Below are 56525 nucleotides of genomic sequence, written 5' to 3'. Positions count from 1 at the left end.
TTGATAAGAACTTATGAGCGTCGATATGATTTATTAGAGTGCCAATGCCTATCTAAAGAAGATAGAGAATTTTTAGAAAAAAAATATAAAGATATGGTATGCACAAAAGGAGTAAAAAATGAAAAATAAATTTATTGAATTAGTAGAAAAATCTCAAATAAGAACAGACTTACCAGAGTTTAACCCTGGTGATACTATCACAGTTAATCTATGGATTAGAGAAGGTGATAAGCAAAGAGTACAGGCTTTCAAAGGCTTTGTTTTAAGAAAAAGAAATAGAGGCTTACACTCAGCATTTACTGTAAGAAAAATGTCTTCAGATGTTGGTGTTGAGAGAACTTTCCAGACTCATAGTCCTCTTATTGATAGCATCACAATTGAGAAAAAAGCAAAAGTTCGTAGAGCTAAGCTTTATTATATGAGAGGTCGTACAGGTAAGGCTGCGAGAATTAAGGAAAAAGTATAATAACTTATATTAATGGATAGTGTATCTGGCTTGGTAGATGTTTTTTTAGATAATCTATGGCTAGAAGCTGGGTTGAGCAAAAACACTATTTCTTCCTATCGTACTGATCTTAGTTTTCTTCAAAAATATTATTCTGAAAAAAATATTTCATCTTTAGATTTTGATCATCTTTATGAATTTATTTCATATAGGGCTGGTAATAATTATAGTAGTAGATCAAATGCTAGAATGATTTCTACTTTTAGAAAATTCTATGGATGGTTGTATAAAAATAAATATATTTCTGAGAACCCTGCTATAAAACTACAATTACCAAAGTTACAAAAGAGCTTACCTAAAGATATGACGGAGATAGATGTTGAAAAACTTCTAGAAGCTCCAGATCTAAAAGAAGATGTCGGAGTTAGAGATAGGGCTATGTTAGAGTTAATGTATGCTACAGGTCTAAGGGTTAGTGAATTAGTAGGTCTAAATATTGATGATATTGATATGAATATCGGTCTTGTTAGAGTTTTAGGAAAAGGCTCTAAAGAAAGAATTGTCCCTATGGGAGAGTATGCTTTAGAGTATCTACAAAAGTACATAAGCGAAGTAAGGCCATTGTTATTACAATCTTTAAAAGAAAGGGCTTTATTTTTAAGTAAGCATTTTAAAAGAATAACAAGACAGTCTTTTTGGCATAGGATTAAGAGCTATACTTTATTAGCGGGTATAAGTTCTGAAATTTCTCCACATACTTTAAGGCATGCTTTTGCAACTCACTTATTAAATAATGGAGCTGATCTGAGGTCTGTTCAAATGCTTTTGGGACATAGTAGTGTTTCTACAACCACTATATATACTCATATTTCTCAGAATAGATTGCAACGGGTTTATCAAAAACATCATCCACGAGGTTAGTATAATTTTATACAAGCTTAGGAGTATTGTTGATATAATTTATACGAAAAGTTTATTTTAAGTGGAGAGTGTATGAATATTCTTAGTGTTGATTATTATGCCGATAATGCGCCATCAGATTTTACCAAGTCATTGAAAGAAACGGGTTTTGCTGTTTTGAAGACTCATCCTGTTGATTGGAAACTTGTACAAACTGTTTATAAGGAATGGGAAGCCTTTTTTAAGTCGGGAAAGGCTAATAAGTATTTATTTGATAGAGAAAAACAGGATGGGTATTTCCCAAAAGATGTCTCTGAAGTAGCTAAAGGTGAAAATGTTAAAGATATAAAACATTTTTATCATTTATATTTTCCATGGGGTAGGTATCCTGAAGAGGTTAGTGATGCTGCTAGAAAAATGTTCGATCAAATGATGCAGTTAGGAGAAACTTTACTGGAATGGATAGATGATTATATGGATCCAGAAGTGGCTAAGAGGCTTCCTCAAAGGTTGAAAGATACTGTATCAAGATCAGGAACATTATTAAGAGTTTTGCATTATCCAGCAATGAAAGGTGATGAGGAACCTGGAGCGGTAAGAGCAGCTGCTCATGAAGATATTAATTTGATTACTTTACTGCCGATTGCTTCTTCTCCTGGTTTGCAAGTGTTATCTCCAGTTACTAATGAGTGGTATGATGTTCCTTGTGACAGTGAGTCTATAATTATTAATATAGGTGATATGCTTCAAGAGATGACAAATGGAGAATACATAGCAACAAAACATAGGGTTGTTAAACCAGATGGTGAAACAAAAAATGTTGATAGGTTATCAACTCCATGTTTTATCCATCCAAAGGCAGAAGTTTATTTATCTGATAAATACCCAAAAGCTGAAATTTTTCTAGATGAAAGACTAAGAGAGCTTGGTTTAAAAATGTAAATTTTTCTTTAATATTTTTCTGTTTAATTAATATAAAACTTTTTTTTTTTAGTTTAGAATAAAGATTAGGCTTTTATATTTATATTTATAAATACATGATAGATAAAGACGGTTACAGAGCAAATGTAGCAATAGTGTTGCTTAATAGCCGTAATAGGTTATTTTGGGGACAAAGAAAGAACCGGACTTCTTGGCAGTTTCCTCAGGGAGGAGTTAATCCAAATGAAACTCCTTTGCAAGCTATGTATAGGGAACTTTACGAGGAGGTAGGTTTGCGACCTCATGATGTTGAGGTTGTAGCATCAACAAGAGATTGGTTTGTTTATGATATTCCAGAGTCTTTAGTTAGAAAAAATAAACCTTGTTGTATTGGACAAAAACAAAAATGGTTTTTATTAAAGTTGAAAAGTTCCGATCAAAATATTGACCTTGAAGCTAATGAAACACCTGAATTTGATAATTGGCGTTGGGTGAGTTATTGGTATCCTATAAATCATGTTGTTTATTTTAAACAAGATGTTTATAAAAAAGCGCTTACTTATTTTAAAGATTATATTGAAAGATAGTTTTTTGAATGAAAAAATTTTTCTCAAATAGTCTAATTGTTTCATTTTTTCTTCTTCTGTCTAAGATCCTGGGTTTTATTAGAGATATGTTGTTAGCTAGTTTTTTTGGAACTAGTATAGCAATGCAGTCTTTCTTAATAGCTTTTAGAATTCCAGAGTTTATGAGAAAAGTAGCTTCATCAGGGGCTATAACACAAATATTAAATCCATATATTAAGGGAAGAGTTAGTAATCAACAGAAACAATTTGTTGCGAGTATTTTGTTATTTATTTCGATAGTTATTTTTTTTATTATTTTATGTTGTATCTTTTTTTCCAATATTTGGGTAAGTATTTTTGCTACGGGGATTGTTGATGATTATCAAGTTTTAGAGTTATGTTCTACACTGTTCATAATTATGATTCCATATATTTTATTTATATTTCTTGTAGCATTAATATCTGCTGTTCTAAATAGTCATAAAAATTATGTAATAGCATCTATAATCCCTTTAATTTTAAATATTTCAATGATTGTGGGAGTTGTACTCGCTCCAGGCTTTGATACTCCAATATATGTGGTAGCTTATTCAGTTTTAATAGCGGGAATTTTTCAATTAGCTATGGCTACAGTTGCGCTTTACAAGCTTATGGGAAGAATAGAGCTTAATAAATCTATGTTTTTCATAAAAGATTTTAGAGTTATAGTTTTTTTTAGAAAGTTTCCTGCAGCCTTCATAGGAGCTTCAATCTTGTCTATAAATTCATTGGTTGAAACTTTTTTTGCCTCATTTTTAGTATCAGGAAGTTTGGCATGGCTTTATTATGCAGATAGAGTTAATCAATTTATTTATGGAGTTTTTGGTACGGCGATAGCTACGGTAGTTATTCCATATTTACTTCAATATAAAAATGATTATTCTAGTTTTAGGATTATTTTCTCAAAGGTTCTTAATTTTGCTATCTATATTACAGTTCCAGCTCTTGTGGGACTGGTAATTTTATCCAAACCAATTGTTGTGACATTATTTAATTATGGAAAGTTTAATGAGCAAGATGTTTACTTTACTCAAATGGCTTTAATGGGCTATGCTATTTCTTTATTTTGTTTTGTCGTTATTAGAATCATTACATCTGCGTTGTATATTAGTAGTCAAACCAATATAGTATTCCGAATAAGTGTATTTTGTTTGTTAGTTAATATTGTATTAGATGCTCTGATTGTATATTTTTTATCAGACTATATCTATGCTTTTCTTATTTTGGCAGTTATCACATCTTTCGTAGCGTTATTAAACCTTTTGATGCAAATGATTGTGTTGTCTAGATTTAGCTTTACTAATTTTATGGGTTTATTCTTTTCTAAAAGTTACTTTTTAAAGATTTTTATTAGTATTGGCGTAATGATATTGGTTTTGTTTAGCTTTAACTTAAATATAGATGCATGGTTTCATATGACATTATTAGAAAGATTTTTAAGACTTTTTCTTATTATTAGTCTTTCAGCAATGAGTTATATTGTCATTACGTTATTATTGGGTGTGAAAAAATACTTAATCATTAAACATTAGGATTTCTAAAACTATCTTTAATACTTTATACTAGAAAAAGTATATATGGAAATAAAGACTTTTTTTGTAATGTATGATTTAAAGAATATAAATAATCTTAGGGGGATAGAGAGAGAAACTCTTAGGATTAGTAAAGATGGAATTTTTACTAATAGCCAACATCCCAGTAAATTAGGGCATAAGCTTACTAATAGTAGTATAACCGTAGATTTCTCTGAAAATCTATTGGAGCTTATAACAAAGCCTAGAAAAAGTATAGATCATGTGTTGGAAGAGCTTAATAAACTCCATTCTTTTACTTTGCAAAGAATGGATGTGAATGAAATTATATTAAATTCGAGTATGCCATTTACTGTTTCAGAAAAAGAGGTGCAAGTCGCCGATTTTGGAGAGTCTAATTCTGGAAAAATGAAGCAGGTATATAGAAGAGGTTTAGAATCGCGTTATGGTAAAGTCATGCAGGTAATTGCAGGTATCCATTATAATTTTTCTTTTGATGAGAATTTGGTTGCTCAGAAATCTGAAGAGCTGGGTTTAACAAAGTCTGGTGTTTACTTTGGTGTAATAAATAATTATTTTGAGTATATGTGGCTGTTGCTGTACTTGTTTGGAGCAAGCCCGATTTGTGCAAAAGCATCTGTTAAAAATAAGCCAGACTATTTGAATGAATTAGATAATGAGTTTTATATTGGTGAATATGCGACAAGTTTAAGAATGAGTGATTTGGGCTATACTAGTCCAGCTCAAAAGGATTTGCATATATCTTATAAAGATGTAACTTCATATGTTACAGGTTTGATTGGTGCAACAGAAGAAGAGTTTCCACCTTATGAAAGAATGGGCTTATATAATGATCAAGGTAAGCGTATTCAGTTAAATAATAGTATTTTACAAATTGAAAATGAGTATTATAGTCCTGTAAGACCTAAACAGATATCAAAAAGATGTGAGCGCCCAGCTTGTGCGCTTATGAATAGAGGTGTTGAGTATATAGAAGTTCGTGTGCTTGATGTAAATCCTTTTGTTGCTTCTGGAATAGATAAGCAAACTTCATTGTTTATAGAGGCTATGCTAATGACTTGTTTCATGAAAGATTTTAATCAATATAGCGAAGATTTTGTGAAAGCTGCTAAATCTAATTTAACTGAAGTTGCAATTAATGGGAGGAATCCATCTTCTAAGGTTATAAAGATTTGTACGGGAGAAAAAGTTCTATTAAAAGAGTATGCTCTTGAACTTTTTACATCTATTGAGAAAACAGCGTTACAAATGGGGCAGGAGTATATTGATGCGGTTTCTCTTGAAAAGGAAAAAGTTCTTGATGTATTAAAAACTCCTTCTTCAATTTTGGTTGGTCATGCTAAAGATAAAGGTTATAAAAATTTAGTTTTAGAATTATCTGAGCAAGCTTCTGATGAGTTTAGGAAAAATGAACTGGATCCTATGGAAATTGATTTATTAGAAAAGCAAGTCATAGAATCAATTGATGCAGAAAGAGTGCTTAGAGATCATGATAGTTTATCTTTAAGCGAATATATAGATAAATATTACAAATCAGTTTGTATTTAGTTTATTAATAGAAATTGATTTTTTATTTGATAAATTTTTAAGAGAAATAATAAGATAAATAGATTAGACTTTCTTAAGAGAACCAAATCTTTTGTTGAATCTGTCAACACGGCCAGCTGTATCAACAACTCTTTGCTTACCTGTATAGAAAGGATGGCATTCAGAACAAATATCTATATTCAAAGAATCTTTTCCAATTGTAGATTTTGTCTTAAATGTATTTCCGCAGCTACAAGTAATTGTAACTTCATTATATTTTGGGTGAATTTCTTGTTTCATTTTTTATTTCCTTGTTTTTATAATCTGACATCGCCACCTAAGCTATTTCATTAGGCACCATATCCCTAAAAATTAGAATAACTCACGAATTTTAACTCAATTAAAAGTAAGTATCAAGCTTAATTAGAGGAAATATATTTCTCTCTTCTAACATTTTTTGAGTTGAAACCAGCTTCTGTAAGTTGTTCATATGCTTGATCTATCATATTTGGATTACCACAGATATAAACAACGTCAGTTTCTGGATTTAAATCCAATTCTCTTAGTTGGTTTTGTACGTACCCAGAAGCTTCGTAAATATTTAAACTCTCTTTCTCACGGCTTAAGCAAAGTTTGAAGTGAATATTCTTGTGTCTTTCAGCAAAATTTATGAACTCATCAGCATAAAGAGCATCTTTTCTATGTTGTACGCCTAATAATATGTAGATTTCTGTATTGTTGGCTTTTTCTAATAGTTCTGGGAACATTGATTTGTAAGGAACTATGCCTGTACCCGTGCCTATTAGAATTAGTTTGTTTATTTCTTCATCTTTTAGTATTAGCCTACCAGCTGGACCCATTGCTGGAGCTGTCTCTCCTTCTTTCATGTTAAAGAAGAATTCTGAAGCAGCTCCTCCTTTGACATAAGTTATGCCTATTTCTAGAAGCATATTTTCGCTAGGTAGAGATCCTAGGCTGTAACTTCTTCTTTTTAAAGTTCCATCACTGTCTTTTAGTAGGAATGTTATAAATTGTCCAGCCACAAAATTTAAAGGCTTATTATCTGTCCTTTTAAAAACAAAGTGTCTAACATTTGGAGTTAAATCTTTAAAAGACACTAATTCTAAATCAAATTTTTCTAGAGCCATATTTAGAAATTTCTTTACATTTACTATTAAATTTGTGTAATTGTATAATAACTAGAAGTATTTATAAATGATTTTGAATTAAAGCAATGAGTAAATATTTATCATTGATTATTATTTTTGTGATTTCGCCACATTTTGTTTTTGCAGAAATGAAGCAATCCAATCGGACCTAGAAGATGTTTATTCAAAGCCTATAGTTGTAGAGGGAAATAAGGCAACTATAAATATAGAGCTACCAGTTGATTCTATTTCTGGCTATAGGTGGTTTTTGACAGAGTATAATTATGATTATATTAGAGCGGTTTCTTATCAGCATGAGAGTATTAATGTTGAGAAATCTAAATATGGTTCGTTAGATAGTTTTAAAATGTCTGTGCATGATAGGTTTAAGAAGATTCCTCAAAAGATTGTTTTGCATTTTGAATGCTTTAAGCCATGGGAATTTAAAGAAGATGTTTTATATAAAGATGTGGTGATTTTATTTATCCCTGATTAAGTTAAGAGTTGGTTAGAGCATTTTGAATTTGGTTAGATACCCATTTTGCAGCATCTTCAGGCGTACTGGCTGCTTCATTTGTTTGTTTGTCTGCAATTACATGAATTTCATTTAAGTGTTTGTTTAACTCATTTTTGTCCATGTTCGCTAAATTTGTTGGCAGAATGATGAATGCATGAGGTCCATCGAATCCAATTTCTTTTCCTAGCTGACGTGATTCAAGCTCCTCTTTTGCTGCTTCATTAAGTTGAGCTTTGTCAATTTTTATATTTAGCTTATCCGCGATAGAGTTTATTTCATCAAAAGTTATTTTACCTTTTGATATTCTTGTTTGAAATATAGACTTATTATATTCGTCAAATAATGCAGGGCCTCCTTGGATATAGGCTTCATATGCAATTAAGCTGGCGTAATTTGCAACGGTCATATCTCGATTTGATGAAGGGTAAGGTTTAAATATGATTTTGACATTAGGATTGTTTTTAAGTATTGAGCTTACTTCTTTAGAAATTTCAGCACATTTGCTACAACTATAGTCAAAAAATACGACAACAGCTTTTTCTGCATTTTTATTACCTAAATAAGGAGTTTTGTTATCATTTAATAATTGATTTATAATTTTAGGATTTGCAACATTTGCAGAATAATTAATTGTATCTTTAGATATCGCAACTTCTGTCTTGTTTTTGGTATTTTGCTCTGAGCATCCACTCATTAATATTAAAGATGTTCCTAATAAAGCTATGGTTAATTTTTTCATAATCCTTATATCCTTATGATTTAAAGTAAGTTATGGTGAAATTATTTATGATTTATTAAACTACTCAAGTAAGTAAAAGTCTAGGTTTTTGTTCTGAGTTATTATTATAAGAGCCTGTGTGTAAGTATTTAAGCTAGTTTTTAGTTTCAAAAAAAAGTTATTTTTTTTTCTTATTTGTTATATATTCTGCTAGAATAATATGGGAATAACTATTTTAAAATTAATTTATAGTTCTAAGGTTAATAGTATGAAACAAAAAAAATATATATTAGCGTTGATAGTTGCGTTTACTTCATTGGTTTTATCAGGCTGTGTTAAGAGTGGTGTTTTAGATCCTAATGGTCCTATTACAGCAAGTGAACAGAAGCTTTTGGTATATGCTATATTGCTTATGCTTATAGTTGTTATACCTGTGATAGTTTTAACTTTATGGTTTGCGTGGCGTTATCGCGAAGGGGCAAATGCAAAATATCGTCCTGAATGGACTCATAGTACTCTTTTAGAGGTTGTGTGCTGGGGTGTTCCTAGTGTCTTAATCCTTGTGTTAGCTATTATGACATGGACAACGACTCACTCACTTAGTCCATATAAGCCTTTAGAGTCTGATAAAAAGCCTCTTGAAGTTGACGTTGTAGCATTAAACTGGAAATGGATGTTTATATATCCAGAAGAGGGTATCGCTACAGTTAATTACATAAGAATTCCAAAAGATAGGCCAATTAATTTTAAAATTACTTCAGCTGCACCTATGAACTCTTTCTTTATACCTGAATTGGGTGGTCAAATTTATGCAATGACAGGTATGACTACACAGTTGCATGTTATAGCTACAAATAATGGTAAATATCGTGGATTCTCTGCTAATTATACAGGGCATGGTTTTGCAGGAATGCAGTTTTATGCTGAGGTGGTTAATCAAGATAATTTTGATCAATGGGTTAAAGAAATTAAAAATTCAAATGATCCAGCACTAACATGGGGATATTTCTGGAATAATTTAGTTAAAGATTCAGTAAATAATCCAGTAGCTTACTATTCAAATGTTGATAAGAATTTGTTTAATGATATTACTATGTCTTATATGATGCCTAATTATAAACCAGGTGACATGGAAAAGATGGGTAATATGCATCATATGGATATGTAGTAATAAATTATAAATAGTACGGTAAATAGGAGAGCAATATGCTAGAAGCATTAATTGGAAAACTAAGTGATCCACATTTGGTTTTTCCATATCTGTATGAGCCAGTAAGCCAGCAATTAATCATACTTGGTATGTTTATAGGCATAGTGGTTGCAGGTGTGGCATTAGTCGGTGGTATCACATATTTTAAAAAATGGGGCTACTTATGGAGTGAATGGTTTACAACTATTGACCATAAGAAAATAGGGACGATGTATGTTCTTGTCGCTTTAGTCATGATGTTCCGTGGTTTTGTGGATGCTGCCATGATGAGAACACAACAGGCTTTGGCTTCAGGTGACAGTACGGGTTATTTAATTCCAGAACACTTTGATCAAATTTTTACTGCTCATGGCGTAATTATGATCTTCTTTGTTGCGATGCCGTTAATATTTGCATTAATGAACTGGGTTGTTCCTCTTCAGATCGGTGCTCGTGATGTGGCATTCCCTTATATGAACTCTTTAAGCTTTTGGCTTTTTGTAGTTGGTGCGATGCTAATAAATATTTCTTTATTAGTAGGTGACTTTGCTCATGCTGGTTGGTTGGCTTATCCACCATTCTCAGAAATAACATATAGCCCTACTGTAGGGACAGATTATTACATATGGGGTCTTCAAATATCTGGTATTGGTTCATTAATGACAGGTATTAACTTCTTTGTAACGATTATTAAAATGCGTTGTAAAGGTATGACATTAATGAAGATGCCTGTATTTACTTGGGCTTCATTATGTTCAGTAGTTCTTGTTATAGCAGCATTCCCAGTTTTAACTGTGACTTTAGGTTTACTTACTTTAGATAGATACTTTGGTACACACTTCTTTACTGTTTCAGGCGGTGGAGATCAAATGATGTATGTAAACTTAATCTGGATATGGGGACATCCTGAAGTATATATTCTTGTACTTCCTATGTTTGGTGTATTCTCAGAAGTTGCTGCTACATTCTCGAAAAAACCTTTATTTGGTTATGTAACAATGGTATGGGCTAGTATTGTAATTACAATATTGTCTTTTGCTGTATGGCTTCACCATTTCTTTACTATGGGAGCAAGTGCTAATGTAAATGCTTTCTTTGGTATTATGACAATGATTATTGCTGTTCCAACTGGGGTTAAAATATTTAACTGGCTATTTACTATGTTCCGTGGAAGAATCACTTTCTCTACGCCTATGATGTGGTTAGTTGGTTTTATGATAACTTTCTCAGTAGGCGGTATGACAGGTGTATTATTATCTGTACCTGGTGTGGATTTCCAAATGCACAATAGTGTATTCCTAATTGCTCATTTCCATAATGTAATTATTGGTGGTGTAGTATTTGGAGCATTTGCTGGACTTACATATTGGTTCCCTAAAATATTTGGTTTCAAACTAAATGAACGTTTAGGTAAATATGCTTTCTGGTGTTGGTTAGTAGGATTCTTCGTAGCATTTATGCCTCTATATTTATTAGGTGCTATGGGTATGACAAGAAGACTATATCACTATGATGCTTCAACTGGTTTCCAATCACTACTTATAGTAGCTTGGGTTGGTGCTATGATAATTGGATTAGGTATATTTTTCCAAGTGTTACAAATTATTGTAAGCTTTAAAAATAAGGATCAAAACCGTGTTGGTGCAGATGCTTGGGGTTATGGTCGTACTTTAGAGTGGGGTATCCCATCGCCAGTTCCTTTTTATAACTTCTCTCGTGATCCTGTAGTTGAAGAGCGTGATGCTTATTGGGATCATAAAGAAAAAGGTTTGGGCGTAGATAATAGACCATTAACTGAAGCTAAAGAATATGAAGATATTCATATGCCAAGAAATACAGCAGTTGGAGTAATAATAGGGGCATTTAGTTTCATATTTGGTTTTGCTGCAGTATGGCATATTTGGTGGTTAGTTGTTGTCGGTGTTGCTGGTATGATAGGTACAGTATTATACAGATCATTTGACTATGATATTGACTACTATGTGAAGGCTGATGAAGTTAAAAATGTTGAAAGTAAATATAATCAACAAGGAGAGTTACAAGTATGAGTACAGTAACTGCAGATAATAACCATCATCACGAACATCACTTTGATGGTTCTAAGAATGTGTTTGGTTTTTGGATTTATATTATGAGCGACTGCGTGCTTTTTGCTACGCTATTTGCAGTATATGCAGTCTTTCATAAAAATACATTTGGTGGGCCTGATGCTCAAGAATTATTCAGCTTGCCATATGTTTTTATAGAAACAATGTTGCTACTTGTTAGTAGTTTTACATTTGGTTTGGCAATGCTTAATCGTAATTCTAGCAACATAAACCATGTAATAAAGTGGCTCTTGGTTACTTTTTTCTTAGGTTTAGGCTTTATCATTATGGAAGTTCATGAGTTTTACGAGTTAGCGATAGAAGGTCATACTTGGTCAAGTAGTGCTTTCTTATCATCTTTTTTTACTTTAGTTGGTACTCATGGGTTACACGTAACTATGGGTCTTCTATGGATAATAAGCATGATTTTTCAGCTTAAAAAATATGGTATGACACCAATGGCGAAAACAAAGCTTACTTACTTAGGCTTATTTTGGCATTTCTTAGATATCGTATGGATATTTGTATTCTCAATAGTTTACTTGTTAGGAGCGATATAATATGGCTAAAGAACATTTATATGATCATGATACAGGTGCAGCATATGGTACTCATAAAAGTTATATAACTGGTTTTGTACTTTCTATAGTAATTACAACTATAGCATTTGCATTGGTTGGATTTAAAGTTTTATCTCCTATGGGCTTATGTGTAGCAATAGCTATACTGGCTTTAATACAATTATTTGTGCAGCTGATATTTTTCTTACATTTAAGTACTGATTCAAAGGCTCGTTGGAACCTAGTGAGTGCTGTTTTTGCGCTTATTGTAGTTGTAATAATAATAGTTGGTACTATGTGGATCATGTTTGACCTTTATGACATGATGATGTAATTAAAATTGATCGCTACTTTTTTCTATGTCTTTTAAAAAATATCTTCAATTAGCAAAGCCAGGGATTATCTTTGGTAATTTGATTACCTTAACAGGTGGCTTTTTATTAGCTACGCATAGGCATATTGGCTTTGAGCATCTTAGTTTATATCTTTATGTTATGATTGGTGTTGCCTTAATGATAGGTTCTGGTTGTGTTTTCAATAACTGTATAGATCAAGATATTGATGCTGAAATGACAAGAACTAAGAATCGTCCATTAGTGACAGGTCAGATTTCTACATTTTCAGCTATTATTTATGGAATGATTTTGTTAACGGCGGGTAGTATAGTTTTATATTATTTGGTTAACCCTTTGACGCTATGGATAATTCTTGTAGGGTTTGTTGTGTATGTTGTAGTTTATACTATTATGAAACGGTACTCTGTGCATGCGACTTTATTGGGAGGTATATCAGGGGCTATTCCCCCTGTAGCTGGGTATACGGCATTAACAAGTCAGCTTGATTTAAATGCTTTATCACTATTTTTAATATTATTTTTTTGGCAAATACCACATTCTTATGCGATTTCTATTAGACATATGAAAGACTACAAAAGAGTTGGAATACCTCTATTAGTGATTGTTAAAGGCCTAGAGATTACTAAAAAAATGATACTAGTTTATATGGTATTGTTTATATTATCTTGTGCTTTACCATTTATCATTGGAACTGCAGATATAATTTCTTTTATCATAACAATGTTTGTAGCAATTTTTTGGTTGGTTATTTCAATAAAAGCTATGAATCTTGAAGATGAGCAAGTATGGTCTAAAAAAGTTTTTTTAACTTCAGTTTGGGTTATTACTGTCATTTGTTTGTCAATGGGTTAGTTATAAAGATATTTGCCAATAAGTGATTTATTTGTTATTAATTAAAAGCAATTTCTTTAATTCTAGATTTTTTTTGATTAAACTTTTAGGAATTCTAAATTTTAATTTAAAATAATGTATTCTAAAGAATTTCAATCTACTTTTTATATCTCTCTTATATATAGTTTTAGAATGATTGGGTTATTTATAATTTTTCCAATCTTTAGCTTGTATGTAGATCATCTAAAAGATGCTACTCCTTTTCTTATTAGTTTAGCCTTAGGAATTTATGGTTTAACACAGGCGTCTCTTCAACTAGTGTTAGGGATAGCATCTGACTATATAGGTCGTAAAAAGATTATACTATTTGGCTTATTGCTATTTATACTGGGTAGTATAATAGCGGCATGTTCTACTAATATATATGGAATCATAATAGGGCGAGCACTTCAAGGAGCAGGAGCAATAGGGAGTACTTTAACAGCATTGATAGCTGATATTACAAAAGAGGAAAATAGACTTAAGGCGATGTCTATTATTGGAATGAGTATAGGCTTGTCATTTATGGTTGCTATGATGATAAGTCCTATTTTAAATAGTATTATAGGATTATCTGGCATATTTTGGGTAACAGCTATTATGGGAGTGGTTGGTATCATTATGCTTTTGAAAATTCCAACACCTCGAGTACCAAGTTTTCATCATGAAGCTAAACCAGTTTTTCATTTGATTAAAAGTGTGATTTTTCATAAAGAACTTTTACGTTTGAACTTTGGAATTTTTGCTTTGCATGCAATTTTGACGGCACTTTTTATTGTGATTCCAATTATCTTGACCAACAGAATAGAAATAGCACCTGATTATCAGTGGTTGTTTTATTTACCAGTTCTAGTAATATCCTTTGGATTAGTATTCCCATTTATAATTATTGGTGAAGTTAAACGCAAAATAAAATTACTTTTTATAGTAGCAATTATTATTTTAACACTTTGTGTATTAGGAGTTTTATTTGAGTTTCAACATGTTGTTATAATGGGTGTGCTTTTAACTTTATTTTTTGCATCTTTCTCATTTCTAGAAGCAACTCTTCCATCAGTCATTTCAAAAACAGCACCTGTTGGAACTAAGGGGACTGCTATGGGTATTTTCTCCAGTGCCCAGTTCTTTGGTATTTTTATAGGAGGTAGTTTAGGAGGAGTCGTTTTTGAGCTTTATAATATTGCAGGAGTGTTAATATTTTGTACTATTTTTGGCATATTGTGGTTTATAGTTTCTCTTACAATGGGAGATATCCAATACCTTAATTCGAAAATATATCATATGAATATCTCTGGAGAGCAAAAAAAAGAAGAGTTAGAAGGTATTCTTTCAAAAGAAGTTGGAATATATGAGTCAAATATTAATTTAGAAGAAGCGGCAATTTATATAAAATTTGATAAGAAAGAGTTTGATGAAGCATCTTTTCTTGCAAAATTAAGTAGTATTTAATATGATTTAAGCAGAGTTGATTTTAACTCTAAATTTATAGATATTATAAAACTTATAGGAATTAATTATGAATAAAATAAGAAATTTTTTTCATTCAATAAAAAGTAAAAATCCTGATAGCATTTTTTCTAAAATCTTCAGTGATACTTTATATACATTATTTTTAGTAGCTGTTTGTGGAGCAATAGGAGCTATTATAATTCTAATTTATGTTGTTTTAGTAGGTCTTTTTAAATAGAAAACTCTTATAAACTTCTTCCGATTTTAAAATAAGCTTTTTTAATAAGCTAATGCTAGATTTTGATTCAATTAAAAGTGATAGCTATGACTGGACTAAAACCAAGTAAAGCATTTAGTGTAAGCTTAGGCACAGTATAACTTATTTAATTATCAAATATGATGTAATGATTTTTCTAGTTTAGATAGATCGTAGAAAAATATCTTTGGTGTCCATCCTTTTATTAATCCTGAAAGTACGAACTCATCCAGCATATCTATCCCCAAATCAGTTATAGGTGTTAGACCGTTTGCAATGGTCATTCTTGTAATATTTCCAAGAGTGTTAGCAACCAGATATCGAATAGCAGCTCCAATTGAAGATGATAGGTTGAGTGTAGTATATAAGCTAATAGTTTCCTTAAATGATAATACCTTACACAAAGATGGCGAGGACTATAAGATAGTGCCTGGAGTGGCAGTAGTGGCAGAGGTTAAGACTGGTACCAGAAGAGTGATAGATTTCTTCACAGAGCCACTTACAAGAGGAATAGATAATAGTCTTAGAGAAAGGTAATATAAATAAAGGTATTTTATGATGTTGAATATGAAGATGGTGATTTAGATGGGTGGATTAGTAAATATAGTTCTTGGCTGGGTAGTGGGGCTAGGAGTGATTTGTGTAATACTTCTTGCCATAGAGAATTTTCTAGCTAAAAAATTTACTCAATATAAAGTAGATGAGGGAGGAGGTCTTTGGGGTCTTTATATCTCGAGCTTTATAGTCGTTGGCTTTTTACTTTATATTCTTAAGAAAACAAAATTTATCGTTAGCCTATTTAGTTACTATGGTAATTTCATCTTAGAGGACTATACATGGTATTTCTTCATATATTTTGCAGTAGGTATTCTTTTTTTTAGCATAGTATTTATGCTTTGTTTACATTACGTGGAAAATAAGAAGATCTATAGTAGAGCAGCACTTTTAGTTAGTACATTAGTAGTTTGTTACGTAGTGAATTTTGCGGTATTTGGTTTTGTAATGCCATTTTTGAATGTTATAGCTGGATCATTTAGGGCAGGAGAAGAAGTTGCTTCAACAATAGCATATTTTATTTTGGCTTGGTTTAGTATTTATTATCTTTGTTTTTTGATATTGCATTTTCTATTTGTGAGATATGACTTTAATAAAGTAATAAAAGCTACCAAGCGACTTTTTATAGTTTACATTTTGCTTTTATTAGCAATGCTATTTGTACCACCAGCTTATAACTATTTTATGCTGAAGGCAGTGAAAACATATACTGTTTATTATAAGCCTTATGAATTAGCTAAAGATCATGTTGAGTATAAAGTATCGAATGTTAAAAGTGAGATGCTAACAGATGATTTTAAAAGAAAGTATTGTAGAGGTAGTATTTGTGAGACTAAATTTTATGTTAAATTGGAAAATATTCCTAATAGCTCTGATACTGTATATTTCTCTGGTGGAGTAGTTAATACTGCAGATAATCGTATTCTTAATGAAGATCTTGGGTATACACATGAAGAATCTTTATCCAAATTCTTAGGATTATTGGAATCAGATAATTATCAAAATTATATTTTTAGTAGCAATAGTATGTATCTTTATTGCTTTTCAAAGAAAAACAATACTGTTGGATGTAGATATTATAAGTTTAAGAGATATAAAGGAAATTATAAGTCTATGTATGTGGGATTAGGCTTATATATTGATCTAATAAATATTAAAGAGAAAGAGTTGAATAATAAGCTTAAAGAATCAAGAGAGTTTTTAAATAGTATAATAAAGGAGGTAAAGCATGATTAATTTAGATAATGACATGTTGGAAAATGTACTTAATTATGTGACAGACCCAGAAATTGGACAAAAAGATATAACTTTTTAGGATCTAAATTAAAAGAACAAGGCTTATCAGAAAGATCTTCAGATGATTCATCAACTCATGTGGTTATAGATACAGATTTAAGAAATGATGTAAGAAGTACATTTGAGACACAAGGTTTAGTAGCAGCTGTTGATCAATTTTTTCAAAAAGTAAATGCTGATATTGCTAGTGGTAAGCAAGCAGATTTACATTATTTAGATACAGTAGGTAAGAATGTTTCAATAGCTACAGGTGGTACAAAATATTATAGTGCAAGCCAAGGAAAGATTTTAGACTTAGGTTTACCTGAAGGCAAAACGGTAGATGACTTTAGTCCTCAACAACTTGAGGCAATGAACTTTAATAAAGAGCAAAGGCTGGCAATAGCAAACTATGAATATATTAAAGAAGGCTCATTTCAACAGAAAATAAATAAATCATTCTGTAGAAGAGTATATGACAGTTGAACTGCTTGAAATGTATAATGGAGCTTTATCTCAAGTTGGAATTGGTACTATATATTAAACTTAGAAACACTATTGTAAAAGATTTATATAACCTAGCGGTCATCTAAATCAGAGATTTGAAAAGTTCTATAGTGATGAGAAAACATAGGCGAACTGCTACCTATATCTTATCTATCATATTTTATCGAATCTTGAGTTTATTAGCAGATGGTATGCTAAAAGTATTGAATTTAAAGATAAAATTAGTGGTAGCTATGGCGGGACTTGAACCTGCGACCCCAGCATTATGAATGCTGTGCTCTAACCAACTGAGCTACATAGCCACAAAAGATGTAGCATATTATCTGTAAAAATTAGTTTTTTGTCAAGGAATAAAATTAAAAAATAATTGTTAATAAATATTATATCTTGCTTATTATACTATTTTTATAGTACGATATTATCTAAATAATATTTAAGGAATTTTATATGAAATTCCGGCTAAAAGTGAATAAAAATTAAGATATGTCTGAAGGAAGAAATAAATTAAACGATTTTTCGTTATTGCAGTCACTACTTGGTGGTTCATCTAAGATTGAAGAAAAAACTTCAAGAATGAGGCAGGCTAGAGATAAGAATATATCTAAGGCTAAAGATGTTAAGAGGGAACAAATAAAATCTCCTAAAAAAAATGCTGAGATATCGAAATCTGAAGACTTTATAAGAATTCCACAATATGGACATAGAATAAGCAATAATGTAATAAAAGAATTGCAAAACCCTAGTCTTAATGATGTTGAAGAATTGGTGATTTCTATAGATGTTGAGAAAGAAAGACAGAAAGAAGAAGCTAGATTATTCAAATGGTTATGTACTCGCTTTCCTAACTGTTTTGGTCCTATAAATAAAAAACCTCTAAAAATAGGTATAAGTGAAGATATAGAATTAATTTATCAAAATGAACATTTTGCACCTATCGATAAAATGGTTTTAAGAAACGTTCTTCGTAGATATGTTGGTGATACACGCTATCATAAAGCTGTTTTTGAGTTAAAACAGAGGTTTAATCTGCAGGGGCAGCCAGTAGAGGATTATGCTCCTGAGCATATTGAATATTCAAAAAGAAGAGTTGATGAGATTGCAGAAAAGGCTGAATTTAGAGCAAAAGGTCTTAGTATGAAAGATTACTATGAGCATAAAAAACAACAAAATCAGGAAGATGTGAACACTGAAAACGAATAGTTTATATTCGATTTGCTGTATAAATAATTGGGATATTATGTTAATTAATCTTAATATTTAAATTGATCTGTATTTTTGTGTATTATTTAATTTAAAAGAAATCATTCGTTATGAAATTAAGTTCAAAGAAAAATATATTATTAGCTTTACTATTTCTATCTGGATGTACAGCAACAAATCCTAATCTTGAAAGTACTGTAGATATCAAAGATCTTGGTCATGGATATGAGAAAACTATAAAACAAGCATATAAAGTTTATGGATTTAAGCAAGTGCCTAGTGATATTGATAATATAGCTTCTGGAGATCCTACCCCATTTGATGTTGATTTATATATAGCTGATAATAAAGGGTGTAAATTTATTTATATGAAAACACCATCTGATCAATCAAGTATATCTGAGACAGGAAGTTTTACCGCTTATTTATTAGATAAATCTCTTATAAAGATTCAGTGTGATGGAAAATACTCAAATATTGACTATAAGGCTAATATAAGAGTTAGTAATCATAAATATAAGATAGTCGGAAATCTTTCTTATCTTGCTGAAGCCTCAGTATTTTAATTTATTTTCTCCAGAATTCTGGAATAAATAGAACTAATAATGTAAATATTTCTAAACGTCCTGCTATCATGGCAAAGTTACATATCCATAAAGCATTATCAGTTAGCTTGCTGAAATTTGATCCAATATCACCAAGTCCTGGTCCAACATTTGATAGTGTTGTTGCAATGGTTGAAAAAGATGTCGCCATATCAAGACCACATCCTATTAAAGCTAACCAGCCAACAGCAAAAATTATTACATATACAGAAATATAGCCAGAAACTCGATTTAGTGCTTGTTCGGAAATATGTATGTCACCAAGCTTAACAGAAAAAACCCCTTGAGGATGTATTACTCTTTTAGCTTCTAGGACGGCTTTTTCTTTGAATAAGATTGCTCTTATCATTTTTAAGCCTCCTGCAGTTGAACCACCACAACCACCAATAATCGCTAAAAACATAAGCATTACAGGAAGAAAAGAGGGCCATAAATAATAATTGGTATCAGATACAAATCCTGAGCTAGAGCTTATCGCAATAACTTGGAAGGCACTATTCCAAATTATTTTAGGAATTTGTGAGATATCATTGGTATTGGCAATTAGTGTTATAGCAACAATGAAAGCTGCAAAAAATAAATAATAACAGTAGGCTTTAAATTCTACATTCTTAAAATAGTGACTAATTTTAAATCTTGTTAATGCAATAAAGTGTGCTTTAAAGCTCGTGGCTCCTAAAAATAGGAAAATCATACATACTAATAGGACACCATTAGATTTGTCTGTCATACTGGCATCAGATGGAGCAAAGCCACCTGTTGAAACTGTTGAGAATGTATAGCATATGGCATCAAAAGGATCTAATCCTACGATTAGATAGGAAAAAAAACATAGAATGGTAAATAAGATATAAACAAACCATAAAGCTTTTGCTGTACTAGAAATCTTTGGGGCTAGTTTTTCATCTTTCCACTGTCCTGATATCTCAGCTTTGTATAGTTGCATGCCACCTACACCAAGTAATGGTAATATAGCCACAGATAATACAATAATACCCATACCACCAAGAAATTCAGTCTGCTGTCTATAGAATAAGATACTATGTGAAAGATTATCTAATCCTACAATAACTGTACCTCCAGTTGTTGTAAATCCTGAGGTTGATTCAAAAACTGCTTTAGTAAATGGTAGACCTAGATCTGGGAACATCATATAAGGGATTGCACCAAATATAGTTACAATTAGCCAAACTAGAGCAACAATTATAAAACCATCTCTATTTGTGAGTTTTTTTGTAGATTTTCTAGCTATAAACCAACAAATAAAACCAGATGTGAAAGTTAATAAAAAGCTAGTTATATAAGGTGTAGAATTTCCTTCATCATATATATAGTCTATGCCAATGGGTGTAAGCATTGTTATACTTAGAAACATTAAAAATACGCCAATGATTTTTGGCTTCTGACTTAAACCCATTTTTGATGCTTAGACTAAGGTATTTTGTAGGTGACTTTGATGTTTAGTTTAGTATAATTAACTAAGGGCTACAAGTTAAATTGTATAGTGAGGCTTTAATGAACAAGATTCTTTTTAAGATGTTACATTTATTTGATAACAAAAAAAATAGACAATACGTTAGTGATGCAGATATTCTTCTTACTGAATTTGATAAGAATAATCCTCAAAAATCAGCTTCTCAAAAGAAAGAGATTCTAAAACATAGGAATATTCATAAAAGAGAGCCTAGGAAAGAAACTAGTTTTTTAGATAATTAATTCTTTGTTTCATTAATTATGTCTGTTCCTTTTGGAGCAGAAAATTTAAATTTATCTTTACTAATTTCTATATTCGTCTCAACATTTGAAAATTCGATCTTAGTGTATTGATGTAATGATGTACTGATGTCTAATGATCTAAGATTATCATTATCGTCAAACTTGATTTTTATATTATTTATTATGCTGTCATTATCTTTGGGTTTTAAAGTGTAGCTATTATCTTTATTTGCTTTAACTTTAAATAGAGTGTCTAAATTTTCACTATTTTTTGATAGTAGTATTAAGTAAGGTGCTTGAGCTATATCATTTGACAGATTTTTAATTACTAATTGCTCTAAATCTGCGTCATAAAACCAAAGACTCTTTCCATTGGAGATAATTTCTTGGTTATTGGGGCTGGTAGTTGTCCAGTTAAAGAAAGATGGCTTTTCTAAGAACATGCTTCCTTGGCTTGTAATATTGCTATTATTTTGCCCATCTATTAAAGTTTGTGAAAAATTTGCAGACATAGAATGAATATTTTGTATTTTATAAATTAGGCTTTCAGTACTGCTTTGAGCTAAACCAATATTTATCGAAAAGATTAAAAGTATAAGAATGACTATCTTTTTCATTTAGGACTCTCTCTTTATTAGTACATCTCTCATACCATTAGAATTCATTTCGGAAACGACTCCATTTTCTTCCATTTCTTCCATTAATCTAGCAGAGCGATTGTAGCCTATTTTTAATTTTCTTTGGACAGCTGATATTGAGGCTTTTTGGGTTTTTATTACAATCTCAACAGCTTCATTATATAAAGGATCTTCACTTGATTCGTCAGATCCTTGATTATTTCCACCTTCATCATCAGCCGTATTTGTAATACTCTCAATATATTCAGGTTCTCCATAAGATTTCCATGACTCAACTATTCTATGAACTTCATCATCATCAACAAAAGCTCCGTGTACTCTCATGGGTGCTCCTAAGCCTGGCTTAAGATATAACATATCTCCATGACCTAAAAGGTGTTCAGCACCTTGTTGATCAAGGATTGTTCTTGAATCTATTCTTGATGAAACTTGAAAGGACATCCTAGTAGGGATATTTGCTTTAATAAGACCAGTAACTACATCAACTGAAGGTCTTTGTGTCGCTAAAATAATATGGATACCAGCAGCTCTTGCTTTTTGAGCAAGTCTAGCAATAAGCTCTTCTACTTTTTTCCCTACAACCATTATCATATCTGCAAATTCATCTGCAATAACAACTATGTAAGGCATTTTTTGAAGAGTAGGGGCTTCATGAGCTCTTTCAGGATTCATTTTGATAAACATGGTATCTTTTAATGGTTTGCCAGCATTTTCAGCTCTTTCAATTTTATCATTTAGTAAGGCTATATTTCTAACTCCTGCCGCAGACATCAGAGCATATCTTCTTTCCATTTCTTTTACACACCACCTAAGGGAATTGGCAGCTTCAGTCATATCTGTAACAACTGGAGTTAGAAGATGAGGAATGCCATCATAAATTGAAAGCTCTAGCATTTTGGGATCAATCATGATGAATCTAAGTTCTTCAGGTGTACACTTATAAAGCATACTTATAATCATAGCATTAACACCAACTGACTTACCTGAACCAGTAGTACCTGCAACTAAAAGGTGCGGCATTTTTGCTAGTTCTGCAAAGGTTGGTTTTCCTGATATATCAACACCTATTCCCATCATTGTTGGTGCTTTGGAACTTATAAACTCGGGCGCTGATAGGACTTCTTTTATCCTAACTATTTGTTTCTCGCTATTTGGTAGTTCTAAGCCAACGTATGGTTTTCCTGGAATTACCTCTACTACTCTAACAGCTGTTGTTGATAGAGCTCTTGCTAAATCTTGAGATATGTTTGTAAGTTTACTAACTTTAGTCCCTCGTGCTAGATCAATTTCATATCTTGTAATAACAGGTCCTGGATATGCTGCTACAACTTTGGCACTTATATTAAAATCATTTAAAGTTTGCTCTAATAAAGCAGAAGTTTGTTCTAAATGCTCTTTAGAAACTATCGTTTTCTTTTCTTCAGGCTCGATTAATAGATTTAAGGAGGGTAGACTAATGCTTTTATTTAATGTTGATGATTTATTTTTAGTTTTTTTTTCCGATAATTCTTCTATGGGAGCAAAATCTGCTTCATTTTCATAATTTTTTTCTCCACTAAAATAAAGCTCGTTATTTTCATCATCAGCATCTTGATAGTCATAGTTATTATTTGTATTAATTTTAGGTTCTTTAACAACAGGTTTATCTATCGTTATAGAAGCTTGATTTTTTGTTAAGGCTTTATCATCATTTTTTTGAAAACTATTAAAGTCACCAAACATGAAATCTTCTTCTTTTTCACTTGTATCTGGTTTTTTGGAAAATAATCCAGTAACAAAACTATAGATTGTTTTACAAAGATGTATCCATGTTGTTCCAGAATAAAGAGTTAGTCCAACAAAGAAAAGTATAAGTAATATGAATGAGCCACCAACATTGTTTAAATATTTAACAAAATATTTAGCAACTTCATAACCAGCTATTCCACCAGATCTTTGAGGAAGCCAATAGTTGAAAAAATTCAAATAAAGTTCAGCTAGAGCACAGCCAGACAAAAGTAATATAACAAATCCTAAGATTTTTATAGAAAGCATTAAATAATTGAATTTAGGTTTATCATTTCTAAGTAGTAAAGATCTAATAGGATCAATTAGAAAGAAAGGTATTAAATATCCAAATATACCAAATATTGATAATATGACGCTGGCAATATAAGCACCCACAGGTCCTGCATAATTTTGTATTTCTTTCTCAGATGAAACTGTTGACCAGCCTGGATCATTAATGTTGAAAGAAAATAGCGCTATTATTAGGTAAATAATAATAGCAACAAGACTTACGACTAGTGCTATTTTTAGTCTTCCAGTAGCATGATTTGAGTTTTTTAATTGTTCTTCAGCCATAACTTAATATATAAAATTAATTAGAGTTCAAATTTAACGTTACAATTTTAGCAAAAAATAAAGGTATTTTGTTAGTTAATTTACTAGCTATGCTTTCCTGTTTTATGAACTTCTTGTAAACTTAATAAAGAGTAACGGGTATTGGTAAAAGAGAATTGTATTTCTCAGGAGATAGTATATTGGCTAGATTTCATATAATTTTAGGTTTTGTAGTATGTTTTGTTGCATGGGTGTTTTTCTTATGCTTTCCACATTTGGATATCACTTTAGCTAGTAATTTTTATAATAGTGGTGAAAATCTTTTTATAGGAAAAAATATTTTATTTTTTACATTTTTAAATAAATTTGTAAGAATTTTTCCAATAGTTTTCTCAATATTGGCTGTACTGTTTCTTCTAGGCTCTCTTTTTATTAAAGTGTGTCAAACTAAATACAGAAAAGAAATATTCTTTGTTTTAATGTGTTTAATAATTGGTCCTGGTTTAATTGTAAATACAATCTTTAAAGATCATTGGGGTAGGCCAAGACCACAAATGGTAAAACAATTTGATGGAGATAAGAATTTTAAGCAACCTTTTGTAATTTCTTCAGAATGCTCTTCAAACTGCTCATTTGTTTGTGGAGATGCATCAGTAGGTTTTTGGCTTTTTGCTTTAATGCCTCTTATGGCGACTAGAAAGAAGAGAGTTTTAGCTTTTAGTATTGCTGTATTAGCTGGGGGAGGACTTGGGTTTATGAGAATGGCTCAAGGAGGACATTTCTTTAGCGATGTTATTTTCTGTGGAATATTTGTATATATATCAACATGGGCTATATATGCAATCATGTACAGAAATAAGCTTAAGAAATAAGTATTTCAATCTTATTCTAAATCGTTGCTTTTTCTTAAGTTACAGGTAATAATGAAAATATACTTTTTTTAAGGAAGTAGCTTTTATGGACTTGGGTTATAGTTTTATGGCGGAGATTTGGAATATATAGAAATAGTAGATTTTATATCTTTTATTTTCTACTAATTTGATCTTCAAAAATACATCTATTTCTACCCATATAGCTTCTTGAAACCGCAGGAGGTTTGATGTCAAAAGGACTTAATCGAGGCTTACAAAGTCGCCATATGTCTATGATAGCACTTGGTGGGTGTATTGGAACGGGATTGTTTCTAGCTGTAGGTAGCGCTATAGCTGATGCTGGTCCTGGAGGGACTGTTGTTGCTTATACGATAATTGCTATAATGGTGTATTTCTTAATGACAAGTTTAGGTGAGATGGCTGCTTATTCACCAACTACAGGAACATTCTGTGAATACTCGAGTAAGTATGTTGATCCAGCATTTGGATTTTCTACAGGTTGGAATTATTGGTTTAATTGGGCTATTACTGTAGCAACAGAGGTTATTGCAGCTGCCTTGATTATGCAATATTGGTATCCAGATGTTCCAGTAATAATTTGGAGCTTGATTTTTTTCTTATTAATTCTTGGGTTGAACCTTTTTTCAGTTAAAATTTATGGTGAAGTAGAATATTGGATGTCCTTTATAAAAGTTTCTACAGTTGTAATATTTATAATAGTTGGGACTTTAACAATCATAGGCTTAACTGGGATAGGTGGTCCAGTAGGTTTTAACAACTGGGTTATTGGAGATGCTCCTTTTCATAATGGATATTGGGGATTCTTGACAGTTTTTATGATAGCTGGATTTTCTTTTCAGGGTAGTGAACTTATAGGCGTTACTGCAGGAGAAGCTAAAGACCCTGAGCATTCTATTCCTAAAGCGGTTAAGCAAACTTTTTGGAGATTGTTTTTATTTTATATTTTATCAGTAGTCGTTATAAGTTTCCTTATTCCATATAATGATCCTATACTTATAAGAGCAGCAGAAAGTCATGATGCATCTGTTAGTCCTTTTACAGAAGTATTTAAGAGTGCTGGTTTCAATTCAGCAGCTACTGTTATGAATTTAATAATATTAACAGCAATTTTGTCAGCATGTAATGCCAGCATGTACAGTGCAACAAGAATTTTATGGCATTTGGGTAAGACAAAACAAGCCCCTAGTATATTTGCTAGAATTAATTCTAAAGGTACCCCAGTTATGGCATTATTAGCAACAGCATTAATAGGCTGTTCTTTCTTTTTCGTATCATTTTTAGATAGTGGAAAAGTATTTACATGGCTTATTAATGTTTCTAGTTTAGCAGGATTTATAGCTTGGTTTTCTATAGCTTTAAGTCATTATAGATTTAGACGTGCATATGTAAAACAAGGTAAGAAATTAGAAGATCTACCTTATCAGTCTAAGTTATTTCCTTGGGCGCCAATTATTGCTCTAACTTTAGTATCTATAGTTATTGTTGGTCAAGGAGTTTATATATTTAAACAGCATGGATTAACTTGGGAAAGTTTAGCTGTAAACTTTATATCGACATATATAGGCTTAATAGTCTTTATTGTTATATATTTAGGATATAAGTTTATAAAAGGAACAAAAGTAGTTAAACTAGAAGAATGTGATTTAACTCGAAGAAGTTAATTAGCTATGAATAATTTTTTTATCTCAGGGGAAGCTGGAAATATTGAGGCTGTTCATGATGATATCAAAAAAGGTAAATTAGAAAATATTTCCGCTATTATTTGTCATCCGCACCCATTATACCAGGGTTCTATGCATAACAAGATTGTAACTACTATTTCTAGAGCTATGCGTACCTTTGGAATAGAAAGCTATAGATTTAATTACAGAGGTGTCGGAGCTAGTGATGGTGAATATGGAGATGGAGTTGGAGAGTTACAAGATCTCTTATCGGTATATGAATGGATAAAGAAAGAGAAACCTGAGCAAAAAATAATTTTATGTGGTTTTTCTTTTGGTGGAGCTATAGCTTACAAGGCATTTGATGAAATAGATAATTTATCAGTGCTTATAACTATTGCACCAGCCGTTGATAGATTTGATTTAGCCGACTATCCAGAGCCAAGAAATATTCCATGGCTGGTTGTACAAGGTATAGATGATGATACAGTAAACCCTGATTCTGTTTTTGATTTCACAATGAAAAAAATAAAATCTGAGCTGACATTAGTAAAAATGAATGAGGTTGGTCATTTTTTTCATGGAAGATTAGTTGATTTGAAGAAAGTAATAGAAAATTTTTTAGAACCAATAAAAGAGACATTGTAAAATTTAGGAGTTATTGAAATGAGTAGTATGAGTAGGAATGTAGCTTTAGAGGCAGTAAGAGTAACAGAGTTAGCAGCTTTAGCATCATGGAGTATGATGGGGAGAGGTAATAAGGTTGCTGCAGATCAAGTTGCTGTGGATGCTATGAGGAAAGCCCTTAATGAATTAGATATTGATGGAACAGTTGTTATAGGTGAAGGAGAGCTTGATGAAGCTCCTATGCTATATATTGGTGAAAAAGTTGGCAAAGGCGGCCCCAAAGTTGATATAGCTTTAGATCCTTTGGAAGGAACAACTTTAACTGCTAAAGGTGGTCCAAATGCATTAACAGTTTTAGCAATGGCTGATGAGGGTGGATTTTTAAATGCTCCTGACGTTTATATGGAAAAAATAGCTGTTGGTGGAATAAATGCTCCAAAAGGTATAGTTGATTTAGATGATTCTGTTGCTGTTAATTTACAAAGAATAGCAGACCTTAAAAAAGTTCATGTTTCTGCTTTAGTTGTATGTACTATGGATAGACCTAGACATGAGCAGATAATAAAAGAAGTTAGAGAGACAGGTGCTAGAGTTTGCTTGATTGATGATGGTGATGTTTCAGGTGTGATTTCAACAGCTACTGAAAATTCTGGTATAGATGTATTTATAGGTACAGGAGGAGCTCCTGAAGGAGTGCTTGCAGCCGCAGCATTGAAGTGTTTAGGTGGCCAAATGCAGGCGAGACTAGTCTTTAATGATAAAGATGAAATAGCTAGAGCTCATAGATGGGGTATTACTGATCTAAACAAAAAATATGATATAGATGATTTAGCATCAGGAAACATAATTTTCGCAGCTACAGGAGTGACTGATGGGGCGATGTTAAAAGGGGTTAAAAGAGTAAATAGTTCTCGTAGAGGTTCATATGCTGTAACACATAGTATAGTCATGAGATCTACGACTAAGACAGTTCGTCATATCACAGCTGAGCATAGTTTTGACTTTAAAGAAGGTGTCGAGAAATTCATGTCATAGCTCTCAAGAGCTTTTTTATAAGTCTTAATAAATTAGAAAAGCTTTCTTTCTTATGATAGGATAAATTTAATGTATTTTAAAAGGCTACGTGCTGTAAGACGGAGATAAATGAGTCATACGACTATTCTTTGGGTAACTTTTATATTATATATAGCAATAATATTTGCTATAGGTCTTTATTCTTATTTTCAAACAAAAAACTTATCTGACTATATGCTTGGTGGTAGATCACTAAGTGGACCAATAGCGGCTCTTGGAGCAGGTGCTTCAGATATGGGATCTTGGCTTTTATTAGCACTTCCTGGAGCATTTATGGCTCTTGGGGTTAGCCAAATATGGCTTCCTCTAGGTTTAACAATTGGAGCATTTGTAAACTGGGGAGTCGTTGCAAAAAGATTAAGAGTTTACACAGAGGTAGCTAAAGATTCTATAACTATACCGGCTTATTTTGAGAATAGATTTCATGATACTAAGGGCTATCTTAGAGCATTGACTGCTATAGTTCTTGTGATATTTTTTACTATATATATAAGTGCAGGTTTTGTATCTGGCGGTTTACTTTTTAGTTCAATGTTTTCTATTGACTACCATCAGGCATTAATTTTAACAGCAGTCATCATATTTACTTACACATGTGTAGGTGGATTCTTGGCGGTTGCTTGGATAGATTTCTTTCAAGGATCTTTAATGTTGTTAGCTCTACTTATTGTACCAGCAGTTGCTTTTGGATATTTTGGTAGTTTTACAAGTCTAGCAGATGCTGTTTCTTCTAGAGAGATTCATGGTTTTTTTGATATTACTTCTGGAGTTTCTTTTTTAACAATAATTTCGTTGCTTGCTTGGGGTTTAGGATATTTTGGCCAGCCACATATTATAGTTAGATTTATGGCAATAAAAGATCCTAAAAAAACAACTCAAGCGATGTGGATATGTATGATATGGATGATTTTAGCATTGCTTGGAGCTATGGCAGTGGGTCTACTTGGAGCAGCTTATTATCAAAATGGTCTTCATAATCCCGAAGCAGTATTCTTAGAATTATCTAAAGCATTTTTTAATCCTTGGTTAGAAGGAGTTTTATTAGCAGCAGTTTTATCAGCTGTAATGAGTACTTCATCTGCGCAATTATTAGCATTGTCTAGTGCTTTTTCTGCTGATGTCTATCATAAGTTTTTTAGAAAAAATGCATCTCATAAAGAGATGCTGAATGTTAGTAGATTGATAGTTTTAATTATAACTATAATAGGAATATATTTAGCATATAGTCCGGAAAGTAGTATTTTAGATCTAGTAGCATATGCATGGGCTGGACTGGGATCTTCTTTCGGAGGGGTTATTATATTTTCTCTATTTTGGAAGAGAATGAATAAGACCGGAGCCTATGTAGGGATTGCGTTGGGATCTTTAACAGTATTAGTATGGCCATGGCTTAAAGATTTAGGATATATGTTTGGTGTTTATGCAATGATTCCTGCTTTTACAGCAAGTTGTTTAGGAATCGTTATTGCAAGTTTGTTAACTGGAAAACCAGAAAAATCAGTAGAAGAAGAGTTTGATAAATATAAAAATACTCTTAAAAACTATAGATAGGTTTTTATTGCTAGTTTTATAGTATTAAAGTATTATTCCGGTCAATGTAATATTTAGCTATTTGTATGAAAAAAATAACACTAACATTTCTTTCTATTTTATTTTGTCTATTTTTATCTTTTTTTAATTATTTATATATATATACTTTATTAGTTTCAACTTTATCTGTTTTTTTAATTTATATATTTGCTATAAGTAAGAAAAGTCAAAGTAAGAAAAATAAATTAATTACTTTTATTTATATACTTTTTAGTTATTTGTTTACAAATTTAGCTATTTTAGAAATTTTAAAAGTTAACTATGCAAATAATGGTTTTACATCAATAATTATAGTTACTCTGTTGCTTCCAACTTTATTTTTATTAAGCTATAGAATAATTTTAGCTTCTCATGGTTTTTATGAAAGTATATTTCGATTAGATGAAAGCAATGATTATTGCGATATAGCACCTGTGGCAAAAGAGGGTTGTTCAATTATAATTACTACAAGGAATGAGCCTTTTGAAGTATGCAAAATGACTTTTGATTCGGCACATGAGTTAGATTACCCGGTAGAGTTAAAGGAAATAATAGTAGTAGATAATAGTGATCTAGAATTTAAAGATTTAAGTAAATGGAAAGAATACGTTAATAAGCATAAAGAAATTTATGGTGATAATAAGTGTAAGTTTATCCATAGAAATGGTGTTGAAGGATTTAAACCTAGGAACTTAGATATAGCCATAAATAACGTAAGTTTTAATTATGTATTGTTTCTTGATGCAGACTCAACTTTACCAAAACAAGCGTTGAATGTTGGAATGAAAGAGTTTGAGAAAGTAGAAAAGTTAGGATTTGTAAGCTTTTTAATACAGAGTGCTAACTATGAAGTTAATTTGATGACAAGAGTTACTAGCATATTTCAGAATACTATTAGGTATTTTAATGAGTTTACTGGTAAATATGGCTACTGTAACTTTCAAGGACATAATGGTATTTGGAGTAAGGAAGCTTTGGATAAAACACATCCTTGGGAAGAGTATTATCGTGGTGAAGTAATGGTTACAGAAGACATTGCTGCTGGTTTTAGATGTTATGAGGCAGGATTTGAGAGTAAACCCATTTTCCTTAAAACTGGAGAATGGATGCCAACTTCATTAAAAGAGTTTGAAAGAATGTGGTTACGTTGGTCTTTTGGTGGTATGCAGGTTATGCATAAGCATATTAAGAAAATGTTATCTTCATCTAATGTAACTTTTAGAGTAAAGCTAGATATGCTTTACCTCTTATTTAAAATAGCTGTATCAGGATTCCCATTTTTAGCGTTATTAGTAGTAGCTTTTCCAAGGAATGATTTATGGCTAGCAATATTGATAAATCTTACATTGTTGCCACTTATAATATTAAGTGTTTGGTATTATTTTTATGGTGAGATTAAAGGAAATGTTTTTAGTAAAATTTGGCAAATATATATATCAAATTTTATGCTTTCTTCATTTGTCTTTTGGTGTGGTATTAAAGCGGAGATTAACTTCTATCTAAGAAAACCTCAAGGCTGGAAGCCAACATGTAAGAAGCAAGTGAAAGATGACTCATGGAGTGTTATATTAAGACAGCATATTGGTAAAATAACATTTTCAAGCTTTGGTTTATTAGTGGCAATATTTTCTATAATTAGATACTTTGACTCTAATGATTTTTCAATTTATATGTTTTCTATGATTCCAAGTATTTTGTTATTCTTAAATACTATTTTATGTGTACTTATACTTGGTAAATCTAGAAATTAACGTTAAACACTTATAAAAACAAATAAAATGATTGAATACGATAATTTATTTTTTATTTTGTTAGCTTTTGGCTTTGTATTGCTTAATGCTTTTTTTGTTGTTTCAGAATTTGCAATGGTAAAGTTAAGGCATTCTAGAGCTGAAGTTATAAAAGATAAAAAAGGATTACAAGGTAGAATATTATATAAAGTTCATAATAATTTAGACTCATATCTCTCAGCATGTCAGCTAGGTATTACTTTAGCATCATTGGGTTTAGGTTGGGTTGGTGAACCAGCTTTTGCAGAACTATTAGAGCCAGTATTAGCTGGTTTTGGAATAACATCAAGAGAGCTTGTTAAATTTATATCATTCCTTGCTGGATTTTCTATTATTTCATTTCTTCATATAGTTATTGGTGAATTAATGCCAAAATCAATGGCTATTCGTCAGGCTGAGAGATGGTCACTTTTTACTTCAGTACCGTTATATGTTTTTTATTGGGTAATGTTTCCATTTATTTGGGTATTAAATACAAGTGCTAACTTACTTCTTAAACTATTTAGGTTAAATATTGTTCCTGAAGGTGAGCATGGATATACGGCTGAAGAAATAAAGTTAATTCTAAAAAGTAGTCACTTAAGAGAGCCTCTAAAGGAAGAGCATCGCGCTATGCTGCTTAGGATGATGGAATTTTCGAGACTTCAAGCTATTGATGCTACAAGACCATTAGATGAAATGGTTAGTCTAAATTTTGACTCTTCGATTAATGATAAGCTAAAAGTTATCCAAGAATCGCTTTATACAAGGTACCCAGTTTATCAAGGAAATAAGGAAAATATTATAGGTATTCTTCATACTAAAGATATTTTATGCGCATTGGGAAAAGGCGATGACTGTCAGGTTTATAAAGAAAATCTACGTCCTATCGTTAAAGTTTCACATCATGCGCCATTAATAGAGTTATTAAATAAGTTTAGACAAGGAAAGCCACATTTTGCACTTGTATATAATAAAGATAACTTGATAGGTTTTATTACATTAGATAATTTGTTAACTATTTTAATTGGTAGGATGCGAGATGAATTTCATTTTGTTAAAGAGCCATGGGTAACTTTATCTAGTAATGTATTTCTAATTAATACAAAAGCACCTGTATATGCTATTGAAAAGCTTGCAGAAGTTGATTTTTCTGATTATGTGGCAGATTCTGTGCAGGACTTATTAAAGCAAGTTTTACCTGTACCTCATAAGGTTGGAGATACATGGTCTCAACCTGCTTTTGATTTGAGAGTTAATAAAGTAAAGAACAAATATGCAAAAGAAGTTATTCTAGAGATTAAAAATTTAGATGCTTGATTTGTGTGATTTCTCCTGAGCTTTCCAGTAGTTGTAGCCCCCAATAGCAATTATTAGATATATTGCGGTAGTTATTGCTGCAAAATAGATTTCTTTATAAACGTATAGACTTAAGTAGGTTATATCTATAAAAATCCAACATACCCAGTTATCAATATACTCTTTTGCGCTTAGGTAAACAGTAACAATTGAGAAAATACTAGCAACAGTATCTAGCCAAATTACATTAATGCCATAATATTTATAAATAGAGTGAAGAATTATGCTTCCAATAGCAACAGATGTTATTGTTAAGAAGTATCCTTTGAAAGATAATCGTTTTATTTCAAAAGTTGATTTATAGCCATGCTTATACCAGTTATAAAAACCATAAAGAAAGAATATTATTAGCAGTATTTGTAATATAGCATCACTATACAAACCTGCTTGACTGAATAATATTGAACTTAGAATTAATCCAACAACTCCAACAGGCCAACCTAGGATATTAAGTTTTGCTAATAAATAGGTACATAGCAGATTAACAATCATCGTAATAAAATCTAATAAATGCATAAATAAAGTTTAGAAATATTTTGTTATTAGTTTTAACATAAAAGCTAGTTCTATAAAAGAGAAATAACTAATGTTAGTAGATGCGCATATTCATGTTGATGCTTATACCGATAATCAGCTATTAAAAGTTATAAATCAATGTGAAAAGCTTAATATAAAACTTTTCGCTGTTAGCATGGATATTCAATCATATTTGCGGAATGTGAAATTAGAATCATTAAACCCGAATATTATAAAAAGTTCATTTGGAGTTCATCCATGGAAGGCATCGAAGTATTCTAAAAATATAGAGATTATAGATGAGTATTTAGATAAATCTTTGATGATAGGTGAAATAGGTTTAGATAGAAGATTCTTAGACTATGCTTCTCCATATGATGATCAATTGGATGTTTTTGAATATATTCTTTCTAGCTCTTTAATGAAAGATAAATTATTAAACTTACATACTAGTGGAGCAGAGAAGGACGTTTTAAATTATCTTCAAAAATATAGTCACAACAATTTTATTATCCATTGGTATAACGGACCTTTAGAATTGTTAGTTGATTATTTGGCTTTGGGAGGATATTTTACTATTGGATTAGAGGTTTTATTTAGTAAGAAAATTCAAAAAATTTTAGAGTTGTTGCCTATAGATAGAGTTTTATTAGAAACAGATAATCCTTCAGCTTGGCCATGGCTAAAGAAACTACCTGAAAATGATGTTGGCATGCCATATTTACTCTTAGAGGTTTTAGAGAAAATAGCAAAGCAAAAGAAAATAGATATAGAAGAATGTAGAGAACAAATTATAAGTAATCAAAAACAGAGTATGCCATTATTCTATTAATTTTTTAGCAATTCTAAATGCTTTGAAAATTAGTTATACTTGTACGATATTTTTATTCTAAATTATTTAGTAAGAGAAGATTTTAAATGATTTTATACAATTCGCTTAGTGGACAAAAAGAAGAATTTAAACCAATAGAACCTAATAAAATAAAAATGTATGCATGTGGTGTCACAGTATATGATGATTGTCATATAGGACATGCTAGAACATATATAGCTTTTGATGTTATTAATAGGTATTTCAAATATAGAGGGTATGATGTAAATCTAGTTAGAAATATTACAGACATTGATGACAAAATTATCAAAAGAGCAAATGAAAATAATGAATCAACAACTGACCTTGTAGCTAGAAATATAAAAGCAATGCATGATGTTTTTGATAAGTTAAACATATTAAGACCAACTAGTGAGCCTAGAGCAACAGAGACTATTCCAGAAATGATAGCTATGATAAGTGATTTGATTGATAAGGGATACGCGTATCAGGGAACTAATGGAGATGTTTTCTATAGGGTAGACAAATTTGATGGCTATGGGAAGTTAAGTAAGCAAAATCTTGAGGCTTTACAGCAAGGTTCAAGAGTGGATGTGGTTGAAGAAAAAGAAAACCCTTTAGATTTTGTTCTTTGGAAAATGTCTAAAGAGGGTGAACCTGCTTGGAATTCACCTTGGGGGGCTGGTAGACCAGGCTGGCATATAGAGTGTTCAGCAATGTCTAAAAAATTACTTGGTAAAACTTTTGATATTCATGCTGGTGGGTCAGATTTGAGATTCCCTCACCACGAGAATGAGATTGCCCAATCTGAAGCATGTAATGAATGTACTTTTGCTAATTACTGGATGCATTCAGGAATGGTAAAAGTTAATGCTGAAAAGATGTCAAAATCTTTGAATAACTTTTTTACGATAGTTGATGTGTTAGATGAATATCATCCTGAAGTTATAAGATATTTTTTGGCATCAACAAATTATAGAAGTGAAATAAACTATTCTAAAGAAAACTTAGATAATGCTAAAGCATCTGTAGAGAGATTGTTTACTGCGTTAAGAGATATAGAACCTGTAGAGGTTAATTTACCAGATGATGCTGAAGAATATGAAGCTAAGTTTATAAAAGCAATGGATAATGATTTTAATACTCCAGAAGCTTTAGCAGTATTATTTTCTTTAGCTAAAGAAATTAATGTATTGAAAACAAAAAGCGCTTATAAAGCATCAGGATATGCTTTCCTTTTGAGAAAGCTATGTGATGTATTAGGAATTTTATTTACAAGTGCTGAAGAGTACTTTAATAGTGCTACGAATATAGATGTTGATTCAATTCAAAATTTAATTGATGAAAGAGTAAAAGCTAAAGCAAATAAAGATTATGCTGAAGCAGATAAAATAAGAGATGACTTATTAAAGCAAGGAATTGTTTTGGAAGATACTGCTAAAGGTACAATCTGGAAAAGAGGCTAATAAATGTTTAGTGATGTAAAAAAACAAGATATTATAAAAAATCTAACTACTATAAGAGATTATATCCGTTGGACTATTTCTGAGATGACTCAACAAAAAGTTTACTTTGGACATGGATCTGAAACAGCATGGGATGAAGCAATACATTTAGTGTTATCTGCTTTAAACATTTCTACGGATATTGATAGTAATATGATAGGTGCCAATCTTCTTACTGAAGAAAAAGAGAAGATAATTAAATATGTTTATCAAAGAGCTTATTTGAGAAAGCCTTTACCATATATCCTAAAAAAGGCTTGGTTTGCCGATATGGAGTTTGATATAGATGAGAGGGTTATCATACCAAGATCTCCAGTAGCAGAGTTAATAAGAAATAGTTTTACCCCATGGGTCGCAGATGTTGATGAGATTACAGAAGTATTAGATCTTTGTACGGGAAGTGGTTGCATAGGGATAGCTTGTGCGACAGTATTTGAAAATGCAGATGTTACATTAGTTGATATCTCTGATGATGCATTAAGCGTAGCTAAGCTTAATATTAGAAAACATAATCTTACAGACAGAGTGAAAACTGTTAAGTCTGACTTATTTGCTAATCTTGGCAATAAAAAATTTGATGTAATAATCTCTAATCCTCCGTATGTGGATAAAGAAGATATAGATTCTATGCCTAGAGAGTACCATTTTGAGCCTAAATTAGCATTAGAAGCTGGTGAAGATGGTTTAGATCTAGCAAAGAAAATTATTCTAGAGGCTGATCAGCACCTAACTGAAGAAGGAATATTAATCGTTGAAGTCGGAAATAGTCAGTATGCTTTAATGGAAATGTGTCCAGATATTCCATTCACATGGTTAAGTTTTGCCGAAGGTGGTGATGGAGTATTTTTATTAACTTATGAAGAGCTAATTAAGTATAAGAGTTTATTTATTAATTATTTTAGTAAGTAGAGTGTTATATCTGAAAGAATTTTCTTTTATGTTATTATATTAGTTAATAATATTTTAAATATATATTCTTATGTCGGGTAATACCTTTGGAAACTTATTTAGAGTTACGACATGTGGAGAGAGTCATGGTGATTCTTTAGCAGCTATTATAGATGGTTGTCCTCCAAACATTCCTCTTACTGAAGAGGATATTCAAATAGAATTAGATCGTAGAAAGCCAGGGCAATCAAAATATACAACTCAAAGAAAAGAGCCAGATGAAGTTAAAATAATATCTGGAGTTTTTGAGGGTAAAACTACTGGTACACCAATCGGCTTAGTAATAAAAAACCAAGATCAGAAATCTAAAGATTATGGTGATATAAAAGATAAGTTTAGACCAGGTCATGCAGATTATACATATTTTAAAAAATATGGAATAAGAGATTATCGTGGCGGTGGCAGGTCATCAGCTAGAGAAACTGCTATGCGAGTTGCTGCAGGAGCTATTGCTAAAAAGATATTAAAAGCCCATGGTATAGATATTTTTGGTTATTGTTCACAAATTGGTGATGTAAAGGCAGAGCTTAAAGATAGAAATTTTATATCTCAAAACCCTTTTTTCCTAGCAGATGAAAATGCTGTGCCTAAGTGTCAAGAGCTGATTCATAGAATTCGCAAAGAAGGCGATTCAATAGGTGCAGAAGTTACAGTAATTGCAACTGGAGTTGAAGCTGGTTTGGGTCGCCCAGTTTTTGATAGATTAGATGCGATAATAGCTTATGCCATGTTATCGATAAATGCAGTTAAAGCAGTTTCTATCGGAGATGGTTTTGATGTCGTATCTCAGAAAGGCAGTCAGCATCGTGATGAAATTACAAAGGAAGATGGATTTTTATCAAATCACTCAGGAGGAACCCTTGGAGGGATATCTTCTGGTCAAGATATTGTTGTTAAAATGGCCTTTAAACCAACATCAAGTATATTACAGCTCGGTCGAACCATAGATATTCATGGAGAAAATACTACTTTAATAACTAAAGGTCGTCATGATCCTTGTGTAGGTATTAGAGGGGTACCAGTTGCCGAAGCAATGTTAGCTTTAGTGCTAATGGATGAGTTTTTAATAACTAAAAGTTACAATAACCTTTAAAGTGGATAGGGAGAAGTAATGAGCCACGAATTCTGGGATATGATTGTTCACTGGGGATATTTAGCCGTTTTTATTGGAGTTATGGTTGAGGGTGAGATTTTCTTAATAGTTGTTGGGATAGCGACAGCTGTTGGCTTACTTCATTATCCTTTAGTAATTTTAGCATCAGGATTAGGTGCGGTGCTACATGATAATACAGTTTTTACTATTTCTAGAATAGCTGGAGAAAAAATATTACTTAAACGTCCATCATGGAATGAAAAAGTAAATAAATCTTTAAGGTTATTAGATAAATATGATTATTGGGCTATTTTAAGCATTAGGTTTTTATATGGGTTAAGGACTATCACTATTTTTGTGGTAGGGATAAGTAAGATTAAAAGATTAAAATTTTTTGCTTTTGATTTCCTAAGCAGTTTTGTGTGGTCTTTTATTTATATAACAATAGGATATTTTTCTGGCCATGCAGTTTTAAGAGCTTTTTCTCATTTTCATTTAGGAAAATGGATAAAAGAGCATAAATTTATTTCATTTGTTATTTTGCTATTTATATCCACCATTGTTTTTTGTATTTTTAAGATTGTGAAAAGGACAAAGAGAAGTAAATGAGTAGGTTAGATTTATTAAGGCAAGGCTCATCCAAGAAGGGCAGTTCAGATTCTAAGAAAGGAACAACAGATAAAGATTTATTAGGCCTCTCAAAGAAAAAACATTCAAAGTTAGAAGATATTAGGGATGATGATTTTCTTGAAAAAGAAGGGCTTGAAAATGACTTAGATGTGGAGCCTGAGTATATAGAAAATAATGAAGTTGATAGTGATGAAGATACAGATGAACCTGTAAATGTTATTGAGATAGATTTAGGCGAAGTATCTGATATTAAAAGTGACTTCATGGAAGAAGAAATATTAGAAAATGAGCTACAAGAAGAAATCGCTGAACAAGAGGATAGCTTATCAAAAGAAGAATCTTCTATCGCAGAAGGATATTCAGGATATGACTATGAAGAAGAAGATATTCAGTTAGAAGTTAATTATATTTTTGAAAATAGAGAAGATGCCCATGCTAAGTATTTAAAGGCTATTAAAGATGGCGGGATTGAAATAAAAAGTAATAAAATTTTAGAATTAGATAGCATAGTTAGAATATCTGTTACCTTAACAGAACTTCATGAGCAAGTAGGTTGTGAGGCTAGAGTGATTTCTGTGCTTCCTAAAAGTGTCAGAGCTATAGAACAAGATGATGAGGATGCTCATAAATATTGGGTTCAGCTTATAGGTCCTAATGCATCAGAAACAGAAAAAGTAATTTCTAGATATTTATTGGGATATAAAGGGAAGAAGCAATAAATGGCTAAACAAAAGATAGTCTTTATATGTCAAAATTGTGGTATGGATTCTCCTAGGTGGCAAGGTCAATGCCATAATTGTGGGGAGTGGAATACTTTAGTTGAAGAAATTCAGGTAAAAGAGAATAAATCTAATAGTGTTTCCCGAAAAGGGTTTTCTGGAAATATTTCAAAAGCAGTAACTTTAGATAAGATCACAAATGAAAACAAATCTAGAATTCTTACTCATATTAAAGAATTTGATAGAGTTCTAGGTGGTGGGATCGTTAGAGGCTCTGTATCTTTGGTGGGAGGTGATCCAGGAATAGGCAAATCATCTATATTACTACAAGTGATGGCTCATTTATCTCAAGAAAAAAAAGTACTTTATGTAAGTGGTGAGGAATCTTTGGAGCAAATAGCTTTAAGAGCTAGGAGACTTAAGCTTCCTTCAGATAATTTACTTGTTATGTGCGAAACTAATGTTGAAATAATAGCTAATTATTTAGTTACTGAGAGGCCTGAAGTTGTTGTTATAGATTCAATTCAGACTATATATAATCCAGAGCTTCAGTCAATGGTTGGAGGTGTTTCCCAAGTTAGAGAATCTTCGGCCTATATTACTCAGGTAGCTAAGCAAAACGAAATAGCAGTTTTTTTAGTAGGGCACGTTACAAAATCTGGAGAGGTTGCTGGGCCTAGGGTATTAGAGCATATAGTTGATGCTGTTATATTTTTAGAAGCTCAAGATAATGGTAGGTATCGCCTTATGCGAGCATTGAAAAATAGATTTGGTGCTGTCAATGAGATAGGTGTCTTTGCAATGACAGATATGGGTATGAAAGAGGTTAAAAACCCATCAGCAATATTTCTTAATAATGGAAGAACTAATCTAATAGGAAGTGCTATAGTTTCAGTTTGGGAGGGAACTAGACCTTTGCTTGTAGAGCTACAATCTTTAGTAGTTGATAAAAATATAAATCAGCCACCAAGAAGGTTATGTGTTGGCATTGATACAAATAGGTTAGCCATGATTTTAGCAATTATCCAAAGATATATGCATATTGATTTATATGATAAAGATGTATTTATAAATGTAGTTGGCGGTATTAAAATAGCTGAAACTAGTATAGATTTAGCATTAGTTTTAATTATTTATTCAAGTATCAAGGAGATTGAAATACCTAAAGATATGATGATCATAGGCGAGGTTGGACTTTCAGGAGAAATAAGACCTATTCCATATGGTATAGAGAGGATAAATGAAGCTAGAAAGCATGGTTTTAAAAAAATAATTGTGCCTAAAGCAAATGTGACAAAAGTATTAGAATTAGAAGGTATAGATTTAATTACTATAACTAACTTGAATCAGTTAAAAGAAATATTAAAGTAGGTGTAAAAATGGAGTTTCTTGAGAGTTTAAATTTCCTAGATATAGCTATGATAATAGCTATTTTTATTTTGAGCCTATTTTCAGCAGTTAAGGGCTTATTTAAAAATATAGTTTCATTTGTGTTGATGATCTTTGCGGTGCTTGCAGCTGGGCTACTTGCTGTAAAGATTAGAGATGGTTTTATGAGCTCAATAATAGACGATCCTGGTGTAGCGTATGTAGTCTCTTTTTTATTCGTTTTAATATGTGCATATTTAATAATTTTTGGGATTATGAAAATTTTCATGAAAAATAACAAAGAAAAAGAAGGTATAGGAAATACTCTCTTTGCTCTTTTTATTGCAATTATTAAATATGTTTTAATATTCTCAATAATATGCTCAACAATTAGTTCTATTGATTATGTTAAAGATAGTGAGTTATGGGAGAATTCTCAAATGGCTCCAATTTTTACTAAAGTAGGAGATTATGCATATAATACAAAAATTGAAATGCAGGAAGTCAATTTAAAAGACTATGTGCCTAAAAAAGTTGCTGGTGATGAATAAATAATATAAATCTATTCAGATTTTAATTCTCTTAACATTAATTCTTTTACAATAGTTTTAGGATCTTCTTTATTATATAAAGCTCTATAAGTAGCTGTAGCAATTGGCATTTCAACATTATTTATCTTAGCTAATTGGTATACAACTTCAGCAGTTGAGTATCCTTCTACAACGTTATTAACCATTGCTAAGGCTTCTTCTATTTTATGGCCTTGGCCAACATATAAACCAAATCTTCTATTTCTTGATTGATTATCAGAGCATGTCAACAAAAGATCACCAAGACAGCTAAGCCCAAGGAAAGTTTCCTCCTTAGCGCCTAGTTTTAAACCAAGTCTTTTCATCTCTGCTAATCCCCTAGTTATAAGTGCCGCATGAGCATTAACGCCAAAATTCATCCCAGCTGATATACCAGCAGCTATCGCTAGTACGTTTTTTACAGCGCCACCAACTTGAGCGCCAATAATGTCTAAAGTTGTATAGCATCTAAAAGTTTCAGAACTAAAAAGTTTCTGGATTTTTTTAGCATATTCTATATCTTCTGATGCGATAACTACAGCAGTTGGAAGTTTATTTGCTACTTCCTTTGCAAAGCTTGGGCCGGTTAAAATGGCAAAATTAGTATCAGGTAAAAACTCTTTTGCGATTTCATTAAGAAGTTTATAGCTTTGATGACAAAAACCTTTTGTTGCAGAGATAATCCCTTGATGAGGTTTAATAAAACCTTTTAACTCTTGTAGAGTGCTTTTAAATCCTGAACTAGGAGCTGCTATGAGTATTTCATCAAAATCATTAATAGATGATTTCCAATCAATTATAGCTTCTAAATTATTTGGAAACTTTTCGATACTAGGAATATATTTGGCATTATTTCTATTGGCTAACATTTGTTCATTATGCTCTTTTCTCCAAGAGCTTATATGAACTTTATGGCCAGCATAGGCAAGTTGTAAAGCAAGAGCTGTTCCCCATGAGCCAGCACCTAAGACTAAAATATTTTTTTTCATTTTATATAGCCAGTAATCATATCTATATCAACATTGTATCAAATATGTTGGCTACAAAAAAAATTAAAGATAGTTTTTATTACTAAAATGTATTTAAAATTATTAGTCTTTTTTATATACAGTTATATAAATTCCCGGAACTTGTTTTGAATCAAACCACATGGCTTGGAAACGATCTGGATTTATTGCAGTAAGGCCATAAATAGTTTTTACATTATTAAAATGAACTGCGGGATCTGTGAAGAAAATTAAGTCTTTATCATCATCAACAGAGTTCCCTAATTTTTGGTAGCCAGTTACTAAAACCCAGTGTCCACCCCAATCAATCCAATCAACAAGCGTTGGTATACCTTTATTAAGATTATCTACTAACATTTGTATATTGCCATTAGTTCCTTGCTCAACCTCAAGACCATGGGTTTTTAACCAATTTGCCATGTTTTCAGGAGTCGTACCATAGTCATTATCTATCTTTAACTCTTCAGCTATTTTTATCTCAGTTTCTTTATTCATGTCTGAATCTTTTAATAAACCGTAATAGTGCATTAAAGTCATAATAGCAGCAGGCCCACAAGTATAATCAGTTGTTTGTTGATAGTCTTGGATATTCAGCATAGTTATATTTTTATCTGATGGTAGATCAAAGGTTTTTACAACTTGTTCAATCATTTTTTTATCAGCAAAATTCTGATATGAGTATGCATAATTCATAAATATTAGAGTAATTGTTAGAAATTTAAGGAGTGTTTTGATCATTTTCTATTCTTTGCTTGGTTTATGATCAAGGTGAGAGGATTGTATATTTCGCTTTGAGAGAAGTAAATAAAAAGTTGCTATAAAAATTGAAGTTTAACTTTAATTTTTTTATTATATAACTATATTTCGCTAAATAACGAAACATATTGAGAGATTAATATGAAACTAGCAGATATCGTAGATTTTCAAAAAGCTTTAGGGGATGAGACTAGAATTAGAGTTTTAATGGTCATTTATCATCATGAGCTTTGTTTATGTCATTTGGCACATATTTTTAAACTAGCTAACTCTACATTATCAAAGCATCTTGACATTTTAAGACGTAATAAACTTATCCATAAGAGAAAGCAGGGACGATTCCACTATTTCTACTTTAACTCTATATATAAAGAAGAGTTAAAGTGGCTTCTAGAAGCACTAAAAGATGATGCTACTGTGAAGCAAGATTTAAAACTGATTAAAGAAATGGTTGAACAGAGTCTAGAGCATCTTCCAGAAATACACGCTAAAGAAGGAGTTTCAATATGAGTGAAACTAAAAATTATTTAAGCTTTAAAGTCTATGGTTTAGACTGTGTTGAAGAGGTTAGCATAATAAAAAAAGCACTTATAAAAAATGTTTCAGAAGATCATCTTCAATTTGATCTTTTAAATGGTAAGTTACTTATCGAGCAATCAGCAGATAATCAAATTTCAGTTAAAGAAATAGTAACGTTAATTAAAAAGTCTGGGTTGAAAGCTACAACATGGAGTGAGTACATTAAAAATAATGATGAAAATCAGAGCTTTTGGAGGCGTCATCTACGTTTAATAACAACATTACTTAGTGGATTGTTTATAGTAACTGCATATTTATATCACGGATTTTTACATGGTTTTATTCATGCTTTAATTGTTGGTGAATCAAGTACTACGGAAGTTTTTCCAATAGTTTCACAAGTATTTTATTTATTAGCGATAATTTCAGGGAGTTGGTTTGTTTTTCCTAAAGCATGGGCAGCCTTGAAAAGGCTTGATGCTGATATGAATTTATTAATGGTTATAGCTATAGTCTGTGCAGTAGCAATTGGTCAATGGTTTGAAGCAGCGATAGTAAGTTTCTTATTTGCATTTTCTCTATCTTTAGAATCTTGGAGTGTGGGTAATGCTAGATCAGCTATCACAAAATTAATGACTTTAACTCCAGATAAAGCTTTAGTTTATTGTACTCATGATAAAGAGTTTGAAGAAAAACCTATTTCAGAAATTAACATAGGACGAAGAGTTCTTATTAAACCGGGTGAAAGGGTAGCTTTAGACGGTGAAATTATAAAAGGTAGTAGTTTCTTAAATCAGGCACCTATAACTGGTGAGTCAATGCCAATACAAAAACAAGTAGGTGATATAGTTTTTGCTGGAAGTATAAATGGTAATGCAACTATAGAAATAAAAACTACAAAAACAGCAGAAGACTCTTCTGTAGCTAAAATTATCCAAGCTATAGAGCATGCACAGTCAAAACGTTCACAGTCAGAAAAATGGGTTGATCGCTTTGCTCGAAGATATACACCAGCTATGTTAATTTTAGCTATCTTAATAGCTATTGTACCTCCATTATTTTTTGGAAGGGCTTGGCTGAGCTGGATTTATGAAGCTTTAGTTATTTTAGTTATAGCATGTCCATGTGCACTGGTTATTTCTACCCCAATATCAATTGTTTCATCTTTAGCTAGTGCTGCTAGAAATGGTGTATTAATTAAAGGGGGAACCTTTATTGAGATTCCAGCAAAATTAAAAGCTATAGCTTTTGATAAGACGGGAACTTTAACACAAGGTAAGCCAAGTGTTAGAGAAGTTATAACTAATAATATATCAGAAGAAGAGCTTATTAAAATTGCTGGAAGCCTAGAAAAAAATACTGATCATCCTATTGCTGAAGCTATTTTAAACTATTCCAAAGAACATAATATAGGATTAGTAGATAGTGATGATACTCAAGTTATTAGAGGTAAAGGTGTTTCTGGAAAAGTAGAAGGAAAAGAGTATTGGCTTGGTAGCCATGTGTTTAGCCATGAAAAACAATTGTGTGGAAATAGTTCAATGCATGAAAAAGCTGTTGAGTTAGAAAATTTGGGACATACCTTGATTTTTGTGGGAGATGATCAGGAAATAGTTGGAATAATAGCTGTTCAAGATGCTCTAAAAGAGAATATCCAAGTAATTTTAAATAATTTGAGAGAATTAGGTATAGAACAAACGGTTATGCTGACAGGTGATAATTCCGGTACGGCAAAAGCTCTTGGTAAAAAAAGTGGGATAGATAAAGTCTATGCTGAATTATTACCAGAAAATAAAGTTTCGAAAGTAGAAGAGCTAGTTGAAAAGTATAAAGAAGTTGCAATGGTGGGTGATGGTATAAATGATGCACCAGCTTTGGCAAGATCTAATTTAGGTATTGCTATGGGAGTAATAGGAAGTGATATTGCTATAGAAACAGCGGATATAGCTCTTATGTCAGATGATGTAAGTAAGTTACCTTGGCTAATTAAACATTCAAAAAGAACAGTAAAAATTATTAAGCAAAATATTATCTTTGCAATAATCATAAAGGCTTTATTTATAACTCTTGCTATAGCGGGTGTGGCTACTTTGTGGATGGCAATAGTAGCTGATATGGGGGCAACATTTATTGTAATTATGAATGCACTAAGATTACTGAAGATTAAATAAATAATAAAGTAGAGCCTATAATACTTAATACTCCAGCAAATAAAAATTTTGAATATGTGCTAGATAACTTATGCAAATATTTTGAACCCAAATATGAGCTGAATAGCTTTATTGGTAGAATGCATAAGATTGCAAGCCACTTTATAGCCCAAGCTGAAGAATATAAGGAGTAGCTTTGATAATCATTAATTAAAGCTAAACTTATTAGTGCTACTGAAATAGCTAAAGCAGAAAACATCATTACATTTAGAATTTTGCTGCTATTAAGTTTAAATAAACTAAATACTAGATTTTTATTTAGAGGACTATTTGTTTGAGAGAGTTTTATTAAATTGTAGATAGTTAATATGGTCAGAAAAAGAAGTACACTTCCACTAATAGCTGCAGCATCTATCATTTGAATTCCATCAGAAAAAACAAAGCTAGTTACAGCACCTATAAAAGTAGCTGGAATAATATTTGTTACGAGTATCCAGTTTAAACTTTTTGATTTATGTAAATTTATTATGCTAATTAAAGAGCTAAATAGTATTATAATTAGAGATGTATTAACTGCTATATCACTATAGTTGTGATTTATAATACAACCATCATCTGCGATAATTAATATTAAAAGTAATATTAAGATTACATCTCCTTTAATACCAATTATTCTTGCAAGGAGGCTAGTAAGAAACCCCAGGCATAAGAATATTAGTAAGTAATCCATAAATATATACAAATAAAATTAATCAAGGTATTTATATTATCTGTAAATGATAAAAGGTTAAATAGATATTTTTTATAAGATATATAAGTTAAAATGATATTAATTATTGGTTTTGATTCTTATTTAACTAATAAGATGTTAAATATAACAAGATAATTTATGAAAATAACTCTTAAGCAACTACAAGTTTTTGTTAATACTGCTAAGTCAGAATCTATTAGCCTTGGTGCAGAAAAGTGTTTTATTTCACAAGCTGCTGCAAGTATGTCCTTATCCCAACTAGAAAGTATGCTAGATACAACTTTATTTGATAGAGTTGGAAAAAGGATGAAACTAAATGATAATGGTCAGAATCTGTTAGCAAAAGCAATTCGCATTTTAGATGAAGTCAGTGAGTTTGAATCATTTGCTGTTGATAATGAGCATTTATCTGGAAAACTTATAGTTGGCGCTAGTACAACTCTTGCAAGTTACGTTTTACCTAAATACTTAGCCCAGTTCAAGCAAAAATACCCAGATGTAGAGTTAGAAATTATTAACGGAAATACAAAAGAAATTATCCATCAAGTAGAAATGCTTGGGTGTGATATTGGTTTTGTAGAAGGTGCTTGTGATAGTCAGGTATTAGATGTGGAATTATGGAGAAAAGATAACTTAAAAGTCTTTTGTTCTATTAATCATCCTTTAGCAAAAAAGAAAAAAGTCTCAATAAAAGATATTCTTAAATATGAATGGGTAACAAGAGAAGCTGGTTCAGGAACATTTGATATTTTTTATAAAGAACTTGGTAAGGATGCTAAAAATTTGAAGCAATTAATGGTGTTAAATAATTCTGAAGCGATAAAGCAATATGTTTCACACAGTGATTCACTTGCGTGTTTATCAGAGGCGATTGTCGAAGGGTCTCCAGATATACAAAAATTCAAAATTTTAAAAGTAGAAGAGTTAGATCTAAGTAGAGAGTTTTATTTACTTCTCAATAAGAAAAAATATCATACAAATCTTACTAAAGCATTTTCTGATTTTATTCATTCAGTCTAGTTTTATTCAATTATCCTTGAAAAAGTATGCTAAAGAGCATATAAATTATATTAAGTAAATTTATATTTTTGAGTAAAGGGGAATGACTAATGACATTTGGAGTAATTTTATTATTAGTGATAGCTGCTATCTGTGTATATGTGGTTATGACTTATAACAAGTTAATTGCTGAAATAGAAACAGTTAAAAATTCAGAAAAACAAATTGATGTGCAACTTGACCGTCGTGCTAAAGTTTTTGACTCCTTAGTGAATGTGGTTAAAAAATATATGGATTATGAGCAAACTACATTAAAACAAGTAGTAGCTTTAAGAAATAAAGCAAATGTGGCAAAAGAAAATGGCGACGTACAAGAAAGAATTGATGCTGAAAATAAAATTTCAGAATTTGCTAGAGGCATAAATGTTCAATTTGAGAACTATCCAGAATTAAAAGCTAATCAGAATGTTATTCAATTACAAGAAGAAATAACTTCGACTGAGAATAAATTAGCTTTTGCTAAGCAAGCGCTTAATGATTCTATAGAAAGATATAATGCCCATAAGAAATCATTTTTTGCTGGAGTAGTAGTAAGTTTCTTTAAGAAGTTAGATGAGAATTTTATTTATTGGAATATTTCTGAAGAAAAGAAAGCTCAATTAGAAGAAGCAAGAGTGGAGCTATAGATGAGTGAAAATTTACACTACGGCTCAGCAAATTGGAGAGAAGTAGTACGTAAAAACACGCAAAAGACATATTTAGTTATAGCAGTATTTCTAATTGTTTTCTTTTTACTGGGTATATTTGTAGATACTGTTTATAGATATAGTGAATTAGCAAATGCATATTATCAGTATTATCACCAGCAGCTTTCTATAGGTCAGGTCTTTGTATGGCTTGCAACATTCAAAATTATCCCTTATGCAACTATTATAATTTCCGCTATAACGATTATTTGGCTTTATATTACCTTTGCAATGTATGATAAAATTATGCTTTCTGGTACTGACTATCAGGAAATAACAGCAGATAATAATGATCCTTTAGCTCGTAGAGTTTATAATGTTGTTGAGGAAATGAAAGTTGCTGCAGGCATGAGATATATGCCAAAAGTATTTCTTATTAATGCAAACTATATGAATGCTTTTGCGTCAGGATATTCAGAGAAATCAGCAATGGTTGCAATAACTGCTAAGTTAGCTCAAAGTTTAACTAGAGATGAATTACAGGCTGTTATGGCACATGAACTAACTCATATCAGAAATCAAGATATTAAACTAAACCTTTTTACTATGGTTTTATCTAATATGATGCTTATCATCATGGATTTCCTATTTTATTCAGTGCTTTTCTCTGGAAATAATAGAAGTAGTAATAATCGTAATAATAATGCTGCAGTATTTTTCTTAATAATTATTATTTTAAGATATGTTTTGCAAATATTTACTATATTTATGATGCTATTCTTAAGTCGGACAAGAGAGTATATGGCAGATGCGGGAGCTGTAGAATTAATGCGGACAAATATGCCTATGGCAAGTGCATTGATGAAGATATCAAAAGACAGCACCACTCCTGAAGCACAAAATGAGTATAAACATAATAAAAATGAAAATCTTCGTAGAGCTTCTTATATTTATGATCCATTAAGTGTGGGTTTTAGTGGTGGTGATATGTCAGATATGTTTTCTACACATCCAAGCTTAGAGAATAGATTGCAGTCTATAGGTGTAAGTGCTAAAGGTTCGTGATTATGAATAATAGATGCTTCAAAAAAGATGATGGATTTACTCTAATAGAGCTTATGGTTTCAGTAGCTATTGTAGCTATAATAGCTACAATAGCCACTTCAGCCTATTCTAACTACGTGCTAAGAACAAAAATAGCAGCAGAAGTTTCTGTGCAGACGGCTAAAGCAAAAGAAATATATGATCTTAAAAGAAATGGTCATGATTTTTATTATCTTAATGGCAATGACGCGCTTAATGAATATGCAGCTTTGACTAAAGATATTGGCACAACTGGAAGTGGTATAATTAATGGATATGGAGAGATCATGGTACGTCCTGAAGATGTACCAGAGGATTCTGTAAGGTGGCGTTGTATTGTTGCCGGAGATGGCCTAACTCAGTCTGACCTTCCTAGCCATTGTATATTAGGAGGAGCAACTTTCTTTAGAATTCTAAAAGAGAATAATATGATTTTCAGCGAAGATAATTTTCAGTATGATGATATGCCTGTTGATGAGAATGGTTGGGGTAAAGTAAATACGGATAGTGACTTTCTTGGAAAATGGTATATTACTGGAGGGGATGAAGAAATAGAAATTTGGAATGATTTTGAGAATATTGATGATGCTCGTCCAAATGTTGCTGAGCTAGATGGTGATAAAAATGAAATTGTAGATTTTTCTCATGATTTAGCATCTAAAGGTTTTGATAGTATGAGTATGTCTTTTGATTATTATTCAAGAACAGGAGATGATTCAAGTAATTTTGAAGTTTATCTTGGAGATGAGCTAGTTTATAAACATGATAGCTTCTCAAAAGGATGGCAAAGTATTAATATTGATTTAACTAATACTAATGCATCTGGTAAAACTTTGACATTAAGAGAGGCTGGCAAAGATGATAGTTATGGTGCTTTGATTGATTTAGATTCATTAAAAGTGACTCCTAATAAAATTACTTAAGTAAAGATTTTTCTAGAGTCTATAAAATTCACTTCAAATGTAATATAATTTCAAAAGTGCACTCGCTCAAAATCTTTATGATTTTTCCGGTAAATAAGATAAATAAAAAATAATAAGTGGTATCAATGTCAGAACAAGAACAGCCAAGAAAAAAGTTATCATTATCAGCAAGAAAGACTTTAACAACAAATAGAGCAGTTACATCAAGCAATAACTTAAAAAATAAACTTCAAGCTAAGAAAGAAAGCTCTGTAAGTAATTTTCTAAGACATGCAGATAGTGATTTAGCCTCATTATATGAAGAAAGAAATGATGTTGTAGAGCAAATAAAACAGTTAGAGCAAAGACTACAATTTGCTAAAAGTGAACCTTTACAAGAATTCTTAATCGAATTAAAAAGTAAGGATTTTGATCTTTTAGCAAAGATAAATGATAGAGTTAGTAAGATTTAGAATAAGTTTTCAAAAATTTCCTTTATTCCTTTTTTAGCAAGAGTAAGCATTTTAGCAAATTCTTCTTCAGAAAAATCTTTACCTTCTGCTGTACCTTGAATTTCAATTAAACCACCATTTGAATTCATTACGACGTTCATATCAGTTTCAGCATTAGAATCTTCAGCATAGTCTAAATCTAATACAGGATTATCATTATATATTCCAACAGAAATAGCAGCTACCTGTGCTTTTAAAGGTTTAGCTTCAGCAGGAATCATATTTTTTTCTTTCATATATTCAACAGCATCTTTGATTGCTAATGATGCTCCTGTAATAGATGCTGTACGCGTTCCTCCATCAGCTTGTATAACGTCACAGTCTACTTTTATTGTATATTCTGGTATTTGAGTTAGATCAACACTAGCTCTAAGAGCTCGACCAATAAGTCTTTGTATTTCTTGAGTTCTTCCTGATTGTTTACCACGAGCAGCTTCTCTATCCATTCTTGTGTGCGTTGATCGAGGAAGCATACCATATTCAGCAGTTAACCAACCTTCTCCTGAGTCTTTTTTAAATTTTGGTACACCTTCTGTTACAGAGGCTGTACATAGTACTTTGGTATCGCCAAATTCTATTAATATTGAACCTTCAGCATGTTTAGTGAAATTATGTATAATTTTTAAATTCCTTAGTTGGTCATTATTTCTACCACTAGGTCTCATTTCGACTCCTTGTTTAATATAAAAATTAGTATATATGTGTATAATTGTTATCAATAATAGCTTTTAGGAATTGTTTTTTAAACAATTAAGCAGTTAAAATAATTTTTGGTGAGATGGAAATACTAACAAATATAGATGAAAAAAATTATGCATTTTGGTTAAGAGACGCTAAACATTTAACAATAGCTTTAAAAAAATATTATAGTGAAATTACTCTTACGAAATATTCTCAAGAGTTAGAAGATTTAAATAGCTTTGAGCGTAATTTGCTGAATAAAGATAATAGCATAGTAAGAAAAATTAGTTTAAATTCAGATGAAAAAGAATTAGTGTATGCAAGAACGATTGTTCCTGTAGATACGTATATTTTTTTTAAAGAAAGATTTGAATCTTTAGGAGAGAATCCAATAGGCGAGAGCTTTTTGTATAATAATGATAACTTTTTAAGAAGTGACTTTATTGTAAGGAAGCTTTCAAATAAAGAATTTCAGCAAGAAACGAGTAGAAGTGTAACAAATGATTATATTTTCTCACGTAGCTCTATATTTTCTTTAAAAGAACAAAATAATTTAAAAGTTTTAATTACAGAGTATTTTTTAGGAATTAAAAATTTAGTGGAAAAAAGAAGTTTAAATGTTAAATAAAGAGACTTTAAAAGCTTATGTGATGCTAATGAGATTGCATAGACCAATTCCTATACTTTTAATACTATGGCCAACACTAACAGCTTTAGTGATAGCCTCTCATGGTATACCAGAATTTAAGTATTTATTTATATTTGCTATTGGTGTAATTGTGATGCGAACAGTTGGCTGTATTGTAAATGATATTGCTGATATAGATTTTGATAAGCATGTAGCAAGGACAAGTTCTAGACCATTAACTACTGGTAAATTAACAGTTAGGAATGCTGTAAATTTATGTCTGGTTTTATCTTTTGTAGCTTTTGTATGTGTCTTATTTTTGAATATATTTACAATAATATTATCTTTTATAGCATTGTTTTTAGCTATTTTATATCCATTTTGTAAAAGGTTTTTTGCCTTGCCTCAATTTGTACTTGGTTTGGCTTTTAACTTTGGAATATTGATGGCTTTCTCTGCTATACAAAATAAATTACCGATAGAAGCGTGGGTATTTTATGTAGCTACTATATGTTGGACCATAGCATATGATACTGTTTATGCATTAGCAGATAGAGAATTTGATCTGGAAATAGGTATAAATTCATCAGCTATATTATTTGGTAAAAGAGTTTTTAGTTTTATATTTATATTTAATTTTATATCTATAGCTTTCTTAATTTTATTAGGAGTTATATGTAAGTATGGAATTGTTTATTATTTTGGATTAGGCCTATCTAGTCTATTTTTTATATATAATTATTTTATTTATAAGAAGCTAGGTATAGAAAAATGTATAAAGGCTTTTTCAGATAATCACTGGGTAGGGCTAATATTATTTATATGTGTTTTGCTTAATTACTTTTAATTATCACTATTAATTTTCCATTTTCTATAATCATCTAATTGAAAAATCTTCAGATCAAATAAATTAATCATAGCTAAAAGATGATCAAAAATGTCTGCTTGAATGCTTTCATACTCAGCCCAAGCAGTAGTATTTGTGAAAGCATATATTTCAATTGGCAAACCAACTTCGCTAGGATCTAAGTGTCTTACTAACATTAAGAAGTTAGAATGCTCTATAGTTGGTAAAGCTTTTAAATATTCAGTTATGTAGTATCTAAATAAAGTGGCATTTGTAATATTTTTACAATTCTCTTTATTGTTTACGTAATTTTTTAATAGATCAATATGCTTAAGATTATCTATCAATTTATCATCACAGAAGCGAATGGTGTTTATATCTATTTTTAGGGCTCTTTTAATCCTTCTTCCACCAGACTCTTGCATTCCACGCCAGTTTTTTACACCACCACTAATTAAAGCAGCAGTAGGTATTGAAACTATGGTTTTATCAAAATTTTGGATTTTAACAGTATTTATTGCAATATCTAATACAGTACCATCAGCACCATGGCTAGGAATAGTTATCCAGTCACCAACTCTAACAGTATCATAGGTTGATACCTGAATATTTGCTACAAAACCTACAATACTATCTTTAAAAATTAAAAGTAAGACTGCTGATAAGGCACCTAGCCCTGTTAGTAGTATTAAAGGAGATTTTTCAATAATTATTGAAACTGCTAATATTACTCCTAAGAAGACAATAATTAATTTAAGAGCTTGAATGAAGCTTTTGATTAGGTAGTATCTAGTATGATTTTTCTTTCTAAGCCATTCACAGAAAATATCTAATATAATGAAAACAGTTTTTAGTGACATATACAAAATGTAAAGAAGAGCTAGGCTTTTAACTATTTGAGATACTTCTCTAGTCCATGAAACTTGATTGAAAATTACAACTTTAGATCCAATAAAAACTATAATGCCCGGTATTATTTTAAGTAAAGTTCCAACTAGGCTTTTTTCAAAGCTACCATCAATAGATGCTTGCCTAATAAATCGATCTAGGAATTTCTTTGTATATATATAATTTATAAACTTTAATACCCAGTATGCGATAAGACCAATACCAAGCAAGCAAGATATTAAGAATATTTCTACTAGGATTATTGAGAGTGTATGGTTTAGATTAAAATTTTCTTTAAAAAAGTTTAGAAGAGTATATTGTAAATCCATTTTCTGAGATTTTTATATTTTAATCACTTTATAATACAGCATAATAAAGTATATTTTTAGGATATATGGCTATGTTTTTATTATATAAATTTACTTTCGTGCTTTAAGATCCATATTTTCTTTTCTATACCACCAGTGAAGCCACCAAGCTTACCATTGCTATTTATTACTCTATGGCAAGGGATTATTATGGGAATATTATTTTTGCCATTAGCATTTGCTACTGCCCTAAAAGCTTTTTCATTTCCTATGTTTTTAGCTTCATCTAAGTAGCTGATAGTTTTTCCATAAGGTATTTGCTGTAGCTGTTTCCAAGCGTTTTTCTGAAATTCTGTACCATTTAGTTTTAACGGGATAGTAAACTTCTTAAGGTTCCCAGAAAAATATAAATCTAATTCTTTTGCAGTTATCTCTAGGATTTTATTGGTTTTTTCTAATATTTTCGATGCTTTTGAATCAATCTTAGCAAGTTTTTGATTTATATTGTTTTCTCCAAACCCTAATGCTAACAAAGCTGAATCATTTGCAATAGCTATAAGATTTCCAATAGGAGATTTTATGGTTTTTGAATATAAAACTACATCTGCCATATAGGGAAAACCTTATTTATATATTTTACAAATTTAAGCATTCCTACATTTTGCTCAGTATACCCAAAATCATCACAAGCAATTTCTGGATACGCAATTCCTATTCCGTATATGTTTGGAGCTATAATTCCATGATAAGGATTATGCTTATAGTTAGTTACTCCATTAATAGGAATATTTCTACTTTCAAATCCCATAGCATAAATTAGCAAATCACATTCTGAAAATTCTTTAGCATAAGAAGAGTCTTCTATATGTACTCTTTTGATATGCTTTGAGGCCTCTAAGTTTTCTTTTGCCCAGGCAGCAGCTAGACCTTTCAGTCCAGTATTATCATAGATTATCTTTCCATTATAAGGCATAGCATATTTTGTGAAACTTCTATAAAAATTCACGATGTTATCAGCTTTAGCATCTATTAAGTTTTTTAATACAAGAATAGCTGAATGCGATGATCCAATGACGCCAATTTTTTTATTTTGCAAGTTTTCTTGAGTTAGTTTTGTTGGGCATAATGCAATTTCTAGATTTAAGGTTTTTTTGTTTGTATTTTGTTGGGCTTGCTTAGCTCCTGTAGCTAAAATAAGTTTCTCTGTTTTAAAAGTTTTATTAAGTGTTTCTATTTCAATAATTCCACTTTTATCGCAAATAGAGATCACTTTACTTTTATAAGTATTTAAACCAGAGGATAAAAGTTCTTTAGATGCATCTTTTAAAGCTTCTGCTAGATATCCTAATGAACAGACATCATTGGGATTGAGGTTTTTAAGATCAGATTTAAGTTCTTTATAATTAATTGATTTAAAGCTATAGAATGAATCATTTAAGGTTTCAACAATAGTATTTCCTGGAACCTCGTACCATTTGGTATTTATTTCACCACCATTAAAACCTTCATCTATCCATAAAATATCATTAGGAGATATTCTTTCATCAAGAAGTTTTGCTATTGCAACTATACCTGCACAACCAGCACCAATAACAGTCCAAGAATAAACTTTGTTAGACACAACTAATTTCTTAATAAATTTTTAAGTATTTTATATTATATTTTTTATTGAGAGATATTTCTAAGGATTTCTTTAAAGAGTATGAATGAAAAGTTTACAGGTATAAATTTAGTTAAATATATTTCTCTATAACCTATATAATTGAAGAAATTATTTATTCTTTGAGAAAAATCTATGAGAAAGAAGTATAAATCGATTCCTATAATTATATTAGTTATTGGTTTGATAGTGTTTTTCATACTTGGCGGTTATAAATATTTAACGCTTGAAACTCTTAAGCAAAACTATGAGAACCTACTTAAATTTACTTCACAGAATTTAATATTAAGTTCCATGATATATTCAATTTGCTATATCTTAGTTGTTGCCTTTTCTATACCAGGTGCTGCTGTTATGACTCTGCTAGGAGGTTTTCTTTTTGGAATCGTATTTGGCTCAATATTAGTTGTTTCATCAGCAACAATAGGTGCAGTTATTTTATTTCTAGCTGTGAAAACATCGTTTGGAGAAATGCTTAAGGATAAAGCAAAAGGTAGCGTTGAAAAGATGAGAAAAGGATTTTCTGATAACGCTTTTAACTACTTATTGGTACTAAGACTAGTGCCAATCTTTCCTTTTTTTGTAATTAATATTGCTTGTGGCGTTTTAAATATCAAGCTAAAAGATTTTTTCTTTGGAACATTATTAGGAATAATTCCAGGTTCGGTGATCTATGTATGGGTTGGTACAGGTCTCGGCTATGCTATTAAGCAAGGGCAGGAGTTGAATTTAGGTATTATTTTCCAAAAAGAATTTATTTTGCCTATTTTAGCTTTAGCATTACTTTCTTTAATTCCAGTAATAAAAAAGAAATTAACAAGAGATAAATCTTATGAAAGAAGTTAAAACAGACATTTGTGTTATTGGCGGAGGTTCAGGAGGGTTATCTGTTGCTGCCGGAGCAGTACAGATGGGTGCAAAAGTTGTTCTTTGTGAAGGTGGTGAAATGGGTGGAGACTGCCTAAATTATGGTTGTGTTCCATCTAAAGCAATGATCGAAGCTTCTAGAGTTATTTATCATACAAAGAAAGCACATAAATTTGGGATAGAGATAGATGGTGTTCAGCCAGATTATAAAAAGGTTCAGCAGCACGTTA

Annotated in this window: 62 protein-coding genes, 1 tRNA gene and 1 pseudogene (2 of these 64 cut by a window edge); 47 read left to right on the top strand and 17 right to left on the bottom strand. The window is 31.1% G+C overall.

Annotation, left to right across the window (positions count from 1 at the left end; all coding sequences use genetic code 11):
- The 7 genes from trmD to gshA form a co-directional block, all read left to right on the top strand.
- Positions 1-129, top strand: the final stretch of a protein-coding gene (gene trmD, locus DNK87_RS07465) for a tRNA (guanosine(37)-N1)-methyltransferase TrmD (RefSeq protein ID WP_119330953.1). Its footprint begins 639 nt before the window's first position; only the last 129 of its 768 coding nucleotides appear in the window; the start codon falls outside the window, past its left edge; the stop codon is at positions 127-129.
- Positions 119-466, top strand: a complete 348-nt coding sequence (gene rplS / locus DNK87_RS07460) for a 50S ribosomal protein L19 (RefSeq protein WP_071663646.1) — start codon at positions 119-121, stop codon at positions 464-466. Before trmD ends, rplS begins: the two co-directional genes overlap by 11 nt.
- Before the next feature lie 12 nt (positions 467-478).
- Positions 479-1366: a site-specific tyrosine recombinase XerD gene (gene xerD / locus DNK87_RS07455; protein WP_119330952.1), complete on the top strand. Its 888-nt coding sequence runs from the start codon at positions 479-481 to the stop codon at positions 1364-1366.
- 72 nt (positions 1367-1438) lie between these two features.
- Positions 1439-2287 (top strand): 2OG-Fe(II) oxygenase family protein, encoded by an 849-nt coding sequence (locus tag DNK87_RS07450; protein WP_119330951.1) that lies wholly within the window; start codon positions 1439-1441, stop codon positions 2285-2287.
- 95 nt (positions 2288-2382) lie between these two features.
- On the top strand, positions 2383-2853 hold the full coding sequence (locus DNK87_RS07445; RefSeq protein WP_119330950.1) for an RNA pyrophosphohydrolase: 471 nt from the start codon (positions 2383-2385) through the stop codon (positions 2851-2853).
- Positions 2854-2861: 8 nt separating this feature from the next.
- Positions 2862-4403 (top strand): murein biosynthesis integral membrane protein MurJ, encoded by a 1542-nt coding sequence (murJ, locus tag DNK87_RS07440; RefSeq protein WP_119330949.1) that lies wholly within the window; start codon positions 2862-2864, stop codon positions 4401-4403.
- 69 nt (positions 4404-4472) lie between these two features.
- The gene (gene gshA / locus DNK87_RS07435; protein WP_119331212.1) at positions 4473-5972 is read left to right on the top strand and encodes a glutamate--cysteine ligase; all 1500 of its coding nucleotides are present in this window, start codon (positions 4473-4475) and stop codon (positions 5970-5972) included.
- A 63-nt stretch (positions 5973-6035) separates the two neighbouring features.
- Here the strand turns inward: gshA and rpmE are convergent, their stop codons facing one another.
- Both rpmE and DNK87_RS07425 read right to left on the bottom strand, forming a co-directional pair.
- The gene (gene rpmE, locus DNK87_RS07430; protein ID WP_119330948.1) at positions 6036-6251 is read right to left on the bottom strand and encodes a 50S ribosomal protein L31; all 216 of its coding nucleotides are present in this window, start codon (positions 6249-6251) and stop codon (positions 6036-6038) included.
- Positions 6252-6370: 119 nt separating this feature from the next.
- Positions 6371-7099: a ferredoxin--NADP reductase gene (locus DNK87_RS07425; RefSeq protein ID WP_119330947.1), complete on the bottom strand. Its 729-nt coding sequence runs from the start codon at positions 7097-7099 to the stop codon at positions 6371-6373.
- A 268-nt stretch (positions 7100-7367) separates the two neighbouring features.
- Here DNK87_RS07425 and DNK87_RS09005 point away from each other — a divergent pair, with 268 nt between their 5' ends.
- On the top strand, positions 7368-7595 hold the full coding sequence (locus DNK87_RS09005) for a hypothetical protein (RefSeq protein ID WP_244614637.1): 228 nt from the start codon (positions 7368-7370) through the stop codon (positions 7593-7595).
- 1 nt (position 7596) lies between these two features.
- Here DNK87_RS09005 and DNK87_RS07415 read toward each other — a convergent pair whose 3' ends face one another.
- On the bottom strand, positions 7597-8355 hold the full coding sequence (locus DNK87_RS07415) for a thioredoxin domain-containing protein (RefSeq protein ID WP_119330945.1): 759 nt from the start codon (positions 8353-8355) through the stop codon (positions 7597-7599).
- 247 nt (positions 8356-8602) lie between these two features.
- Between DNK87_RS07415 and cyoA the strand changes: the two genes are divergently transcribed.
- The 7 genes from cyoA to DNK87_RS07380 all read left to right on the top strand — a co-directional run bounded on the left by cyoA (position 8603) and on the right by DNK87_RS07380 (position 15083).
- Positions 8603-9502 (top strand): ubiquinol oxidase subunit II, encoded by a 900-nt coding sequence (cyoA, locus tag DNK87_RS07410; protein ID WP_119330944.1) that lies wholly within the window; start codon positions 8603-8605, stop codon positions 9500-9502.
- A 38-nt stretch (positions 9503-9540) separates the two neighbouring features.
- Entirely contained in the window at positions 9541-11571 is a 2031-nt protein-coding gene (gene cyoB, locus DNK87_RS07405) for a cytochrome o ubiquinol oxidase subunit I (protein WP_119330943.1), read from the top strand.
- Positions 11568-12170 (top strand): cytochrome o ubiquinol oxidase subunit III, encoded by a 603-nt coding sequence (gene cyoC, locus DNK87_RS07400; protein ID WP_119330942.1) that lies wholly within the window; start codon positions 11568-11570, stop codon positions 12168-12170. Before cyoB ends, cyoC begins: the two co-directional genes overlap by 4 nt.
- 1 nt (position 12171) lies before the next feature.
- The gene (cyoD, locus tag DNK87_RS07395; RefSeq protein ID WP_119330941.1) at positions 12172-12504 is read left to right on the top strand and encodes a cytochrome o ubiquinol oxidase subunit IV; all 333 of its coding nucleotides are present in this window, start codon (positions 12172-12174) and stop codon (positions 12502-12504) included.
- Positions 12505-12529: 25 nt separating this feature from the next.
- Complete coding sequence (cyoE, locus tag DNK87_RS07390; protein ID WP_119330940.1) at positions 12530-13378, top strand: heme o synthase; 849 nt, start codon at positions 12530-12532, stop codon at positions 13376-13378.
- A 114-nt stretch (positions 13379-13492) separates the two neighbouring features.
- The gene (locus DNK87_RS07385) at positions 13493-14845 is read left to right on the top strand and encodes an MFS transporter (protein WP_119330939.1); all 1353 of its coding nucleotides are present in this window, start codon (positions 13493-13495) and stop codon (positions 14843-14845) included.
- Positions 14846-14912: 67 nt separating this feature from the next.
- The gene (locus DNK87_RS07380; protein ID WP_154401850.1) at positions 14913-15083 is read left to right on the top strand and encodes a hypothetical protein; all 171 of its coding nucleotides are present in this window, start codon (positions 14913-14915) and stop codon (positions 15081-15083) included.
- Between the two features lie 152 nt (positions 15084-15235).
- On the opposite strand, the gene DNK87_RS07375 is transcribed toward DNK87_RS07380, so the two are convergent.
- A complete protein-coding gene (locus DNK87_RS07375; RefSeq protein WP_154401849.1) occupies positions 15236-15385 on the bottom strand; it encodes a hypothetical protein in 150 nt (49 codons plus the stop codon).
- Here DNK87_RS07375 and DNK87_RS07370 point away from each other — a divergent pair.
- The 3 genes from DNK87_RS07370 to DNK87_RS07360 all read left to right on the top strand — a co-directional run bounded on the left by DNK87_RS07370 (position 15378) and on the right by DNK87_RS07360 (position 17417).
- Positions 15378-15638: a hypothetical protein gene (locus DNK87_RS07370; RefSeq protein WP_119330938.1), complete on the top strand. Its 261-nt coding sequence runs from the start codon at positions 15378-15380 to the stop codon at positions 15636-15638. The genes DNK87_RS07375 and DNK87_RS07370 overlap by 8 nt on opposite strands.
- Before the next feature lie 48 nt (positions 15639-15686).
- Complete coding sequence (locus tag DNK87_RS07365) at positions 15687-16892, top strand: hypothetical protein (protein ID WP_119330937.1); 1206 nt, start codon at positions 15687-15689, stop codon at positions 16890-16892.
- A gap of 138 nt (positions 16893-17030) precedes the next feature.
- Positions 17031-17417: a hypothetical protein gene (locus DNK87_RS07360; protein ID WP_119330936.1), complete on the top strand. Its 387-nt coding sequence runs from the start codon at positions 17031-17033 to the stop codon at positions 17415-17417.
- 246 nt (positions 17418-17663) lie between these two features.
- Here the strand turns inward: DNK87_RS07360 and DNK87_RS07355 are convergent.
- Positions 17664-17740, bottom strand: a tRNA-Met gene (locus DNK87_RS07355).
- Positions 17741-17921: 181 nt separating this feature from the next.
- On the opposite strand from DNK87_RS07355, the gene DNK87_RS07350 reads away from it, so the two are divergent.
- Both DNK87_RS07350 and DNK87_RS07345 read left to right on the top strand, forming a co-directional pair.
- The gene (locus DNK87_RS07350) at positions 17922-18638 is read left to right on the top strand and encodes a ProQ/FINO family protein (protein ID WP_119330935.1); all 717 of its coding nucleotides are present in this window, start codon (positions 17922-17924) and stop codon (positions 18636-18638) included.
- 110 nt (positions 18639-18748) lie between these two features.
- Positions 18749-19204 (top strand): FTL_1709 family lipoprotein, encoded by a 456-nt coding sequence (locus DNK87_RS07345; protein WP_119330934.1) that lies wholly within the window; start codon positions 18749-18751, stop codon positions 19202-19204.
- A gap of 1 nt (position 19205) precedes the next feature.
- Here the strand turns inward: DNK87_RS07345 and DNK87_RS07340 are convergent, their stop codons facing one another.
- On the bottom strand, positions 19206-20660 hold the full coding sequence (locus tag DNK87_RS07340; RefSeq protein ID WP_119330933.1) for a potassium transporter TrkG: 1455 nt from the start codon (positions 20658-20660) through the stop codon (positions 19206-19208).
- A 98-nt stretch (positions 20661-20758) separates the two neighbouring features.
- Between DNK87_RS07340 and DNK87_RS07335 the strand changes: the two genes are divergently transcribed.
- The gene (locus DNK87_RS07335) at positions 20759-20959 is read left to right on the top strand and encodes a CBU_0585 family protein (RefSeq protein WP_119330932.1); all 201 of its coding nucleotides are present in this window, start codon (positions 20759-20761) and stop codon (positions 20957-20959) included.
- Here the strand turns inward: DNK87_RS07335 and lolA are convergent.
- The 3 genes and pseudogenes from lolA to DNK87_RS07325 all read right to left on the bottom strand — a co-directional run.
- Complete coding sequence (lolA, locus tag DNK87_RS07330) at positions 20956-21576, bottom strand: outer membrane lipoprotein periplasmic chaperone LolA (protein ID WP_119330931.1); 621 nt, start codon at positions 21574-21576, stop codon at positions 20956-20958. The two genes, DNK87_RS07335 and lolA, sit on opposite strands and share 4 nt — an antisense overlap.
- On the bottom strand, positions 21577-21828 hold the full coding sequence (locus DNK87_RS09075) for a DNA translocase FtsK (RefSeq protein ID WP_425298901.1): 252 nt from the start codon (positions 21826-21828) through the stop codon (positions 21577-21579).
- Positions 21829-21833: 5 nt separating this feature from the next.
- Positions 21834-23940: pseudogene (locus DNK87_RS07325) on the bottom strand (DNA translocase FtsK); the annotation flags it as partial.
- Between the two features lie 179 nt (positions 23941-24119).
- Between DNK87_RS07325 and lpxF the strand changes: the two are divergent.
- The 7 genes from lpxF to DNK87_RS07290 all read left to right on the top strand — a co-directional run bounded on the left by lpxF (position 24120) and on the right by DNK87_RS07290 (position 32832).
- Complete coding sequence (gene lpxF, locus DNK87_RS07320) at positions 24120-24791, top strand: lipid A 4'-phosphatase LpxF (protein ID WP_119331211.1); 672 nt, start codon at positions 24120-24122, stop codon at positions 24789-24791.
- Between the two features lie 227 nt (positions 24792-25018).
- On the top strand, positions 25019-26473 hold the full coding sequence (locus tag DNK87_RS07315) for an amino acid permease (protein ID WP_119330929.1): 1455 nt from the start codon (positions 25019-25021) through the stop codon (positions 26471-26473).
- 6 nt (positions 26474-26479) lie between these two features.
- Complete coding sequence (locus tag DNK87_RS07310) at positions 26480-27121, top strand: alpha/beta hydrolase (protein WP_119330928.1); 642 nt, start codon at positions 26480-26482, stop codon at positions 27119-27121.
- 27 nt (positions 27122-27148) lie between these two features.
- Positions 27149-28135: a class II fructose-bisphosphatase gene (gene glpX, locus DNK87_RS07305; protein ID WP_119331210.1), complete on the top strand. Its 987-nt coding sequence runs from the start codon at positions 27149-27151 to the stop codon at positions 28133-28135.
- 108 nt (positions 28136-28243) lie between these two features.
- On the top strand, positions 28244-29725 hold the full coding sequence (gene putP, locus DNK87_RS07300) for a sodium/proline symporter PutP (RefSeq protein ID WP_119330927.1): 1482 nt from the start codon (positions 28244-28246) through the stop codon (positions 29723-29725).
- A gap of 65 nt (positions 29726-29790) precedes the next feature.
- Positions 29791-31494, top strand: a complete 1704-nt coding sequence (locus tag DNK87_RS07295) for a glycosyltransferase family 2 protein (RefSeq protein WP_119330926.1) — start codon at positions 29791-29793, stop codon at positions 31492-31494.
- A 27-nt stretch (positions 31495-31521) separates the two neighbouring features.
- Complete coding sequence (locus DNK87_RS07290) at positions 31522-32832, top strand: hemolysin family protein (RefSeq protein ID WP_119330925.1); 1311 nt, start codon at positions 31522-31524, stop codon at positions 32830-32832.
- On the opposite strand, the gene pnuC is transcribed toward DNK87_RS07290, so the two are convergent.
- A complete protein-coding gene (gene pnuC, locus DNK87_RS07285) occupies positions 32821-33387 on the bottom strand; it encodes a nicotinamide riboside transporter PnuC (RefSeq protein ID WP_119330924.1) in 567 nt (188 codons plus the stop codon). The two genes, DNK87_RS07290 and pnuC, sit on opposite strands and share 12 nt — an antisense overlap.
- 70 nt (positions 33388-33457) lie before the next feature.
- Here pnuC and DNK87_RS07280 point away from each other — a divergent pair, with 70 nt between their 5' ends.
- From DNK87_RS07280 to DNK87_RS07245, 8 genes are all read left to right on the top strand, one after another.
- The gene (locus tag DNK87_RS07280; protein ID WP_119330923.1) at positions 33458-34219 is read left to right on the top strand and encodes a TatD family hydrolase; all 762 of its coding nucleotides are present in this window, start codon (positions 33458-33460) and stop codon (positions 34217-34219) included.
- Between the two features lie 86 nt (positions 34220-34305).
- Entirely contained in the window at positions 34306-35685 is a 1380-nt protein-coding gene (gene cysS / locus DNK87_RS07275; protein WP_119330922.1) for a cysteine--tRNA ligase, read from the top strand.
- 3 nt (positions 35686-35688) lie between these two features.
- Positions 35689-36633: a 50S ribosomal protein L3 N(5)-glutamine methyltransferase gene (gene prmB, locus DNK87_RS07270; protein ID WP_119330921.1), complete on the top strand. Its 945-nt coding sequence runs from the start codon at positions 35689-35691 to the stop codon at positions 36631-36633.
- A gap of 70 nt (positions 36634-36703) precedes the next feature.
- Complete coding sequence (gene aroC, locus DNK87_RS07265) at positions 36704-37765, top strand: chorismate synthase (protein ID WP_119330920.1); 1062 nt, start codon at positions 36704-36706, stop codon at positions 37763-37765.
- A gap of 18 nt (positions 37766-37783) precedes the next feature.
- Entirely contained in the window at positions 37784-38374 is a 591-nt protein-coding gene (locus tag DNK87_RS07260) for a DedA family protein (RefSeq protein ID WP_119330919.1), read from the top strand.
- Positions 38371-39114 carry a PilZ domain-containing protein gene (locus DNK87_RS07255; protein WP_119330918.1) on the top strand — a complete coding sequence of 248 codons (744 nt, stop codon included), beginning with the start codon at positions 38371-38373 and terminating at the stop codon, positions 39112-39114. The genes DNK87_RS07260 and DNK87_RS07255 overlap by 4 nt, the downstream gene beginning before the upstream one ends.
- Positions 39115-40485, top strand: coding sequence for a DNA repair protein RadA (gene radA / locus DNK87_RS07250; RefSeq protein WP_119330917.1), 1371 nt, complete (start codon positions 39115-39117; stop codon positions 40483-40485).
- A gap of 8 nt (positions 40486-40493) precedes the next feature.
- The gene (locus tag DNK87_RS07245) at positions 40494-41033 is read left to right on the top strand and encodes a CvpA family protein (RefSeq protein WP_119330916.1); all 540 of its coding nucleotides are present in this window, start codon (positions 40494-40496) and stop codon (positions 41031-41033) included.
- Between the two features lie 11 nt (positions 41034-41044).
- Here DNK87_RS07245 and DNK87_RS07240 read toward each other — a convergent pair whose 3' ends face one another.
- The gene (locus DNK87_RS07240; protein ID WP_119330915.1) at positions 41045-42040 is read right to left on the bottom strand and encodes an NAD(P)H-dependent glycerol-3-phosphate dehydrogenase; all 996 of its coding nucleotides are present in this window, start codon (positions 42038-42040) and stop codon (positions 41045-41047) included.
- A 102-nt stretch (positions 42041-42142) separates the two neighbouring features.
- Positions 42143-42796 (bottom strand): peptidase C39 family protein, encoded by a 654-nt coding sequence (locus DNK87_RS07235; protein ID WP_119330914.1) that lies wholly within the window; start codon positions 42794-42796, stop codon positions 42143-42145.
- A gap of 159 nt (positions 42797-42955) precedes the next feature.
- Here DNK87_RS07235 and DNK87_RS07230 point away from each other — a divergent pair, with 159 nt between their 5' ends.
- Positions 42956-43324 (top strand): ArsR/SmtB family transcription factor, encoded by a 369-nt coding sequence (locus tag DNK87_RS07230; RefSeq protein ID WP_119330913.1) that lies wholly within the window; start codon positions 42956-42958, stop codon positions 43322-43324.
- Positions 43321-45504 carry a heavy metal translocating P-type ATPase gene (locus DNK87_RS07225; protein WP_119330912.1) on the top strand — a complete coding sequence of 728 codons (2184 nt, stop codon included), beginning with the start codon at positions 43321-43323 and terminating at the stop codon, positions 45502-45504. The genes DNK87_RS07230 and DNK87_RS07225 overlap by 4 nt, the downstream gene beginning before the upstream one ends.
- Here DNK87_RS07225 and DNK87_RS07220 read toward each other — a convergent pair.
- Positions 45497-46213: a TSUP family transporter gene (locus tag DNK87_RS07220; protein WP_119330911.1), complete on the bottom strand. Its 717-nt coding sequence runs from the start codon at positions 46211-46213 to the stop codon at positions 45497-45499. The genes DNK87_RS07225 and DNK87_RS07220 overlap by 8 nt on opposite strands.
- A 159-nt stretch (positions 46214-46372) precedes the next feature.
- Between DNK87_RS07220 and DNK87_RS07215 the strand changes: the two genes are divergently transcribed.
- The 5 genes from DNK87_RS07215 (at position 46373) to DNK87_RS07195 (ending at position 50377) form a co-directional block, all read left to right on the top strand.
- Positions 46373-47254, top strand: coding sequence for a LysR family transcriptional regulator (locus DNK87_RS07215; protein ID WP_119330910.1), 882 nt, complete (start codon positions 46373-46375; stop codon positions 47252-47254).
- 89 nt (positions 47255-47343) lie between these two features.
- Positions 47344-47919 (top strand): LemA family protein, encoded by a 576-nt coding sequence (locus DNK87_RS07210; RefSeq protein ID WP_119330909.1) that lies wholly within the window; start codon positions 47344-47346, stop codon positions 47917-47919.
- Entirely contained in the window at positions 47920-48984 is a 1065-nt protein-coding gene (gene htpX, locus DNK87_RS07205; protein WP_119330908.1) for a zinc metalloprotease HtpX, read from the top strand. It begins immediately after the preceding gene.
- A gap of 2 nt (positions 48985-48986) precedes the next feature.
- Positions 48987-49925: a prepilin-type N-terminal cleavage/methylation domain-containing protein gene (locus tag DNK87_RS09035; RefSeq protein WP_119330907.1), complete on the top strand. Its 939-nt coding sequence runs from the start codon at positions 48987-48989 to the stop codon at positions 49923-49925.
- 125 nt (positions 49926-50050) lie between these two features.
- Entirely contained in the window at positions 50051-50377 is a 327-nt protein-coding gene (locus DNK87_RS07195) for a hypothetical protein (RefSeq protein WP_119330906.1), read from the top strand.
- On the opposite strand, the gene rph is transcribed toward DNK87_RS07195, so the two are convergent.
- Positions 50374-51081 carry a ribonuclease PH gene (rph, locus tag DNK87_RS07190; protein ID WP_119330905.1) on the bottom strand — a complete coding sequence of 236 codons (708 nt, stop codon included), beginning with the start codon at positions 51079-51081 and terminating at the stop codon, positions 50374-50376. The two genes, DNK87_RS07195 and rph, sit on opposite strands and share 4 nt — an antisense overlap.
- Positions 51082-51194: 113 nt before the next feature.
- On the opposite strand from rph, the gene DNK87_RS07185 reads away from it, so the two are divergent.
- Together DNK87_RS07185 and ubiA are read left to right on the top strand one after the other, a co-directional pair.
- On the top strand, positions 51195-51725 hold the full coding sequence (locus DNK87_RS07185; RefSeq protein WP_119330904.1) for a chorismate--pyruvate lyase family protein: 531 nt from the start codon (positions 51195-51197) through the stop codon (positions 51723-51725).
- A complete protein-coding gene (ubiA, locus tag DNK87_RS07180) occupies positions 51715-52572 on the top strand; it encodes a 4-hydroxybenzoate octaprenyltransferase (protein ID WP_119330903.1) in 858 nt (285 codons plus the stop codon). The genes DNK87_RS07185 and ubiA overlap by 11 nt, the downstream gene beginning before the upstream one ends.
- Here ubiA and DNK87_RS07175 read toward each other — a convergent pair.
- The 3 genes from DNK87_RS07175 to DNK87_RS07165 all read right to left on the bottom strand — a co-directional run bounded on the left by DNK87_RS07175 (position 52569) and on the right by DNK87_RS07165 (position 55389).
- Complete coding sequence (locus DNK87_RS07175) at positions 52569-53789, bottom strand: mechanosensitive ion channel family protein (RefSeq protein ID WP_119330902.1); 1221 nt, start codon at positions 53787-53789, stop codon at positions 52569-52571. The two genes, ubiA and DNK87_RS07175, sit on opposite strands and share 4 nt — an antisense overlap.
- An 80-nt stretch (positions 53790-53869) precedes the next feature.
- Positions 53870-54379 (bottom strand): methylated-DNA--[protein]-cysteine S-methyltransferase, encoded by a 510-nt coding sequence (locus tag DNK87_RS07170; RefSeq protein ID WP_119330901.1) that lies wholly within the window; start codon positions 54377-54379, stop codon positions 53870-53872.
- Entirely contained in the window at positions 54367-55389 is a 1023-nt protein-coding gene (locus tag DNK87_RS07165; protein WP_159240246.1) for an NAD(P)-binding domain-containing protein, read from the bottom strand. Before DNK87_RS07165 ends, DNK87_RS07170 begins: the two co-directional genes overlap by 13 nt.
- Before the next feature lie 174 nt (positions 55390-55563).
- On the opposite strand from DNK87_RS07165, the gene DNK87_RS07160 reads away from it, so the two are divergent.
- Positions 55564-56274 carry a TVP38/TMEM64 family protein gene (locus DNK87_RS07160; RefSeq protein WP_119330899.1) on the top strand — a complete coding sequence of 237 codons (711 nt, stop codon included), beginning with the start codon at positions 55564-55566 and terminating at the stop codon, positions 56272-56274.
- Positions 56261-56525: the beginning of a dihydrolipoyl dehydrogenase family protein gene (locus tag DNK87_RS07155; RefSeq protein WP_119330898.1), read on the top strand. 1154 nt of this gene lie beyond the right edge of the window; the window shows 265 of its 1419 coding nt (coding positions 1-265); the start codon lies at positions 56261-56263; its stop codon lies off the right edge, out of view. The genes DNK87_RS07160 and DNK87_RS07155 overlap by 14 nt, the downstream gene beginning before the upstream one ends.

It is taken from the genome of Pseudofrancisella aestuarii (genome assembly GCF_003574475.2).
Classification (GTDB): domain Bacteria; phylum Pseudomonadota; class Gammaproteobacteria; order Francisellales; family Francisellaceae; genus Francisella; species Francisella aestuarii.
Note: the sequence above shows the minus strand (reverse complement) of the source record. Positions and strands in the feature narration are given on the sequence as shown.

What these genes read in the sequence shown, in the direction of transcription:
- rplS (WP_071663646.1), top strand. Translation starts at nt 119, where the DNA reads ATGAAAAATAAATTTATTGAATTAGTAGAAAAATCTCAAATAAGAACA.
- xerD (WP_119330952.1), top strand. Translation starts at nt 479, where the DNA reads ATGGATAGTGTATCTGGCTTGGTAGATGTTTTTTTAGATAATCTATGG.
- DNK87_RS07450 (WP_119330951.1), top strand. Translation starts at nt 1,439, where the DNA reads ATGAATATTCTTAGTGTTGATTATTATGCCGATAATGCGCCATCAGAT.
- DNK87_RS07445 (WP_119330950.1), top strand. Translation starts at nt 2,383, where the DNA reads ATGATAGATAAAGACGGTTACAGAGCAAATGTAGCAATAGTGTTGCTT.
- murJ (WP_119330949.1), top strand. Translation starts at nt 2,862, where the DNA reads ATGAAAAAATTTTTCTCAAATAGTCTAATTGTTTCATTTTTTCTTCTT.
- gshA (WP_119331212.1), top strand. Translation starts at nt 4,473, where the DNA reads ATGTATGATTTAAAGAATATAAATAATCTTAGGGGGATAGAGAGAGAA.
- rpmE (WP_119330948.1), bottom strand. Translation starts at nt 6,251, where the DNA reads ATGAAACAAGAAATTCACCCAAAATATAATGAAGTTACAATTACTTGT.
- DNK87_RS07425 (WP_119330947.1), bottom strand. Translation starts at nt 7,099, where the DNA reads ATGGCTCTAGAAAAATTTGATTTAGAATTAGTGTCTTTTAAAGATTTA.
- DNK87_RS07415 (WP_119330945.1), bottom strand. Translation starts at nt 8,355, where the DNA reads ATGAAAAAATTAACCATAGCTTTATTAGGAACATCTTTAATATTAATG.
- cyoA (WP_119330944.1), top strand. Translation starts at nt 8,603, where the DNA reads ATGAAACAAAAAAAATATATATTAGCGTTGATAGTTGCGTTTACTTCA.
- cyoB (WP_119330943.1), top strand. Translation starts at nt 9,541, where the DNA reads ATGCTAGAAGCATTAATTGGAAAACTAAGTGATCCACATTTGGTTTTT.
- cyoC (WP_119330942.1), top strand. Translation starts at nt 11,568, where the DNA reads ATGAGTACAGTAACTGCAGATAATAACCATCATCACGAACATCACTTT.
- cyoD (WP_119330941.1), top strand. Translation starts at nt 12,172, where the DNA reads ATGGCTAAAGAACATTTATATGATCATGATACAGGTGCAGCATATGGT.
- cyoE (WP_119330940.1), top strand. Translation starts at nt 12,530, where the DNA reads ATGTCTTTTAAAAAATATCTTCAATTAGCAAAGCCAGGGATTATCTTT.
- DNK87_RS07385 (WP_119330939.1), top strand. Translation starts at nt 13,493, where the DNA reads ATGTATTCTAAAGAATTTCAATCTACTTTTTATATCTCTCTTATATAT.
- DNK87_RS07380 (WP_154401850.1), top strand. Translation starts at nt 14,913, where the DNA reads ATGAATAAAATAAGAAATTTTTTTCATTCAATAAAAAGTAAAAATCCT.
- DNK87_RS07370 (WP_119330938.1), top strand. Translation starts at nt 15,378, where the DNA reads ATGGTCATTCTTGTAATATTTCCAAGAGTGTTAGCAACCAGATATCGA.
- DNK87_RS07375 (WP_154401849.1), bottom strand. Translation starts at nt 15,385, where the DNA reads ATGACCATTGCAAACGGTCTAACACCTATAACTGATTTGGGGATAGAT.
- DNK87_RS07365 (WP_119330937.1), top strand. Translation starts at nt 15,687, where the DNA reads ATGGGTGGATTAGTAAATATAGTTCTTGGCTGGGTAGTGGGGCTAGGA.
- DNK87_RS07350 (WP_119330935.1), top strand. Translation starts at nt 17,922, where the DNA reads ATGTCTGAAGGAAGAAATAAATTAAACGATTTTTCGTTATTGCAGTCA.
- DNK87_RS07345 (WP_119330934.1), top strand. Translation starts at nt 18,749, where the DNA reads ATGAAATTAAGTTCAAAGAAAAATATATTATTAGCTTTACTATTTCTA.
- DNK87_RS07340 (WP_119330933.1), bottom strand. Translation starts at nt 20,660, where the DNA reads ATGGGTTTAAGTCAGAAGCCAAAAATCATTGGCGTATTTTTAATGTTT.
- DNK87_RS07335 (WP_119330932.1), top strand. Translation starts at nt 20,759, where the DNA reads ATGAACAAGATTCTTTTTAAGATGTTACATTTATTTGATAACAAAAAA.
- lolA (WP_119330931.1), bottom strand. Translation starts at nt 21,576, where the DNA reads ATGAAAAAGATAGTCATTCTTATACTTTTAATCTTTTCGATAAATATT.
- DNK87_RS07315 (WP_119330929.1), top strand. Translation starts at nt 25,019, where the DNA reads ATGTCAAAAGGACTTAATCGAGGCTTACAAAGTCGCCATATGTCTATG.
- DNK87_RS07310 (WP_119330928.1), top strand. Translation starts at nt 26,480, where the DNA reads ATGAATAATTTTTTTATCTCAGGGGAAGCTGGAAATATTGAGGCTGTT.
- glpX (WP_119331210.1), top strand. Translation starts at nt 27,149, where the DNA reads ATGAGTAGGAATGTAGCTTTAGAGGCAGTAAGAGTAACAGAGTTAGCA.
- putP (WP_119330927.1), top strand. Translation starts at nt 28,244, where the DNA reads ATGAGTCATACGACTATTCTTTGGGTAACTTTTATATTATATATAGCA.
- DNK87_RS07295 (WP_119330926.1), top strand. Translation starts at nt 29,791, where the DNA reads ATGAAAAAAATAACACTAACATTTCTTTCTATTTTATTTTGTCTATTT.
- DNK87_RS07290 (WP_119330925.1), top strand. Translation starts at nt 31,522, where the DNA reads ATGATTGAATACGATAATTTATTTTTTATTTTGTTAGCTTTTGGCTTT.
- pnuC (WP_119330924.1), bottom strand. Translation starts at nt 33,387, where the DNA reads ATGCATTTATTAGATTTTATTACGATGATTGTTAATCTGCTATGTACC.
- DNK87_RS07280 (WP_119330923.1), top strand. Translation starts at nt 33,458, where the DNA reads ATGTTAGTAGATGCGCATATTCATGTTGATGCTTATACCGATAATCAG.
- cysS (WP_119330922.1), top strand. Translation starts at nt 34,306, where the DNA reads ATGATTTTATACAATTCGCTTAGTGGACAAAAAGAAGAATTTAAACCA.
- prmB (WP_119330921.1), top strand. Translation starts at nt 35,689, where the DNA reads ATGTTTAGTGATGTAAAAAAACAAGATATTATAAAAAATCTAACTACT.
- aroC (WP_119330920.1), top strand. Translation starts at nt 36,704, where the DNA reads ATGTCGGGTAATACCTTTGGAAACTTATTTAGAGTTACGACATGTGGA.
- DNK87_RS07260 (WP_119330919.1), top strand. Translation starts at nt 37,784, where the DNA reads ATGAGCCACGAATTCTGGGATATGATTGTTCACTGGGGATATTTAGCC.
- DNK87_RS07255 (WP_119330918.1), top strand. Translation starts at nt 38,371, where the DNA reads ATGAGTAGGTTAGATTTATTAAGGCAAGGCTCATCCAAGAAGGGCAGT.
- radA (WP_119330917.1), top strand. Translation starts at nt 39,115, where the DNA reads ATGGCTAAACAAAAGATAGTCTTTATATGTCAAAATTGTGGTATGGAT.
- DNK87_RS07245 (WP_119330916.1), top strand. Translation starts at nt 40,494, where the DNA reads ATGGAGTTTCTTGAGAGTTTAAATTTCCTAGATATAGCTATGATAATA.
- DNK87_RS07240 (WP_119330915.1), bottom strand. Translation starts at nt 42,040, where the DNA reads ATGAAAAAAAATATTTTAGTCTTAGGTGCTGGCTCATGGGGAACAGCT.
- DNK87_RS07235 (WP_119330914.1), bottom strand. Translation starts at nt 42,796, where the DNA reads ATGATCAAAACACTCCTTAAATTTCTAACAATTACTCTAATATTTATG.
- DNK87_RS07230 (WP_119330913.1), top strand. Translation starts at nt 42,956, where the DNA reads ATGAAACTAGCAGATATCGTAGATTTTCAAAAAGCTTTAGGGGATGAG.
- DNK87_RS07225 (WP_119330912.1), top strand. Translation starts at nt 43,321, where the DNA reads ATGAGTGAAACTAAAAATTATTTAAGCTTTAAAGTCTATGGTTTAGAC.
- DNK87_RS07220 (WP_119330911.1), bottom strand. Translation starts at nt 46,213, where the DNA reads ATGGATTACTTACTAATATTCTTATGCCTGGGGTTTCTTACTAGCCTC.
- DNK87_RS07215 (WP_119330910.1), top strand. Translation starts at nt 46,373, where the DNA reads ATGAAAATAACTCTTAAGCAACTACAAGTTTTTGTTAATACTGCTAAG.
- DNK87_RS07210 (WP_119330909.1), top strand. Translation starts at nt 47,344, where the DNA reads ATGACATTTGGAGTAATTTTATTATTAGTGATAGCTGCTATCTGTGTA.
- htpX (WP_119330908.1), top strand. Translation starts at nt 47,920, where the DNA reads ATGAGTGAAAATTTACACTACGGCTCAGCAAATTGGAGAGAAGTAGTA.
- DNK87_RS09035 (WP_119330907.1), top strand. Translation starts at nt 48,987, where the DNA reads ATGAATAATAGATGCTTCAAAAAAGATGATGGATTTACTCTAATAGAG.
- DNK87_RS07195 (WP_119330906.1), top strand. Translation starts at nt 50,051, where the DNA reads ATGTCAGAACAAGAACAGCCAAGAAAAAAGTTATCATTATCAGCAAGA.
- rph (WP_119330905.1), bottom strand. Translation starts at nt 51,081, where the DNA reads ATGAGACCTAGTGGTAGAAATAATGACCAACTAAGGAATTTAAAAATT.
- DNK87_RS07185 (WP_119330904.1), top strand. Translation starts at nt 51,195, where the DNA reads ATGGAAATACTAACAAATATAGATGAAAAAAATTATGCATTTTGGTTA.
- ubiA (WP_119330903.1), top strand. Translation starts at nt 51,715, where the DNA reads ATGTTAAATAAAGAGACTTTAAAAGCTTATGTGATGCTAATGAGATTG.
- DNK87_RS07175 (WP_119330902.1), bottom strand. Translation starts at nt 53,789, where the DNA reads ATGGATTTACAATATACTCTTCTAAACTTTTTTAAAGAAAATTTTAAT.
- DNK87_RS07170 (WP_119330901.1), bottom strand. Translation starts at nt 54,379, where the DNA reads ATGGCAGATGTAGTTTTATATTCAAAAACCATAAAATCTCCTATTGGA.
- DNK87_RS07160 (WP_119330899.1), top strand. Translation starts at nt 55,564, where the DNA reads ATGAGAAAGAAGTATAAATCGATTCCTATAATTATATTAGTTATTGGT.